Source organism: Arthrobacter sedimenti (assembly GCF_042652025.1).
GTDB classification, from domain to species: domain Bacteria; phylum Actinomycetota; class Actinomycetes; order Actinomycetales; family Micrococcaceae; genus Arthrobacter; species Arthrobacter sedimenti.
This window is the reverse complement of the sequence record NZ_JBHSDQ010000005.1, coordinates 223,976-281,646: the sequence shown is the minus strand read 5'-3', so window position 1 is coordinate 281,646 and position 57,671 is coordinate 223,976. Positions and strand designations below refer to the sequence as shown.

Annotated in this window: 49 protein-coding genes, 2 tRNA genes and 1 pseudogene (2 of these 52 running past the window's edge); 29 read left to right on the top strand and 23 right to left on the bottom strand. The window is 64.0% G+C overall.

The genetic code is table 11. The features are described 5' to 3' along the window. The 7 genes in view from ACFO0G_RS13975 to pknB are tightly spaced (at most 15 nt apart) and all read left to right on the top strand, a layout consistent with a single transcriptional unit that may run on beyond the window. Window positions 1-641, top strand: partial view of an FhaA domain-containing protein gene (locus tag ACFO0G_RS13975; protein WP_286400655.1) — the 3' portion only. The gene continues 100 nt to the left of window position 1, outside the view; 641 of the gene's 741 nt are visible here — the last part of the coding sequence; its start codon lies off the left edge, out of view; its stop codon occupies window positions 639-641. Next, window positions 638-1,120, top strand: coding sequence for an FHA domain-containing protein FhaB/FipA (locus tag ACFO0G_RS13970; RefSeq protein ID WP_286400654.1), 483 nt, complete (start codon window positions 638-640; stop codon window positions 1,118-1,120). The genes ACFO0G_RS13975 and ACFO0G_RS13970 overlap by 4 nt, the downstream gene beginning before the upstream one ends. 2 nt (window positions 1,121-1,122) lie before the next feature. Continuing rightward, window positions 1,123-2,889 (top strand): protein phosphatase 2C domain-containing protein, encoded by a 1,767-nt coding sequence (locus tag ACFO0G_RS13965; RefSeq protein ID WP_376978307.1) that lies wholly within the window; start codon window positions 1,123-1,125, stop codon window positions 2,887-2,889. After that, a complete protein-coding gene (locus tag ACFO0G_RS13960; RefSeq protein ID WP_376978305.1) occupies window positions 2,886-4,283 on the top strand; it encodes an FtsW/RodA/SpoVE family cell cycle protein in 1,398 nt (465 codons plus the stop codon). Before ACFO0G_RS13965 ends, ACFO0G_RS13960 begins: the two co-directional genes overlap by 4 nt. Then, window positions 4,280-5,740 carry a peptidoglycan D,D-transpeptidase FtsI family protein gene (locus ACFO0G_RS13955; protein ID WP_376978303.1) on the top strand — a complete coding sequence of 487 codons (1,461 nt, stop codon included), beginning with the start codon at window positions 4,280-4,282 and terminating at the stop codon, window positions 5,738-5,740. Before ACFO0G_RS13960 ends, ACFO0G_RS13955 begins: the two co-directional genes overlap by 4 nt. Continuing rightward, window positions 5,737-7,482 (top strand): protein kinase domain-containing protein, encoded by a 1,746-nt coding sequence (locus ACFO0G_RS13950; protein WP_376978301.1) that lies wholly within the window; start codon window positions 5,737-5,739, stop codon window positions 7,480-7,482. The genes ACFO0G_RS13955 and ACFO0G_RS13950 overlap by 4 nt, the downstream gene beginning before the upstream one ends. Before the next feature lie 15 nt (window positions 7,483-7,497). Then, window positions 7,498-9,486: a Stk1 family PASTA domain-containing Ser/Thr kinase gene (gene pknB, locus ACFO0G_RS13945; RefSeq protein ID WP_376978299.1), complete on the top strand. Its 1,989-nt coding sequence runs from the start codon at window positions 7,498-7,500 to the stop codon at window positions 9,484-9,486. Window positions 9,487-9,512: 26 nt separating this feature from the next. On the opposite strand, the gene ACFO0G_RS13940 is transcribed toward pknB, so the two are convergent. Genes ACFO0G_RS13940 through ACFO0G_RS13930 form a run of 3 tightly spaced genes read right to left on the bottom strand, consistent with a single transcriptional unit; the run spans window position 9,513 to window position 11,118 of the window. Beyond that, entirely contained in the window at window positions 9,513-10,154 is a 642-nt protein-coding gene (locus ACFO0G_RS13940; RefSeq protein WP_376978297.1) for an aminodeoxychorismate/anthranilate synthase component II, read from the bottom strand. Beyond that, on the bottom strand, window positions 10,151-10,321 hold the full coding sequence (locus tag ACFO0G_RS13935) for a hypothetical protein (RefSeq protein WP_376978295.1): 171 nt from the start codon (window positions 10,319-10,321) through the stop codon (window positions 10,151-10,153). The genes ACFO0G_RS13940 and ACFO0G_RS13935 overlap by 4 nt, the downstream gene beginning before the upstream one ends. A gap of 2 nt (window positions 10,322-10,323) precedes the next feature. After that, on the bottom strand, window positions 10,324-11,118 hold the full coding sequence (locus ACFO0G_RS13930; protein WP_286400645.1) for a class E sortase: 795 nt from the start codon (window positions 11,116-11,118) through the stop codon (window positions 10,324-10,326). Between the two features lie 192 nt (window positions 11,119-11,310). Between ACFO0G_RS13930 and ACFO0G_RS13925 the strand changes: the two genes are divergently transcribed. Both ACFO0G_RS13925 and ACFO0G_RS13920 read left to right on the top strand, forming a co-directional pair. Then, entirely contained in the window at window positions 11,311-11,562 is a 252-nt protein-coding gene (locus tag ACFO0G_RS13925) for a cell division protein CrgA (protein WP_236800400.1), read from the top strand. 31 nt (window positions 11,563-11,593) lie between these two features. Continuing rightward, complete coding sequence (locus ACFO0G_RS13920; RefSeq protein ID WP_376978333.1) at window positions 11,594-12,199, top strand: DNA-3-methyladenine glycosylase I; 606 nt, start codon at window positions 11,594-11,596, stop codon at window positions 12,197-12,199. 209 nt (window positions 12,200-12,408) lie between these two features. On the opposite strand, the gene ACFO0G_RS13915 is transcribed toward ACFO0G_RS13920, so the two are convergent. From ACFO0G_RS13915 to ACFO0G_RS13905, 3 genes are all read right to left on the bottom strand, one after another. After that, window positions 12,409-12,876 (bottom strand): carboxymuconolactone decarboxylase family protein, encoded by a 468-nt coding sequence (locus ACFO0G_RS13915; RefSeq protein WP_376978292.1) that lies wholly within the window; start codon window positions 12,874-12,876, stop codon window positions 12,409-12,411. 542 nt (window positions 12,877-13,418) lie between these two features. Then, on the bottom strand, window positions 13,419-14,297 hold the full coding sequence (locus ACFO0G_RS13910) for a rhomboid family intramembrane serine protease (RefSeq protein ID WP_376978290.1): 879 nt from the start codon (window positions 14,295-14,297) through the stop codon (window positions 13,419-13,421). A gap of 9 nt (window positions 14,298-14,306) precedes the next feature. Further along, the gene (locus tag ACFO0G_RS13905; protein ID WP_255173843.1) at window positions 14,307-14,852 is read right to left on the bottom strand and encodes a peptidylprolyl isomerase; all 546 of its coding nucleotides are present in this window, start codon (window positions 14,850-14,852) and stop codon (window positions 14,307-14,309) included. Window positions 14,853-15,007: 155 nt separating this feature from the next. Here ACFO0G_RS13905 and ACFO0G_RS13900 point away from each other — a divergent pair, with 155 nt between their 5' ends. Together ACFO0G_RS13900 and ACFO0G_RS13895 are read left to right on the top strand one after the other, a co-directional pair. Further along, window positions 15,008-15,949 carry a hypothetical protein gene (locus tag ACFO0G_RS13900; RefSeq protein ID WP_376978287.1) on the top strand — a complete coding sequence of 314 codons (942 nt, stop codon included), beginning with the start codon at window positions 15,008-15,010 and terminating at the stop codon, window positions 15,947-15,949. Window positions 15,950-16,087: 138 nt separating this feature from the next. After that, window positions 16,088-16,963 carry a glycosyltransferase family 2 protein gene (locus ACFO0G_RS13895; RefSeq protein WP_376978285.1) on the top strand — a complete coding sequence of 292 codons (876 nt, stop codon included), beginning with the start codon at window positions 16,088-16,090 and terminating at the stop codon, window positions 16,961-16,963. A 5-nt stretch (window positions 16,964-16,968) separates the two neighbouring features. On the opposite strand, the gene ACFO0G_RS13890 is transcribed toward ACFO0G_RS13895, so the two are convergent. The 12 genes and pseudogenes from ACFO0G_RS13890 to dnaA all read right to left on the bottom strand — a co-directional run bounded on the left by ACFO0G_RS13890 (window position 16,969) and on the right by dnaA (window position 30,231). Further along, window positions 16,969-17,907, bottom strand: coding sequence for a DMT family transporter (locus tag ACFO0G_RS13890; RefSeq protein WP_286400634.1), 939 nt, complete (start codon window positions 17,905-17,907; stop codon window positions 16,969-16,971). Between the two features lie 83 nt (window positions 17,908-17,990). Next, window positions 17,991-18,066 (bottom strand) — tRNA-Ala (locus tag ACFO0G_RS13885). Between the two features lie 71 nt (window positions 18,067-18,137). Next, window positions 18,138-18,254, bottom strand: a complete 117-nt coding sequence (locus ACFO0G_RS13880) for a DLW-39 family protein (RefSeq protein ID WP_229748488.1) — start codon at window positions 18,252-18,254, stop codon at window positions 18,138-18,140. 70 nt (window positions 18,255-18,324) lie between these two features. After that, window positions 18,325-18,398 (bottom strand) — tRNA-Ile (locus ACFO0G_RS13875). A gap of 97 nt (window positions 18,399-18,495) precedes the next feature. Further along, a complete protein-coding gene (locus ACFO0G_RS13870) occupies window positions 18,496-19,167 on the bottom strand; it encodes a DUF3566 domain-containing protein (protein ID WP_286400631.1) in 672 nt (223 codons plus the stop codon). Next, complete coding sequence (gyrA, locus tag ACFO0G_RS13865; RefSeq protein ID WP_286400629.1) at window positions 19,160-21,838, bottom strand: DNA gyrase subunit A; 2,679 nt, start codon at window positions 21,836-21,838, stop codon at window positions 19,160-19,162. The genes ACFO0G_RS13870 and gyrA overlap by 8 nt, the downstream gene beginning before the upstream one ends. 55 nt (window positions 21,839-21,893) lie before the next feature. Continuing rightward, window positions 21,894-23,981, bottom strand: coding sequence for a DNA topoisomerase (ATP-hydrolyzing) subunit B (gene gyrB, locus ACFO0G_RS13860; RefSeq protein ID WP_286400627.1), 2,088 nt, complete (start codon window positions 23,979-23,981; stop codon window positions 21,894-21,896). Window positions 23,982-24,360: 379 nt separating this feature from the next. Next, the gene (locus ACFO0G_RS13855; RefSeq protein ID WP_376978281.1) at window positions 24,361-24,915 is read right to left on the bottom strand and encodes a DciA family protein; all 555 of its coding nucleotides are present in this window, start codon (window positions 24,913-24,915) and stop codon (window positions 24,361-24,363) included. Beyond that, window positions 24,905-26,110, bottom strand: coding sequence for a DNA replication/repair protein RecF (recF, locus tag ACFO0G_RS13850; RefSeq protein WP_376978279.1), 1,206 nt, complete (start codon window positions 26,108-26,110; stop codon window positions 24,905-24,907). The genes ACFO0G_RS13855 and recF overlap by 11 nt, the downstream gene beginning before the upstream one ends. A 45-nt stretch (window positions 26,111-26,155) precedes the next feature. After that, a pseudogene (gene gnd / locus ACFO0G_RS13845) lies at window positions 26,156-27,046 on the bottom strand (phosphogluconate dehydrogenase (NAD(+)-dependent, decarboxylating)); the annotation flags it as partial. A gap of 100 nt (window positions 27,047-27,146) precedes the next feature. Next, window positions 27,147-28,271: a DNA polymerase III subunit beta gene (dnaN, locus tag ACFO0G_RS13840; RefSeq protein ID WP_142131986.1), complete on the bottom strand. Its 1,125-nt coding sequence runs from the start codon at window positions 28,269-28,271 to the stop codon at window positions 27,147-27,149. A 538-nt stretch (window positions 28,272-28,809) separates the two neighbouring features. Continuing rightward, window positions 28,810-30,231 carry a chromosomal replication initiator protein DnaA gene (gene dnaA, locus ACFO0G_RS13835; protein WP_018769876.1) on the bottom strand — a complete coding sequence of 474 codons (1,422 nt, stop codon included), beginning with the start codon at window positions 30,229-30,231 and terminating at the stop codon, window positions 28,810-28,812. Window positions 30,232-30,699: 468 nt separating this feature from the next. On the opposite strand from dnaA, the gene rpmH reads away from it, so the two are divergent. The 8 genes from rpmH (at window position 30,700) to ACFO0G_RS13795 (ending at window position 36,424) form a co-directional block, all read left to right on the top strand. Beyond that, the gene (gene rpmH / locus ACFO0G_RS13830; protein ID WP_003800212.1) at window positions 30,700-30,837 is read left to right on the top strand and encodes a 50S ribosomal protein L34; all 138 of its coding nucleotides are present in this window, start codon (window positions 30,700-30,702) and stop codon (window positions 30,835-30,837) included. A gap of 40 nt (window positions 30,838-30,877) precedes the next feature. After that, the gene (gene rnpA, locus ACFO0G_RS13825) at window positions 30,878-31,288 is read left to right on the top strand and encodes a ribonuclease P protein component (RefSeq protein ID WP_286400621.1); all 411 of its coding nucleotides are present in this window, start codon (window positions 30,878-30,880) and stop codon (window positions 31,286-31,288) included. After that, window positions 31,281-31,673, top strand: coding sequence for a membrane protein insertion efficiency factor YidD (yidD, locus tag ACFO0G_RS13820; protein ID WP_286400619.1), 393 nt, complete (start codon window positions 31,281-31,283; stop codon window positions 31,671-31,673). The genes rnpA and yidD overlap by 8 nt, the downstream gene beginning before the upstream one ends. Window positions 31,674-31,688: 15 nt before the next feature. Continuing rightward, a complete protein-coding gene (gene yidC, locus ACFO0G_RS13815; RefSeq protein ID WP_286400617.1) occupies window positions 31,689-32,660 on the top strand; it encodes a membrane protein insertase YidC in 972 nt (323 codons plus the stop codon). Further along, complete coding sequence (locus ACFO0G_RS13810; protein WP_376978275.1) at window positions 32,660-33,223, top strand: Jag family protein; 564 nt, start codon at window positions 32,660-32,662, stop codon at window positions 33,221-33,223. The genes yidC and ACFO0G_RS13810 overlap by 1 nt, the downstream gene beginning before the upstream one ends. Before the next feature lie 20 nt (window positions 33,224-33,243). Beyond that, on the top strand, window positions 33,244-33,894 hold the full coding sequence (rsmG, locus tag ACFO0G_RS13805; RefSeq protein WP_376978273.1) for a 16S rRNA (guanine(527)-N(7))-methyltransferase RsmG: 651 nt from the start codon (window positions 33,244-33,246) through the stop codon (window positions 33,892-33,894). Window positions 33,895-33,983: 89 nt separating this feature from the next. After that, window positions 33,984-35,066, top strand: a complete 1,083-nt coding sequence (locus ACFO0G_RS13800; protein ID WP_286400611.1) for a ParA family protein — start codon at window positions 33,984-33,986, stop codon at window positions 35,064-35,066. A 65-nt stretch (window positions 35,067-35,131) separates the two neighbouring features. Then, window positions 35,132-36,424, top strand: a complete 1,293-nt coding sequence (locus ACFO0G_RS13795) for a ParB/RepB/Spo0J family partition protein (RefSeq protein ID WP_376978271.1) — start codon at window positions 35,132-35,134, stop codon at window positions 36,422-36,424. 4,327 nt (window positions 36,425-40,751) lie between these two features. On the opposite strand, the gene trxA is transcribed toward ACFO0G_RS13795, so the two are convergent. The 5 genes from trxA to ACFO0G_RS13770 form a co-directional block, all read right to left on the bottom strand. Beyond that, window positions 40,752-41,078 (bottom strand): thioredoxin, encoded by a 327-nt coding sequence (gene trxA, locus ACFO0G_RS13790; RefSeq protein ID WP_376978269.1) that lies wholly within the window; start codon window positions 41,076-41,078, stop codon window positions 40,752-40,754. A gap of 34 nt (window positions 41,079-41,112) precedes the next feature. Then, window positions 41,113-42,069, bottom strand: coding sequence for a thioredoxin-disulfide reductase (gene trxB / locus ACFO0G_RS13785; RefSeq protein ID WP_286400606.1), 957 nt, complete (start codon window positions 42,067-42,069; stop codon window positions 41,113-41,115). Window positions 42,070-42,296: 227 nt separating this feature from the next. After that, window positions 42,297-43,982 (bottom strand): ABC transporter substrate-binding protein, encoded by a 1,686-nt coding sequence (locus ACFO0G_RS13780; RefSeq protein ID WP_286400604.1) that lies wholly within the window; start codon window positions 43,980-43,982, stop codon window positions 42,297-42,299. Window positions 43,983-44,145: 163 nt separating this feature from the next. Beyond that, complete coding sequence (murJ, locus tag ACFO0G_RS13775; protein ID WP_286400602.1) at window positions 44,146-46,278, bottom strand: murein biosynthesis integral membrane protein MurJ; 2,133 nt, start codon at window positions 46,276-46,278, stop codon at window positions 44,146-44,148. Between the two features lie 60 nt (window positions 46,279-46,338). Further along, complete coding sequence (locus tag ACFO0G_RS13770; RefSeq protein ID WP_159629410.1) at window positions 46,339-46,839, bottom strand: NUDIX hydrolase; 501 nt, start codon at window positions 46,837-46,839, stop codon at window positions 46,339-46,341. Window positions 46,840-47,047: 208 nt separating this feature from the next. Between ACFO0G_RS13770 and ACFO0G_RS13765 the strand changes: the two genes are divergently transcribed. The 10 genes from ACFO0G_RS13765 to ACFO0G_RS13720 all read left to right on the top strand — a co-directional run. Continuing rightward, complete coding sequence (locus ACFO0G_RS13765; RefSeq protein WP_286400600.1) at window positions 47,048-48,556, top strand: CCA tRNA nucleotidyltransferase; 1,509 nt, start codon at window positions 47,048-47,050, stop codon at window positions 48,554-48,556. Continuing rightward, a complete protein-coding gene (locus tag ACFO0G_RS13760; RefSeq protein WP_142132017.1) occupies window positions 48,553-49,137 on the top strand; it encodes a histidine phosphatase family protein in 585 nt (194 codons plus the stop codon). Before ACFO0G_RS13765 ends, ACFO0G_RS13760 begins: the two co-directional genes overlap by 4 nt. A gap of 155 nt (window positions 49,138-49,292) precedes the next feature. Further along, window positions 49,293-49,427: a hypothetical protein gene (locus ACFO0G_RS13755; protein ID WP_376978266.1), complete on the top strand. Its 135-nt coding sequence runs from the start codon at window positions 49,293-49,295 to the stop codon at window positions 49,425-49,427. 351 nt (window positions 49,428-49,778) lie between these two features. Beyond that, complete coding sequence (locus tag ACFO0G_RS13750) at window positions 49,779-49,910, top strand: hypothetical protein (RefSeq protein WP_286400596.1); 132 nt, start codon at window positions 49,779-49,781, stop codon at window positions 49,908-49,910. A gap of 64 nt (window positions 49,911-49,974) precedes the next feature. Beyond that, window positions 49,975-51,438, top strand: a complete 1,464-nt coding sequence (locus tag ACFO0G_RS13745; protein ID WP_376978264.1) for a glycosyltransferase family 87 protein — start codon at window positions 49,975-49,977, stop codon at window positions 51,436-51,438. Window positions 51,439-51,450: 12 nt separating this feature from the next. Continuing rightward, window positions 51,451-52,917: a phytoene desaturase family protein gene (locus ACFO0G_RS13740; RefSeq protein ID WP_376978262.1), complete on the top strand. Its 1,467-nt coding sequence runs from the start codon at window positions 51,451-51,453 to the stop codon at window positions 52,915-52,917. A 78-nt stretch (window positions 52,918-52,995) separates the two neighbouring features. Beyond that, a complete protein-coding gene (locus ACFO0G_RS13735) occupies window positions 52,996-54,984 on the top strand; it encodes a penicillin-binding transpeptidase domain-containing protein (protein ID WP_376978260.1) in 1,989 nt (662 codons plus the stop codon). Window positions 54,985-55,009: 25 nt separating this feature from the next. Next, window positions 55,010-56,692, top strand: a complete 1,683-nt coding sequence (locus ACFO0G_RS13730) for an ABC-F family ATP-binding cassette domain-containing protein (RefSeq protein ID WP_376978258.1) — start codon at window positions 55,010-55,012, stop codon at window positions 56,690-56,692. A gap of 62 nt (window positions 56,693-56,754) precedes the next feature. After that, window positions 56,755-57,528 carry a DeoR/GlpR family DNA-binding transcription regulator gene (locus tag ACFO0G_RS13725; RefSeq protein WP_376978256.1) on the top strand — a complete coding sequence of 258 codons (774 nt, stop codon included), beginning with the start codon at window positions 56,755-56,757 and terminating at the stop codon, window positions 57,526-57,528. Then, window positions 57,525-57,671: the beginning of an MFS transporter gene (locus tag ACFO0G_RS13720; RefSeq protein ID WP_376978254.1), read on the top strand. 1,155 nt of this gene lie beyond the right edge of the window; only the first 147 of its 1,302 coding nucleotides appear in the window; it begins with the start codon at window positions 57,525-57,527; its stop codon lies off the right edge, out of view. The genes ACFO0G_RS13725 and ACFO0G_RS13720 overlap by 4 nt, the downstream gene beginning before the upstream one ends.

The window sequence follows — 57,671 nt, the reverse complement described above, 5'->3', positions numbered from 1 at the left end:
GCAGGCTCCGCCGCGAAGTGGACCACAAAGCCCTTACCGTGGCGGCCGGACGCACGCTGGTCCCCAACGTCTTCGATGTGCAGCTCAGCGACGACGACTTCGCCCGGGCACAGGAATGGGGCACGCCGCTGGCCGAAGAACTCTGCGATGTGGTCATCAACCACGTCCGCAGCCAGGGCTACATCCTCCAGGGCCCCGTGCGGATCTCCTTCCGCCGGGACACCGAGCTCCGTGCCGGTGCTTTCGAAATTGCTTCCAGCACTGAAAAGTCCCAAGGCGCGGGCGCCGCCCAGCCAAGGCCCAGCGTTCCGGCGGCCCCGAACCGGCAGCCGGTCAGGCTTCAGCCGGTCCTGGACATCGACGGCCAACGCTATTCACTGAATGCCCCGTCGATCGTTCTGGGGCGGTCGTCCGAGGCGGACATCCACATTGAAGACACGGGAGTGTCCCGGCGCCACCTTGAAATCCGCACGGCCAACGGCGTGACCAGTGCCGTGGACCTGGGATCCACCAATGGCAGCTATGTCAACGGCCAAAAGGTCTCGGGAAGCACTGAACTCACAGACGGCTCCACCATCACGATGGGACGGACAAAGATCATTTTCCGCCTGCTTTCTGCCAACCCGGGTGGCCGCGCATGAGCGACCTCACCATCACCGCGCTGCGGTTCGGCTTCCTGCTGCTCCTCTGGGTACTCATCTTCAGCATCGTTTCCGCCATGCGGCGCGACCTCATGGTGGGACGCAAGGCTGCAGCCGGTGCGCCCACCGCCCGGCAGGTCCGGCGGAACCCGGAACTGGCAGAGGCGCCGCCCCAGCCGGTGAAGCAGCAGGCGCGGCAGCTGGTGGTCATCGAAGGCCCGCTCAAGGGCCGGACCCTGCCGCTGGCCGCCAGCCCCATACTGCTGGGGCGAGCCCAGGAAGCCACCCTGGTTCTAGAGGACGACTACGCCTCGGGCCGGCATGCCCGGCTCTTCCCACAGGGCAGCCGCTGGTTCATCGAGGACCTGGGTTCCACCAACGGCACCTACCTGGGAGATCAGCAACTTACCCGCGCCCTGCCGGTCGAGCCAGGTGTACCCGTGAGAATCGGCAAGACGGTCATTGAATTGAGGCCGTAACCGTGGCCGTGCCTGAAAATCCCGCAACCGGCTCCAGTCCGGCTCAGCGGCCCCTTATCATGCGCTTCGCGGCGCGGTCCGACGTTGGCCGGATCCGCGCCAAGAACGACGATTCCGCCTATGCCGGCCGCCATCTCGCCGTCGTCGCTGACGGCATGGGCGGGCACGCCGGCGGTGACGTCGCTTCCGCAGCGACCGTCCTGGACATGATCCACCTGGACAGCCCGGACCAGGGTGATGATGCGGGCACCGTCCTTGCCGACGAGATCCAGACCGCCAATTCGCTGCTCTCTGAACTGGTGCACATGAACCCCAAGCTCGCGGGCATGGGCACCACTGTCACCGCGCTCCTGCTGGCTGATAACAAACTGCACTTCGCGCACATCGGTGATTCCCGCGCGTACCGGTTGCGCGACGGTGAATTCAAGCAGGTCAGTGTGGACCATACGTTTGTCCAGCGGCTCATCGACGAAGGCCGGCTCCGCCCGGAGGAAGCGGAAACGCACCCGCACAAGAACGTCCTCATGCGCGTCCTGGGCGATGTCGATGCCAGTCCCGAACTGGATCTGGACACCCTCGACGCCAAACCCGGGGACCGTTGGCTGCTCTGCTCAGACGGGCTGAACTACGTGGCCGGGCACGCCGTGGAGCGGACCGTCCGGGAAACCCACAACCTGCACGAGTGCGCCGAAACCCTGGTTGAGCTGACCCTTGAAGCCGGCTCCCCGGACAACGTCACCGTGGTCATGGTGGACATCGTGGAGGAAACGCCCGACGACGTCAGCACCGCCGCCGTCGACATCGTCCCGCCGGTGGAGGGCAGCAAGCCCGCTGCCGCGGCGGCCGGCATACCCGCCGACATGGCTGCATCCGCCGGTCCCGCCGACGGCACGCAACCCGGTGCCAAAACCGGCCCGGACCGCGAAGACGCCAAGCAAGGTGTTGCACCCGGGAAGGAACCGGCCGACGGCGGTGCCAAGGACGGCAGCGCCGAAGACGGGGATGCCGAAAGTGGGGACACCGACTCCCCGGAGCCCGGCAGCACGGACCCGCACCTCGGTGAACACCTGTCTGCCGAAGTACTGCGCGAAGAACTTGCCTCACGCCCGCACGAACTGGTGGGCGCGGCAGCGGCTGCGGCGGAGTCCGGATCCATCCCCACCATTGCCGGCCGGACCGTGGCCCGGCGGGCTGCCACGCTCCTTACCCACAAGGCAGAACCCGCCGCCGACCCCGAGGACACCCTGGTCCCGCTGCGTCCCCGCCGGTGGGTGGCCTGGTCCGTTGCAGCCGCGGTGCTGCTTGTGGTGGCCGTCGGGCTCTGGCTCGGCTACGCCTGGACCCAGACCCGCTACTACGTGGGTGAGTTCGATTCCCGGGTGGCGATCTACAACGGCGTTTCCCAGAGGCTGGGGCCCATCCAGTTGTCCTCCCTGGAAGCCGTGACCGATATCCGGATGGATTCCCTTCCCCCGTTCTCGCAGCAGCGGGTCCGCCAGACGGTTCCGGCCAACGACCTCTACGACGCGCAGCGGATCGTCAAGAACCTGGAGCTCACGGGAACCACCTCGCCGGAGGAGGAGTGCCCCAAGCCTTCGGGCTCTGCCACTGCCCCCGTTCCATCCGGCAGCCCCGCTCCGCCTTCCAGCGCACCACCCGCCGGCGCGGCAGCTCCGCCGCCCGCACCGGGCGCGTCCGCCCCTGCCTCCGGGCCGTCGGCCGCTTCCCCAACACCAACTCCCACCATCACCTGCGAGGCGGCGAAATGAGCCAGGTAAGCAGCATGCCCAAGCCTCGCCGCAACGTTGAACTCGCGTTGCTGCTGCTGGCCCTTGCCGTGGGCATCGGGGCCAACATGCTGGTGGGCGTGGACCAGGAGAAGGCTTTCGACTCGGACTTCTGGTTCCAGTCCAGCCTGCTGGCCGTTGCGGCACTGGTATTCCACGGGGTTCTGCGCTTCCGCGCCAAATATGCCGATCCGGTAATACTTCCCCTGGTGGTTGCCCTCAACGGGCTTGGACTGGCCATGATCCACCGCCTGGATCCGCCGGGTTCCGATACCGGCAACAACCAGCTCCGCTGGACGCTGATTGCCATGGCGGTGGCCATCGCCGTCATCTGGTTCCTGAAAGACCACCGCGTACTGCGCAGGTTCACGTTCACCTCACTGGCAGCCAGTGCCGTCCTCCTGGTTCTTCCCCTGATTCCGGGCATCAGCGCGGGTGAAATCCTCGGTGCCCGCGTGTGGATCCGTTTGGGTCCCATGACCTTCCAGCCCGGTGAAATCGCCAAGATCACACTCGCCATATTCTTCGCAGGCTATTTGTCCTCCAACCGGGACCTGATCCTGCTGGCGGGCCGGAAAATCGGTCCGCTGCAGTTCCCGCGCTTTAAGGACCTCGGACCCATGGTGGCCGCCTGGCTGGTCAGCATCGGAGTGCTGGTCTTCCAAAGCGACCTCGGGTCCTCCGTACTGTTCTTCGGCCTGTTCATCGTCATGATCTACGTGGCCACCAGCCGGATCAGCTGGGTTGTCATCGGCCTGGCCCTCCTCCTGGGCGGCGGCTTTATCGCTTCGCAAGTCTTCTCGCACGTGGGCCTGCGCATCGACGGCTGGCTGAATGCCTTCACCGACGAGGTCTACGGCCGCCAGTACGGCGGCAGCTTCCAGATCGTTGAGGGGCTGTTCGGCATGGCCAACGGCGGGCTGGTCGGAACGGGCCTGGGGCAGGGCCGTCCGGACCTGGTTCCCTTCGCCAACAGCGACATGATCATTGCTTCCCTGGGCGAGGAACTTGGCCTGATTGGCCTCTTCGCCGTGGTCCTGATGTATTTGCTCCTGTTCACCCGCGGGTTCCGCGCTGCCCTGGGCACGCGCGATGCCTTTGGGAAGCTGCTGGCGTGCGGCCTGTCCTTCGCCGTGGCGCTCCAGTGCTTCGTGGTGATCGGCGGCGTCACCAGGCTCATCCCGCTGACCGGCCTCACCACACCGTTCCTGGCCGCCGGCGGTTCATCCCTGCTGGCCAACTGGATCATTGTGGGACTGCTCCTGATGATCTCGCATACCGCGCGCGGCCCAGTGGACACCACACCGCTGCCGCCGTCAGCGGGGGCGGAATCCGTAGGCATTGACACTCCAACCGAGGCGGTGAAGCACGCATGAACCAGGCAATACGGCACTCATGGGTAGCGGCCATCGCCATGTTCGCCCTCATCTTCGGGGCCATCAGCTATGTCCAGGTGATTGGTGCGGACGCCCTGAAGGACAACCCCTGGAACAAGCGCGCCATCCTGCAGACGTACTGCAATGACCGCGGTTCCATCATTGTGGGCGGTACCCCGGTGGCGGAATCGGTGGAGAGCAACTCGGAGACGTGCAAATTCCAGCGCACCTACCCGCAGCCGGAGCTGTATGCCGGCCTGACGGGATACTTCTCCCAGAACTACGGAGCCACAGGACTGGAGCAGTCCATGGGCGCCGAGCTGGCGGGTAACTCGGACCAGCTTTTCCTGGACCGGGTGGGCCAGCTCTTCCTGGGCAACCAGCCCAAGGGTGCCTCCGTGGAACTCACCATCGACCCCCAGATCCAGCAGCTGGCCTACAACCTGATCCCGGATGGCCAGCGCGGCTCGATCGTGGTCACCAACCCCAAGACCGGCGCCATCCTGGCCATGGCTTCCAAGCCGTCCTACAACCCGAACCTGGTGGCCATCCAGGATCCAAAGGCTGAAAGCGCCAATATCAATGAGCTGGTCAAGGTCCCTGGCGTCAACCTGAACCAAAACGTCAGCGGCCCCACCGGTGAGCTGCTCGCCCCGGGGTCGGTATTCAAGCTCGTGGATACGGCGGCCGCCCTGGCCTCAGGGAAGTACAACAAGGACAGCGTCCTGCCCAACCCCGCGGAAATGCCCTTCGACGGCATCCAATACAAACTGCCCAACTACGCCGGCGGCAACTGCTACACCAGGGACACCGCCAGCTTCGCCTTCGCACTGCAGCAGTCCTGCAACACGCCGTTCGCCAGCATCGCCCTGGATCTGGGCCGCGACGCCATTGCCGCCCAGGCCAAGAAGTTCGGGTTCGGCGAGGACGTGGGGGATCTGCTGAAGCTGGGCCATGCAACAGGTAACGGATTCCCTGACAACCTGGACAAGCCCGGACTGGCCCAGTCCGCCATCGGCCAGAAGGATGTCCGGGTCACGCCGCTGCAGGTCAACATGATGACCAACGCCATCGCAAACGGCGGCGTCCAGATGGCGCCCAGCCTGGTCAAGACCCTGCGGTCCCCGGACCTGCGCGTCATTGACGAGCCCCAGCCGGCCCAGCTCAGGACGTCCACCACCCCGGAGATCTCCAAACAGATCACCGAGTGGATGACCAGCGTGGTTACTGACGGTATCGCCAAGGGTGCCGCCGTCCCCGGCGTACAGGTCGCGGGCAAGACCGGCACCGCCGAACTCGGAAATGGAACCAACAATTCGTGGTTCACCGGATTCGCCCCTGCTGACAACCCCAAGGTCAGCGTCACGATCGTCATGGAAGGCGTAGACATCTACGCGGGAGCAAAGCTGACCAGTCCTAACGCGAAGAAGATTTTTGAGGCGGTGTTGAATAAGTGAGGCCTACAACGGGAATCACCCTCGGCGGCAGATTCCAGCTGACCACGCGGATCGCGATTGGCGGCATGGGCGAAGTCTGGAAAGCCAAGGACCTGGTCCTTGGCCGCATCGTCGCCATCAAGGTGCTCAAGGAGGAATACACGGGAGATCCCGGATTCCTGCAGCGGTTCCGTGCCGAGGCCCGCCACACCGCGCTCCTTAACCACGTGGGAATCGCCAACGTCTTCGATTACGGCGAAGAAGAAGGCTCCGCTTACCTGGTCATGGAACTGGTCCCGGGCCAGCCGTTGAGCAGCATCATCGAGCACGAGCAGGTGCTGTCGCCGGACCGTACGCTCTCGATCATTGCGCAGACCGCCCGCGCTTTGGCCGTGGCACACGCCCAGGGCCTGGTCCACCGGGACGTCAAGCCCGGAAACCTCCTGATCACGCCCGACGGACGGGTCAAGGTCACCGACTTCGGCATCGCCCGCCTTGCCGACCAGGTGCCGCTCACCCAGACCGGGCAGGTCATGGGAACGGCGCAGTACCTGGCCCCTGAACAGGCAACCGGACAGACCGCCACCGGATCCTCGGACATCTACTCCCTCGGAGTCATCGGGTACGAGTGCCTCAGCGGCCATCGTCCCTTCTCCGGCGAATCGCAGATCGCCATTGCGCTGGCCCAGGTCAACGACGCTCCGCCGCCGCTTTCGGACAGCCTGCCTGCTCCGGTCCGGGCGCTCCTGATGTCCATGCTGGCCAAGGATCCCAAGGACCGGCCTGCCAATGCCATCAAGCTGGCCGAGGCAGCGGAGGCAATCCGCAACGGCGATATCAGCGCGGCGCGCGCCGCCGTGCCCGGCATGCTTCTCTTCGACGCAGACACCGGCCCCATCACGGCGCCGGTGGACACCGCCACCGCCCCCACCGGCGTCATTGGCAGCCAGCGGGATTCCCCCACCGCCACCTCCGCCCTCCCGGTGCTGGGCGCCGGCGCGGCGGGCGCCGCCGCTGCAATGGCGGCAGGCGCCCACGGCGCATCCGCCTCTGAGGGCGACGCGCCCCAGGGGCCGCTTGCCCGCGCCAATGCGCTGGCTGCCCAGCGCAACTGGGACCAGCAGGACGAGGATACATACGGCGGGGAAACGTACGACGACGAACCCACTGATGAGCCCCGGCGCAAGGGACGCAGCCCCTGGACTTGGCCCTTGGTCGCCTTGATCCTTCTGCTCCTGTTTGCGCTGGTGGGTTTCCTCCTTAGCCAGATGGGACTCTTCTCGCCGTCCAGCAACCCCAGCTCCAGCGCGACCGCCAGCAGCAGCGCACCGCCGTCGTCCCCTACGCCCACGCGGACCACGCAGTCGGCGACGCCCACGCAGACGCGCAGCACCCCCACCCCAACACCCACCCCGGAGCCCACCCAGGCGACGGTCAACGTTATTCCTGAGGCTTACCTTGGCAAGCCCTACCGGCAAGTGCAGGCAGCCCTCGCCGGACTGGGTCTGCAGGTGACGGTCCTGCCGCAGGAAAGCAGCTCGGCAGCCCCCGGTACCGTCCTGGAACTGAACCCCACGGGTGTCATCCCCAAGGGATCACCCATCACCGTCCTCTACGCAACGGCTCCGGCGCCCGCACCCACCAGTGCGGCCCCGACCCCTACGCCCACAACGTCCTCCCAGGCCGGTCCCACGCCCCTCTCACCGCTTGCAACCTGCGCGGCGGGCCAGACGCCCGGCACACCCCCTACCTGCACGCCCTAAACGTCAGGAACACCAGTGAATGAGTCACCACGCACACCGTTGCACCGGGAGGACAGCCTGCCGGTTGATAACCGGCGTGTCCTGAGCGGCCGCTACGAGCTGGGGAACCTCATTGGCCGTGGCGGCATGGCGGACGTCTACAAGGGAACAGACACCCGGCTGGGCAGGACTGTTGCCGTCAAGCTGCTCAGGCCGGACATGGCCAGGGATCCGCAGTTCCAGGCGCGGTTCAAGCGCGAGGCCCAGGCTGTGGCCGCCCTGAACCACCCGTCCATCGTTGCCATCTTCGATACCGGCGAGCACATGGTGCATGACGGCTCGGCCGAGGACGTGCGGGTGCCCTACATCGTGATGGAGTACGTTGAGGGCAAGACGCTGCGTGAATTGATCCGCGCCAATGACGTCACCATCGACCAGGCCATCGACTACACACTGGGCGTCCTGGGGGCCCTCGAGTACAGCCACAAGGCCGGAATCGTGCACCGGGACATCAAGCCTGCCAACGTGATGTACTGCCCGGGCACCAACTCGGTGAAGGTGATGGACTTTGGCATTGCCCGTGCCATCGCCGATTCCTCGGCCACCATGACCCAGACCCAGGCGGTGGTGGGAACAGCCCAGTACCTTTCTCCGGAGCAGGCCCGGGGTGAGACCGTGGATGCGCGCAGCGACCTTTATTCGGCTGCCTGCCTGCTCTACGAAATGCTTACCTCCCGCCCACCGTTCGTCGGCGACAGCCCGGTGTCCGTTGCCTACCAGCACGTCCGCGAAATTGCGGAGCCGGCCAGCAGCCTCAATTCCCAGGTGTCGCCGGCGCTGGACACGGTCCTGGCCAAGGCCCTGCAGAAGAACCGGGCCGACAGGTTCCAGGATGCCGCCGCTTTCCGCCGCGCCCTGCGGGCTGCCAAGGCCGGGGTCCCCGTCCCGGCCGTGCCGGCGTCGGAGGCGCCCACCGATCCCAACGACCACGTTCCCGAAGCAGCGCCGCCCACGGAGGCATTCGCTGCCGGCGGCGCGGGTTTCCTTGATGACGCGCCCACGGGGCGGCTGGCTGCCACCAACCTGTTCCATGGCGACGGCGGCCCGGCGGTTCCGCTGGAACTTGCGGATGGGCACGGGACTCATGAGTACGACGGCCGCGGGTACAGTGCGGCCGCTGCCCTGCCGCTCGGCCTCCCTCCGGAACGTGAGCGGAGCACCCGGCAGAACGCCCGCCGTCGTGCGTGGATTGCCACCTTGGTGATTTTCACCCTGCTGGTCCTCGCCGGCGGCGGCCTCTGGCTTTACCAAACCGTCAACCGCCCGGCCCCTGCTCCGGCGAAGGTGCAGATCCCATCGGTGGCGTCCTTGACGGAAACTGCTGCCCTGCAGGAGCTGTACAACGCCGGGCTTCGGCCCAAGATCGCGCGGGCGGCAAACGACACGGTGCCGAAGGGGACCGCGGTCGGGACCGATCCTGCGGCCGGCGGTTCACTCGACCCGGGCGCAGAGATCATCCTCAATGTCTCCGACGGGCCCAGCTCGGTGAAGATCCCGGACAGTCTGCCCGGGAAGACTGAGGCCGCTGCACGGGACATCCTGCGCCAGGTGGGGCTGGTCGGCGCCCCCTCCACCACAACCGCCAACAGCGCCACCGTGCCTGCAGGAATCGTGATCACTTCCAACCCCGCGCCAGGACAAAACGTCGGCGTCGGCACCAGCGTGGAGCTCATCGTTTCCACCGGCAAGGTGGTGGTCCCGGAACTTCGCGCCCTTACCCGCGAAGAGGCCGAAGCAGCCCTGAAGCAGCTGGGCCTGGTGCCCTCGGTGATCGAGATGGAAAACTCGCAGGTGGAGCCGGGCAAGGTGACGGACCAGAGCGATCCGGCCAACACCGCCGTCGACCAGGGTAAGACCATTACCATCGTGGTGGCCAAGGCGCCGCCACCGCCGCCGCCGCCAACGGAAACCCCCTCGCCCACGCCCTCGGCGACGCCCACCCCCAAGCCCACCAAAAAGGGCTGAGGCTTCCGGGCTGGGGAAAGTTGCGGTTAGCGCTGGATCAGCGGGCTGAGCTTCGCGGCCCGCGCAGCCGCACCCTTCATGCCCAGCGACTCCAGCCAGTTGCCGAGCATCTGGTACCCGCCCTCGGTGAGTACCGATTCAGGGTGGAACTGCACGCCGCACAGCGGTGCCGTCCGGTGCTGGAGTCCCATGACCACACCTGACGCGGTTTGCGCCGTAACTTCAAGGACGTCCGGAATGGATTCCCGGACCGCTGCCAGCGAGTGGTACCGGGTGGCCGTAACGGGAGAGGGGAGCCCGGCGAAAACGCTGGTGCCGATGTGCTCCACCAGGGACGTCTTGCCGTGCATGAGCTCAGGGGCATGGGTGACTTTGCCGCCGAAGGCCTCCGCCAACGCCTGGTGTCCCAGGCACACGCCAAACATGGGGACGCTGTTCTCACCGCACCACTTGATCAGCTCAATGCAGACTCCAGCCTCGGCGGGGTTGCCGGGACCGGGCGAAATGAGGACGCCGTCACGGGTGCCGGCAAGTTCGATCGCCTCTGCCAGGGTGACATCGTCGTTGCGGACCACTGTGGTCTCGGCGCCGAGTTCCTGGAGGTAGCCCACCAGGGTGTAGACGAAGCTGTCGTAGTTATCCACTACAAGGATTTTGGTTGTGGTCATGGCTGGTCTGTGGAACCAATCGTTGAGTCGGTGAATTGGGTGAAGTGGGACATCCAGGGGAAAAGGAACTGGACCATCAGGACCAGCGCAATAAAGATCAGTGCCAGCGAAATGATGATCCTGACCCAGAGCGGTCCCGGGAGGTGGCAGAAAATCCAGGCGTACACGGTCAGCTCCTTCCCGTGGCTGCCGCAACCTGCGCCGCGATTTCTGCCGGCGGCCCGGCTGACGCCGGGCGCCAACTGTCCAGCAGGGCGTAGGCGATGATGCGTTCTTCCGCGCCGAAGCGGGGGTTGCAGCTGGTCATGGTGAGGTAGCTTTCGGTGGGTGCTGCGCCGGGCTGGGTTGGTACCGGTTCCAGCACGTCCGTGCGGGAGGGCATCACGATCTGGTTGTTCCGGAAGACGTAGACGTAATAGCCGTCCTTGGTCTGGACGTAGATCTTGTCGCCCGGCACCAACGTGTGGATGTTGTCCAGCACGGCCCCGTGAGTCTGGCGGTGGCCGGCGACGGCAAAGTTGCCCACGGCCCCGGGCATCGCCGTGTTGCTGTAGTGCCCAAGGCCCAGGGTGTCCAGGACGTCCTGGCTGGTTCCCTGGACGATGGGGCGAGTGTAGGTGGGACCGAACCGTGGGATGTACATGATGCCGATGGTGCCGGCATGGCCGGGCGCGGTTCCCACCACTGGCTTGCCGAAATCTTCCGATGCGGCCGGCGGGGCGGAAGGAGCGGTGGTTGCGGGAGCGGGGGCCGCGGTGCCAAGGTCCTTGGCGAACTCCTTGATGACCTGGGTCTGCTTGGCATCGGACTCCACGTTGGTCCACCACAGCTGCCATGCCACAAAGAGGAGGAGGATGACGCCGGCGGTAATCAGCAGCTCGCCAAGCACCTGGATGGTGCCGCGCAGCAGGGCACGACGGGGGGCGGGCGCAGTGGCGGGCCCCGCCTTCTCCTGCAATACCACGCGTTCCCCTCCGGGCGTTTACCCTGGCAGTGCCCCGGCCAGGCCCGCACGGGCTGCCCATCAACTGCGGCTAGAATTGGCTGCTAGTAAGAATCCAGATTTGACCAAGATCGCGCAGACCGCTGGCAATTTCCTTCTTGCAGGATACCAAGCCTGGACCGCCGAGCTTGCCCAGCCCGTCAAGGAGAGCCAGTGCCCGAGTCAAAGCCTCGTAAGAAGACCGCCAGCACCGCCCAGCCGGCTTCCCCCCAGGCTTACAAGCCCAATCCCGTCTGGTTCAAGCCGGTCATGTTTGGCCTGATGATTATCGGCCTCCTGTGGATCATCACTTTTTACATCAGCGAGGGGCGGTTTCCGGTACAGGCCTGGCAGTCCTGGAACATCGTGGCCGGTTTTGGCATCGCCATCGTGGGGTTCCTGATGACCACCCGCTGGCGTTCCTAGCGGCACGCGGCCTGGATCAGGAGGGACTGCACTGGCTGCCGGGTCCGCCGGGGTGATCGTCGGCGAGGATGGCCTCGCCCGGCCTGCCTGGGCTGCGACAGATCCGCTCATGCGGAATTATTACGACCAGGAATGGGGGCTGCCCGTCACGGACGAGCAGGGCCTCTACGAACGGATCTGCCTTGAGGGCTTTCAGGCAGGGCTTTCCTGGGCCACCATCCTCCGGAAGCGCCCGGCTTTCCGCGCCGCCTTCGCCGGCTTCGATCCCGAGGAAGTGGCCGTGTTCACCGCCGCAGACGTGGAACGGCTGCTGCAGGACCCCGGGATCATCAGGAACCGGTTGAAGATTGTCGCCGCGGTCAAAAATGCCCAGGCCACCCTCGAGCTTCGGAACGACGGCGGACTGGTGGACTTTGTGTGGAGCTTCCGCCCGGCCAGCACGCCCAGGCCACAGGCAATCACCGATATCCCCACCCAGTCGGCAGAGTCCCTTGCCTTGTCCAAGGCGCTCCGCAAGCGTGGCTTCTCCTTTGTAGGACCCACCACCATGTATGCGCTGATGGAGGCCGTGGGAATGGTGGACACCCACCTCCTGGGCAGCCATCGCCGGGGATCCTCGGGCATCTGGCCTGGGTAAGCACCCTGCAGGTTATCCCCAGCTGTTGGGAAGGTTATCCACAGTGTGGAAAAGCAATGCCGGCATTGCCGGGGAAGGCCGTCGCAGCTACTGGCAGCAGGGATACGGCCTTCTCCGGCACCTCACTTTGCTGTTATTAACAGTGTGGAATACCTGTGGATAAACAGTATCCCGGGCTGCCTGGATGTTATCCCCCATGAGGGCGACTGCTACGAGCGCTCACGCCTGACTGGATGATGGCTGGTGATGGAGACCCGGTTGAAGGCGTTCATTGTCACGGCAACCCAGCTCACGGCAGAAAATTCTTCAGCCGTAAGGCATTGCCGCGCGACTGCCTCCGCCTGCTCCCTGGCACGTTCGTCCGGGAGCTCCGTGATACTTTCCACGAGCCCCAGTGCCGCCCGTTCCTTGTCCGTGAACAAGGAGGTTTCGCGCCATGCGGGCAGTACCGCCAGCCGCTGGGAAGTCTCTCCCGCCTCTCCGGCCCTCCGCACGTGCAGGTCCAGGCAGTAGGCGCAGCCGTTGATCTGGGATATGCGGACATTGAGCAGCTCCAGCAGGTTCCGCCCTATTCCCGCCTCTTCTGCCGCTTCCTGCACCTTGAGGCCCAGTCCGCTGATGGCCTTCCAGAGGGCTGGATGCTGTTTGTCCAGGTACAGATGCTCGGTGACGCTCACAGGTGTCCTTTTCGCTGAACGGCTGGCAGGCAACCATCATAGGCAGGATGCGGACCTGCCGCTGTCGTATCGCCGCTTATCCACTTACCAACACCGCAATACCCACAAGTTATCCACAGATGTGGGAAACCTGGTGGAAATCAATGCCACCAGGGGCTTTAGTCCCTACTCCCGCGGGTTGGTCTGGCTCGGGAACTACAGCGCTGTGACTTATTAACACTGTGTATATCGCTGTCGATAACCGTGCGCCGGGATCAGTAGTAGGTGCTTTGAAAGCGGCAGCAGGCCATCTTTTCCACATGAAGGCTGGCAAGTCGCTGCTTATCCACTTACGCACAGCGATATCCCCACAGGTTATCCACAGGTGTGGAGAAACGTGTCCACTCCGAAGCGGGCTTCCCGGTACGGGCCGTCAATGATGGGGCGGCCGCTTGAACTACACGCTTGTAAGTTATTAACACTGTGGATAAGGGCTGTGGAAAAGGAAGCGCCCCCGTACCGGCCGGTACGGGGGCGCAATGAACAACAGGGGCTCGGGGGGTCTAGAGGGACACCCGCACCCACGTCACGGCGATCAGCAGCGCAAATACGCCGGCAAGGCCCATTGCCTGGATCAGGCCCCGGCGGCGCCCCCGCGGAGCGTAGGCGAGGACGGCGGCACAGAGGCCCCCGGTGATAAGGCCGCCCAGGTGGGCTTGCCAGGCGATGTGGGGGATCAGGAAACCGATGACGCCGTTGATGGCGATCAGCACCCACAGCTGGCGGGTATCTCCGCCGCGCTGCCGCTGGACCAGGAGCATGGCACCGAAAAGGCCGAAGATGGCACCGGATGCGCCCACCAGCCCAACCAGGCCCTGTCCGGGCACCAGCAGGGGGTTCAGCAGCAGGTAGCCCACAGAACCACCGAACGCGGAGATGAGGTACAGCGCCAGGAAGCGCAGGCGGCCCAGGATCGGTTCCAGGGCCTGCCCGAAGATCCAGAGCGTGTACATGTTCAGGAGGATGTGCAGGAGCGAGTCCGGCGAGTGGAGGAAAGCAGACGTAATCATCCGCCAGGGCTCGAAGGCGCCGAACTGCGGGGCGGCAAAGTAGTTGTTGTAGGCGAACTGCTTGTACACCCAGTCGCCCGGAATGAGCATCTGCAGTGCGTAGACAACGACGCACGCAGCGATGATCCCGAACGTCACCAGTGGCTTGCCAGTAGCAACGGCGCCGCCATAGACGGTCCGTACCTCCGGCGTCGCGCGTTGTGTTTCGTTGACGCAGTCAACGCATTGGAATCCGACGGCGGCCGCCCGCTGGCAGTCGGGGCATGCCGGGCGCCCGCAGCGCTGGCAGCGCACGTAGGACGGCCGGTCCGGGTGCCGGGGGCAGACCGGAACCTGGGCGGACGGCTCAGCCGACGGAATTCCGTAACTCATGGTGGAGCGTTACAGCTGTTCGATGTCGATGCTGTTGATGGTCACGTCTTCCACAGGACGGTCGCCCATGCCCGTGCGCACGCCCTCGATGGCGTCGACGACCTTCTTGGATTCCTCGTCAGCCACCTCGCCGAAGATGGTGTGCTTGCCCTGGAGCCAGTCCGTGGGAATGGTGGTAATGAAGAACTGTGAACCGTTGGTGCCCTTGCCCATCTGGATGCCGGCGTTGGCCATGGCGAGCTTGTAGGGCTGGTTGAAGCTCAGTTCCGGGTGGATTTCGTCGTCAAAGCGGTAGCCGGGGCCGCCGGTTCCACGGCCCAGCGGATCGCCGGCCTGGATCATGAAGTCCTTGATGATGCGGTGGAAGATGGTTCCGTTGTACAACGGGGTGCCGGTCTTGTCCTCGCCGGTTTCCGGGTGGGTCCAGGCCTGCTCGCCGGTGGCAAGGCCCACGAAGTTTTTGACCGTCTTGGGCGCGTGGTTGCCGAAGAGGTTAACCACGATGTCGCCGAGGCTGGTGTGGATGGTTGCTTTTGCAGTTGCGATGGCAGTCATAGGCCCTATTCTCCCATGCCGGTTTGGGGCAGCCCCGGCTGCGGAGGCAGTTCCGCGCTGGGTGAAATCCCCCCAAAATCCGCAAAGTGAATAGCCCGTGAAGATCTGGGCACGTAGGCTAGCGACAGAACCGTCACATTAATCGGGAGGTAGTTGTGAAGAAGTCGGATCGTATTGCCCGTGACCTTGAGCAGTCGGTCACCAGCGCGGTGGTGAACGCCAAGGATTGGGCGGCCCCCCGGGTGGAAGCTGCAGTGGACTGGGCTGTTCCCCGCCTCCAGCAGGGCCTGGATACCGCATCTCCCAAGATCCAGGAAGGCCTGAAGTCGGCCGCCCACAACCTGGCAGACGGTGTTGCCACTGTGACGCCCCGGATCCAGGACGGACTGGCCCAGTTGGCCCCCAAGATCAACGACGCTGTCGAGGGCGCGTCACCCAGGCTGCATGAAGCCCTGGACAAGGCCACACCGGTAGTCCTGAATGCGCGTGACCGCGTCGTGGTGGAATACCTGCCCAAGCTCTCGGACCAGATCGGCGTGGCGTCCGGTGCAGTACACCGCACCCTGGAAAACACGCCGGCACGGGTGGACGCCGTGGCACAGAAGCTGGGCGACGTGGGACTCATCCACGCCATCCAGGAGCAGGCCCAGGCAACCGGAACCCAGCTCAAGGCCGCTGCAGCCGGTGCCAGCCGCGCAGTGGATGTCCAGTTGGCCCAGCCGGCGAAGCCGAAGAAGCGTGGCTGGCTGGTCTTCGGCGTGGTGGCCGCCGCCGTGGCCGCCGGCGTTGCAGCCTGGAAGGCATCCAAGCCGGTGGAAGACCCGTGGAAGACTCCCTCACCGGTCACGCCCACTCCCGCCCCCGTCCCTGCCACCACCGTCAGCGACGTCAAGGAGACCACCGCAGATGCCGCCGATAAGGCTGCCGCTGCCACCGGCTCCGCCGCCGAAGCCGCGGCGGACAAGGCAGGCGACGCGGCGGACACCGTCAAGGAAAAGTCTGCCGACGCCGCTGACAAGGCCCGGCACGTAGCCGACGACACCGAAGGCGGCGCCAAGACGGTTGCCGATGAGGACAAGGGCAGCAGCCAAGCCTAGTTTTTCCCGCAGCACAAAAGCTGCAACTCAAGAGGAGCTCCGTTTCACCGCGGAGCTCCTTTTTTGTGCCTGCCGACCGGTTTTCGTGCCTGCCGATCGGTCCCCGGCAGGAAAGGCCCTGATGCTAGATTTGAGGGGATGTCAGCCAATCGATCCTCTGGGGATGCCGTGAACGACGCAGCCATACAGCTCCGCGTGTCCATCGTTATCCCGGCGTACAACGAGGAGAGCGTGATCAGGCAGTGCCTCATCGCCGCCATCTACCAGTCAGTTCCTGCCCACGAGATCATTGTGGTGGACAACCTTTCGAAGGACCGGACCGCTGACATCGTCCGCCAAATGCAGCTGGAATATCCGGAAAGCCCCATCATCCTTCTGAGCCAGGACCGGGAGCAGGGGCTTATCCCTACCCGGAACTTCGGGCTCGACTGCGCCACTGGAGACATCCTGGGACGCATTGACGCAGATTCCATCGTGGAACCGGACTGGGTGGAGCAGGTCCAGAAGGCGTTCGGCGATCCGTCTGTACAGGCCGCCACCGGCCCGGTGGTGTATTACGACATGCCAATGCGCCGCTTCGGGCTCAAGGCGGACGACAAAATGCGCCAGCTCATGCTGAAGCTCGCCAAGCACCAATATCATTTCCTCTTCGGCTCCAACATGGCCCTCCGTGCCAGTGCCTGGGAGACCATCCGCGCGGAGGCCTGCCGGGACGAGAAGGACGAAATGCACGAGGACATCGATCTGTCCCTGCACTTGGCCGACCACGAGCTTCCGGTGCGCTATTGGCCGCAGATGGTGTCCGGGATGTCCGCTCGCCGGCTGGAGGACTCACCGCGCGACTACCGCTACTACGTCACCAGGTTTGACCGGACCTACAAGGCCCACAACGTCAAGAAGATGGCGCTGAAGGCTCCCATGGTGGTCTTCTTCTCGGTGTATTTCCCGGCCAAGCTCCTCAGGGCCATCCACACGGTCAACACCGCGCAGCCGATGCGCCGCGGCGGACAGTAGAGAACTTAGTCAGTCCCCAGCTCGGCGAGGCGCTCCGACGGCGGCTCCTCCTGGGGTGCCGCTCCGCGCCTGCCGGCCCTGCCACTCCTTTGTCCCAGGACCACGACGGCGAGTCCCACCAGGATCAGGGCAAGCCCCGCATACGTGCCCGCAGGCAGGGTCTCGTGCAGGAACACGGCCGCCAGCAGGGCTGCTCCGGGGATTTCCAGCAGGATGATCATGGAGACGATCAGCGGGCTCATGGTGGCCAGCAGGTGATTGAAGGCCGTGTGCCCCACCAATTGCGCGCAGACGGTGATGGCAGCGATGCCGAGCCATCCGGCCGGTTCGAAGCCGGCCAGGGGCTGGCCTCCGATCAGGGCCAGCACGGCCACCAGCGCCGCGCACATGCCGTAGCAAAGCGTGGTGTAGGTTCCGGTGGTCATGCTCTGCCGCGCCTTGCCCCCGGCCAGGGTGTAGAGACCTGCCAAGGCACCGCCGGCCATCGCCAACAGGTCTCCCATGAGGGCTTGCTGGGAGGATCCCAGATCGAAGCCCGTGATGGCCACGACGCCGCCGAAGGCGATGCCAAGTCCCACCAGGACCTGCCAGCGGTGGCGGGTGCCGCGCATCAGCTGAAAGACCGCGATCCACGCCGACTGCAGGCATACCAGGGCGGTGGCCGCTGCCACGGAGGTCAGCTGGAGGGAGGTGATGAAGCAGGCAAAGTGCAGGGCAAGGGCGACTGCGGCCAGCGCTGACCAGCGGAACTCACGGCCGGTGATGCTGCCGAACTGGCGGGGCTGCCGGACCAGGGTGGGCGTGGCCATGACGGCTGCACCGATGGCGTTGCGCCAGAAGGCGATGGCCAGGGCGCTGACGCTGGTGGCACCGAGGGTGGCCGCGATCAAGGGGCCTGACGACGCAACACCCAGGACGCCCAGGGCCGCGAAGAGGAAGTTCACTGCAGCCCCCTGATACTGGTTTCCCGGCGATGATGGAAAGCAAAAGTCCCGGCCTGCGCTTTACGCTGACCGGGACTTTCCTATGGTGGAGGCACGGGGACTCGAACCCCGAACCCCCTGCTTGCAAAGCAGGTGCGCTACCAATTGCGCCATGCCCCCATAAGAAGCAACCCGTCCATCATACCCTAGAACCAGGGAGCGTCTGACCGCTCCCGGCGCGGGTGTCCGGGCTAATCAACCGTATCGGTCGACTTGCTCCAAACTGTTTTCCGGGCTTCGGACTCCTGTGCTTTGCGGTAGACCAGGACGCCTGCGATTGCCGCTGCCAATACAAGCAACTTCTTCACATGCTCCCCGTTCCGGCCAGGTACCGGATGAACCGGACCAAACCTCGATTTGAAACCTGCACAGGTTCCGTGGGCGTACCAGGACTTGAACCTGGGACCTCTTCGTTATCAGCGAAGCGCTCTAACCACCTGAGCTATACGCCCCGATCCCTCATCGGGCCGAGACATGACTTTACAGCACACCCCGGCCCGATCTCAAATCGGGCCTTTCCGCCGGTCTGGAGCCGGCGGAAATGGCTTCCTAATCGTCTGTGAGGGTTACTCCGATACCGCCCACCAGGGTGGCGGAAATGTTGTAGAGGACGGCGGAAAGCATGGACAGCGCCGTCAGCAGCACAACGTTGACTACGGCGATGATGGTGGCGAATGAGGCCACCTGTCCCAGCGAGGCAACCTTCTTCAGTTCAAAACCGCCGCTTTCAGAGCCGGCGAGCGTGCCGAGGAGGCTGTCCACCTGGTCGAAGATTCCGGTCAGGTCCAAGACCGTCCACAGGACGATGGCGGCCACCACGGTGACGATGCCCAGTGCCACGGACAGCAGGAACGCCATTTTCAGGACGGACCAGGGGTCTACCTTGCTGACCAGCAGGCGCGCACGGCGGACTTTCGCCTTGGGAGCGGGCTTGACCAGGCCGGGCGTCCCCTGCCCGGAGGATCCCTGTGCAGGGCGTTGTCCTGCCGGTGCCGGGCGTTGTCCTTGCTGTCCCTGGAAGGGACGCTGGCCGGGCTGCACGGGGCGGTCGCCCTGCTGCGGGCGCTGGCCGGGGGCGGCGGGCCGCTGGCCTGGCGCGCCGGCAGGGGCTGCCGGGCGTTGCTGCGGACGTACGGGGGCGTTCACGCGGGGTGCCGCTGAAGGCCGGTTCCCGTCGGGAACAGTACTGTTCGGCTTGGGAAATGAGTCGGAATTACTCACTCGTTACCTCCGTGTTGTCTTCGTTCGGCTCAGCGTCGCCCGAGGCGTCCTCTGACTCTACGGCCGGTGATTCTTCTGCCATTGCGGGCGCGGCGGATTCCCCAGCGGTACCGCCATCTTCAGCCAACGTTACGTCATCGCCGCCGGATTCCTCCTCCTCGAGGCCGCGTTCACTGTTGCGTGCCACCTCGATGATCCGGTCATTCTTGTCTGGCTTGGCGAAGATGACGCCCATGGTGTCACGGCCCTTGGCAGGAACACCGGCAACGGAGGACCGGACAACCTTGCCGCCCTCCATGACCACCAGGACTTCATCTTCCTCGTGGACGATGAGTGCACCGACCAGGTGGCCGCGCTCCTCCTGGTACTTGCCTACCTTGATGCCCAGGCCACCGCGCCCCTGCAGGCGGTATTCCTCCACCGCCGTGCGCTTGGCATAGCCGCCCTCCGTCACGATGAACACGAACGAACCGTCGGTGACCACGTCCGCGGCCAGCAGTTCGTCGTCCTCGCGGAACTTCATGCCGGTCACGCCGGATGTGGCGCGTCCCATGGGACGCAGCGCATCGTCGGTTGCCGTGAAGCGGATCGACTGGCCCTTGCGGGACACCAGGAAGAGGTCGTCGGTTTCCGAGACGAGCTGCGCGGAGACCAATTCATCGCCGTCACGCAGGTTGATGGCGATGACGCCGGCCGAGCGGTTGGTGTCGTAGTCCTCCAGCCGGGTCTTCTTCACCAGGCCCCTCTTGGTGGCCAGGACCAGGTACGGCGACTGCTGGTAGTCCTTCAGGTCCAGGACCTGGGCGATGTGTTCGTCGGGCTGGAATGCCATCAGGTTGGCAACGTGCTGGCCCTTGGCATCCCTGCCCGCTTCCATCAGCTCGTACGCCTTGGCACGGTAGACGCGGCCCAGGTTGGTGAAGAACAACAGCCAGTGGTGGGTGGTGGTGACGAAGAAGTGTTCCACAACGTCGTCGCCGCGCAGCTGGGCACCCTTGATGCCCTTGCCACCGCGCTGCTGTGACCGGTAGTTGTCACTGCGGGTGCGCTTGACGTAGCCGCCGCGGGTGATCGTAACCACCATCTCCTCTTCGGGGATGAGGTCCTCCATGGACATGTCGCCGTCGTAACCCATGAGGATCTTGGTGCGGCGGTCGTCGCCGTGCTTGTCCACGATTTCGCCCAGCTCGGTGCTGATGATCCCGCGCTGGCGCTCTTCGGAGCCAAGGATTTCCTTGTACTCGGTGATCAGGGCTTCGAGTTCAGCGTGCTTTTCCTGGATCCGCTGGCGTTCCAGAGCTGCCAGGCGGCGCAGCTGCATGTCGAGGATGGCGCGCGCCTGGAGCTCGTCGATGTCCAGCAGTTCCATCAGCCCGTCGCGTGCGGCCTCGGTGGTGCTGGAGGCGCGGATAAGGGCAATGACCTCGTCCAGCATGTCCAGTGCCTTCAGGAGGGCCCGCAGGATGTGGGCTTCTTCCTCCGCCTTGCGCAGCCGGTACCTGGTACGGCGGGCGATGACGTCCATCTGGTGCGTCACCCAGTGGCGGATGAACGCGTCAAGGCTCAGGGTGCGCGGCACGCCGTCCACGATGGCGAGCATGTTGGCCGAGAAGTTGCTCTGCAGCTCGGTGTGCTTGTAGAGGTTGTTCAGCACCACCTTGGGCACGGCGTCGCGCTTGAGCACGATGACCAGCCGCTGGCCGGTGCGGCCGGAGGTTTCGTCCCTAAGGTCGGCGATGCCCTGGATCTTGCCGTCCTTGACCAGTTCGGCGATCTTGATGGCCAGGTTGTCCGGGTTGGCCTGGTACGGCAGTTCAGTGACCACCAGGCAGGTGCGTCCCTGCAGCTCCTCCACGGCAACAACGGCGCGCATGGTGACGGAACCGCGGCCGGTCCGGTAGGCGTCCTCGATGCCCTTGTGTCCCAGGATGGTGGCACCGGTGGGGAAATCGGGCCCCTTGACCCGTACCAGCAGCTCCTCGAGAAGCTCCTCGCGGCTGGCCTCAGGGTTGGCAAGGTACCACTGCACACCGTCGGCCACTTCCCGGAGGTTGTGCGGCGGGATGTTGGTGGCCATGCCGACGGCGATGCCTGAGGAACCGTTCACCAGCAGGTTGGGGAACCTGGCCGGCAGGATGGTGGGTTCCTGGTTTTTGCCGTCATAGTTGTCCTGGAAATCGACCGTTTCCTCGTCGATGTCCCGGACCATCTCCATGGCCAGCGGGGCCATCTTGGTTTCGGTGTACCGGGGAGCGGCGGCACCGTCGTTGCCCGGCGAGCCGAAATTGCCCTGTCCCAGCGCCAGCGGGTAGCGCATGGTCCAGTCCTGGATCAGGCGCACCAGGGCGTCGTAGATCGCGGTGTCACCATGGGGGTGGTACTGGCCCATGACTTCGCCCACCACACGGGCACACTTGTTGAAGGAACGGTCGGGGCGGTAGCCGCCGTCGAACATCGCGTAGAGCACGCGGCGGTGCACGGGCTTGAGGCCGTCCCGGACATCAGGGAGGGCACGCCCCACAATGACTGCCATGGCGTAGTCAAGGTAAGAACGCTGCATTTCCGTCTGCAGGTCCACCTGCTCCACGCGGTCGATCAGCACGTCACCTTCAAGAACGGTGTCCGGAGTTCCGGCCTCGGGGGCGGGATTCTCGGGGGTTTCGTCGCTCATTCTTTATTTTCCGTTTCAGGTATATGTCTGGTTCCGAATACTTTGGAGCGGGTCCTTAGATGTCCAGGAACCTGACGTCCTTGGCGTTCTGCTGGATGAAGTTACGGCGTGATTCCACGTCTTCGCCCATGAGGACGGAGAAGATCTGGTCGGCCGCAAGGGCGTCGTCCATGGTGACCTGCAGCAGGGTGCGGTGATCCGGGTCCATGGTGGTATCCCACAGTTCGGTGTAGTCCATCTCGCCCAGGCCCTTGTAGCGCTGGATGCCGTTGTCCTTGGGGATGCGGCGTCCTGCTGCCTGCCCTGCCACCAGCTTGGCGTCGCGTTCGCGGTCGCTGTAGACATAGTCGTGCGGGGCGTTGGACCACTTGATCCGGTACAGCGGGGGCTGCGCCAGGTACACGTAACCGTTCTCGATCAGCGGCCGCATGTAACGGAACAGCAGGGTCATCAGCAGGGTTGTGATGTGCTGGCCATCCACGTCGGCGTCTGCCATGAGGACGATCTTGTGGTACCGCAGCTTGGCGAGGTCGAAGTCCTCGCCGATGCCGGTGCCGAAGGCGGTGATCATGGACTGGACCTCCGCATTGCCCAGGGCCTTGTCCAGGCGGGCCCGCTCCACGTTCAGGATCTTGCCACGCAGCGGCAGGATGGCCTGCGTTTCAGGGTTGCGGCCGCGCTTGGCGGAACCGCCGGCGGAGTCACCCTCCACGATGTAGACCTCGCACTTTTCCGGGTCTTTCGAGGAGCAGTCGGAAAGCTTGCCGGGCATGCCGAACGATTCCAGCGGGCTCTTGCGCCGGGCGTTGTCGCGTGCCTTCCGGGCCGCCATTCGAGCCTGTGCGGCGGAAATGGCCTTGCGGATCACATCGCGGGCGGGGCCGGGGTTGCGTTCCAGCCAGTCGCCCAGTCCGTCGGTGACGACGCGCTGGACGAAGCCCTTGACCTCGGAGTTGCCCAACTTGGTCTTGGTCTGGCCCTCGAACTGGGGTTCGGCCAGTTTGACGGAGATGACGGCAGTCAGGCCCTCGCGGATGTCATCGCCCGTGAGGTTGTCGTCCTTCTCCTTGATGATGCCCTTTTCCCGGGCATACCGGTTGATGAGGGACGTCATGGCAGCGCGGAAACCCTCTTCGTGGGTGCCGCCCTCGTGGGTGTTGATGGTGTTGGCGTAGGTGTGCACGCTCTCGGAGTAGGCGTTGGTCCACTGCATGGCCATTTCCAACGCGATGCGGCGTTCCTTGTCCTCGGTTTCGAAGGCGATGACGTCCTCGTGGACCACTTCGACTTTCTTGCCCGAGTTCAGGTGCTTCACATAGTCCAGCAGGCCTTCGTCGTACTGGTACACCACGGTGCGGTGTTCTGCGCTGACCTCGCCCTCGGTGCTGAGGTCGTCGAGGTCCAGGTCGCCGTCAGCATCGCTGGACGGGGCGTCACGCTCGTCCGTAAGCGTGATGCGCAGGCCCTTGTTAAGGAAAGCCATCTGCTGGAAGCGGGCACGGAGCGTTTCGAAATCGAATTCGGTGGTTTCGAAGATCGCCGGATCCGGGTAGAACGTCTGGCTGGTACCGGTGGCATCCGTTTCTTCGCCCTTGACCAGGCTGCCCTGGGGCTTGCCGCCGTCGGCGAAGGACATCCGCCATACGTGCCCCTGGCGCCGCACTTCGGTATCCACCCGGCTGGACAGGGCGTTGACCACGGAGATGCCCACACCGTGGAGGCCGCCGGACACGGCGTACCCGCCGCCGCCGAACTTGCCGCCGGCGTGCAGGATGGTCATGACCACCTCGACGGTGGGCTTGTGCTCAGTCGGGTGCATGTCGACGGGAATGCCGCGGCCGTCGTCGACCACTTTGACGCCGCCATCTGCCTGCAGGACTACCTCGATGTGGCTGCAGTAGCCAGCCAGCGCCTCATCCACGGAGTTGTCCACCACTTCGTAGACCAGGTGATGGAGGCCGCGGGGACCCGTGGAGCCGATGTACATGCCGGGACGCTTGCGAACAGCCTCGAGGCCTTCAAGGACAGTGATGTCACTGGCGCCGTATTCGCGTGGAGTAGCCGCCGCAGGTGGAGTATCAGGGGTGCGGCCATCCTCGACTGCTGTATCTGCTGCCAGAATATCTGTATTGTCGTTAGCCACAGGCGCTGCGACTCCTCTGTTCTCGATGATGGCCGGCCGGTTTCTCTCCCCAGGGGAAAATCCACCCGCCAACAGGCACAAACTTATGGCGCCGGTGACTTGCTGACGTTTGGTGGTCCACGCTCCACACACGGGAAGTGCGCGGAGAACGGACTGAAGTCAACGTCTCATCCGCGCCCAGTTATCTGAGTCAATTCTACCGCGAACAAGGTGATATCCCCGCATTCCAGGGCCTTCGCCGGCAGCGAATATGGCCATGCGAGGCTCTAGGCCCCGCCCAGGGCGGCCCCGCGGTACGCCCTCCGGGTGGCTATACACGCTACAGTCCTGACAGCGCCCTACACGGCCCCGGACGCAGTTTCAAGAGTTGGCGTCCTGACTATCCGTACGTGTCCCGGGGCCCACGGCCGTTGACGCTGCGCCCGCCCTTGCGCCAGCTCGGTGCCGACGGGCCAAGCACCTGGATGCTGGTGACCACGCCGTCGCCCAGTTCGCGGCGGAATTTCTCAAGCAGGCTGCTGCTCAGAAGCCGAAGCTGGGTTGCCCAAGCGGTGGAATCACACCGCACGTGGAGGGTGGTGTCCGTGAAGCTTTCGGGTGTGCAGTGTGCGGAAATTTCCGGCCCGACCAAGGTGGCCCACTCTGCCATGACTGATCCGACGGCCACAGGTGAGGTCCAGCCCCGTTCCGCAACCAGCCGGCCGACCACCTTTCCCAGGCCCAGCGGATCGCGGCCGGTGGCATGGAACTGGCTGAAACCCCGAGTGTCGCGGATGCCCCCCTTGGCCTTCGGGGAACCCGGCCGCGCCACTTTCCGCCGGACTTCGCCCCTGGCGGCCGCGGCTTCGCGCATGCGGTTCAGCGCGGCCTGCGGGGCGTCGATGTTGTCAGGTTCGCGGCCGGGCTGGAGCCCGCCGCCCTGGTCACTGCTCATCGATACCTCCCGGGATGACTTTCACCCGCCGCCCGGACAGCTCTTCCGGAATATCGGCGTCGACGGCGGCGGTCACCAGGACCTGTTCCGCGCCGGAGACTATTGCGGCCAGTTTACGCCGACGCTGGACGTCCAGTTCGGCAAAGACATCGTCAAGGATGAGGATGGGCGCGGAACCGCCGGTTCGGGCATCGTCCAGCATGACGTAGTAAGAGGCGAGCCGAAGGGACAGGCACATAGACCAGGTTTCCCCATGCGAGGCATATCCCTTGGCAGGTGCCTGGCCAAGCATCAGCTCGAGTTCGTCCCGGTGCGGACCCACCAGGGAGATGCCCCGTTCCAGTTCCTTCTTCCGGGATTCCGCGAACGCCTGGACGTACCGTTCCGTGAGCTGTTCGACGGAGAGAAGCCGCAGGTCATCCTGTTCACCTGGAGAACCTCCGTCCGCGGTGCGCTGGGCACCGGCGGCCGGGACGCCGTCGTCGTCCATCTGGTTCTGGAGGGTTGAACGGTAGGTGGCATCAGCGGGCTTGGACGCGTCCGTCAGTTCCGCATAGGCCCGGGCGAGGTGCGGGCGGAGCCGTTCCACCAGTTCCAGCCGTGCATGCAGCAATTCCGCTCCGGCCCGGGCCATGTGCTGGTCCCACACGTCCAGGGTCGACTCATGTGCGGCGGTGAACCGTCCGGCGCGGGCCGATTTGAGCAGGGCGTTGCGCTGTTTCAGGACCCGGTCGTAGTCGCTGCGGGTGGCGGCGTGGTGCGGAACCAGGCTGGCCAGCAGCTCGTCGAGGAACCGCCGCCGGTTGGACGGATCGCCCTTGACCAAGGCCAGGTCCTCCGGGGCAAAGAGGACGGTATGGCAGATGCCCAGCAGGTCGCGGGCGCGGACGGGGTTGCTGCGGTTGATGCGTCCCCTGTTGGCGCGGCCGGCATTGATTTCCAACTCGAGGACCGTGGTCTGGGTGCCGCGGACCAGCCGGGCGCGCACCAGTGCCCGTTCCGTGCCGAACCTCAGCAGCGGCCCATCGGAACTGACGCGGTGGGAGCTGAGCGTGGCCAGATACCCGATGGCTTCCATGAGGTTGGTCTTGCCGATGCCGTTGGATCCCACCAGGACGGTGACGCCGGGGCCCAGGGCAAGGTCAACCTGGGCGTAACTGCGGAAGTCGGTCAGTGAAAGGTGTTCCAGATACACGCGGTTTTTGGCAATTCTGGGAACGCTGCAGGTTCCCGGTGGGTGCTACTTGGCGGGACGGGTTGCGTGGCCGCCGAACTGGTGGCGCAGCGCGGAAACCATCTTCATGGCAGGTGAGGTGTCCTCCCGGGATGCGAAGCGGGCGAACAGCGCGGCGGTGATGGCGGGGGCGGGCACGGCGTTGGCAATGGCTTCTTCCACCGTCCACCGGCCTTCGCCGGAGTCCTCCACGTAATCGTCGATTGAGGCCAGGCCCGGGTCCTCGTCAAGGGCCTTGACCATGAGGTCAAGGAGCCAGGAACGGACCACCGTTCCCTTTTGCCAGGCCCGGAACGTGCCGGGCAGGTCGGTAACGATGTCCTTGGCCGCAAGCAGTTCATAGCCCTCGGCGTACGCCTGCATCAGGCCGTATTCGATCCCGTTGTGGACCATCTTGGCGTAATGGCCGGCGCCGATGCCACCCACGTGGACAAAGCTGTCCGCCCTTTCGCCCTCCGGGCGCAGAGCATCAAAGACCGGGAGGGCGCGTTCGATGTCGGCTGCGTCCCCGCCGGCCATCAGGCCGTAGCCGTTCTGCAGGCCCCACACTCCGCCGGATACGCCGCAGTCGGCGAAGTGGATCCCCTTGGCGGCGAGCAGTTCGCCGTGCTTTTGGTCTTCGGTGAACCGGGAGTTGCCACCATCGATGACCAGGTCCCCCGGCTGCAGCTTGTCGCTGAGTTCGGTGACCACGGCATCCGTGATGGGTCCAGCCGGGACCATGACCCAGATGATCCTGGGTGCCGGTACGGCGGCGATGAGGTCGTCTACGGTGGCAGCATCGGTGACATCCGGGTTCCGGTCGTAGCCGGTGACCTCCACACCTCCCTTGCGCAGGCGTTCACGCATGTTGAATCCCATTTTGCCGAGGCCGATCAGTCCAATGTGCATGGTGGAACTCTTTTCTGCGCTAAGTGGCGGTGGCTGGGAGCCGACGGGTGGGCCCCCGCCGCCCGGGTTCCCTGGCCGAGCTTGCGAGGCAAGGGGGCGGCGGGGACTAGTTGGGAAGGCGGACCGGCATCACCAGGTAGCGGTAGTCATCCTGGTCTTCGCCGTCGGCATCGGCCTGCGCCGTGATCATCGCGGGCTTGGGTGCCGTGGTGAAGGAGAACCGGACGAACTTGGTATCAATGACGCTGAGGCCCTCAGTGAGGTAGTGCGGGTTGAAGGCGACGGTGATGTCGTCACCGGACAGCTGGGCTTCGAGCTCCTCCGATGCCTGGGCGTCCTCACCGGTGCCGGCGTCAAGGTTCAACAGGCCGGCAGTGAAGGCGAGCCGGACCGGGGTGTTGCGCTCGGCCACGAGCGATACACGGCGAACGGCCTCCACCAGTTCCTGGGTCTGGACCGTGGCGTGGATGGGTGTGGACTCGGGGAACAGCGACCGGATCTTCGGGTAATCGCCGTCCACCAGCAGGGACGTGGTGGTGCGCCCACCGCTTTCAAACCCAATGAGCCGGCTGTCGTCATTGGACAGTGCCAGGTTGATGTCTCCGCTGTTGCCAAGGGTCTTGGCCACTTCGTTGAGGGTCTTGGCCTTGACCAGGGCGCTGGTGGAGATGCCCGGCGTGACAGGTTTCCAGGGCACTTCGCGCATGGCCAGCCGGTAGCGGTCGGTGGCAAGAAGGGTGATCAGGTCATCCTCGATCTCCATCCGCACACCGGTGAGGATGGGCAGGGTGTCGTCCTTGCTGGCCGCGATGATGACCTGGGAGACGGCCTGGGCGAAGGCATCGCCCGGGACAGTTCCACTGATGGCGGGCAGGGCAGGCAACGGAGGATATTCGGCTTCCGGCATGGTGGCCAGGTGGAAGCTGCTACGGCGGCAGGTAAGCGTGACTTTGTTGCCGTCGGTTTCAACGTCCACAGGAGCGGAAGGCAGGCTGCGGCAGATATCGGCGAGCAATCGGCCGGAGACCAGGATGGTGCCTTCGTCCCTGATGTCTGCGGTGATCTCCAGGCGTGCCGACGTCTCGTAGTCAAAGCTGGAGAGGCTGACGGTTCCTGCTTCGGCCTTCAGGAGCAAGCCGGAGAGGACGGGCACTGGTGGCCGCGGAGACAAGGACCGGGCTGTCCAGGTAACGGCTTCTGCCAGGACGTCCCGATCGACTCTGAACTTCACGGAGGGGTGCCGCCTTTCATTGCTGCTGCCATGTAAACCCGGGAATTTCGCGGGGAAACTCCGGAAGAAGTTGGGCGCACCACGGCTGGTGCATGGTCCGTGGAGATGGAAACCACACAAAAACCCAGGGATGGGAGCGCTGCTGACAGCTTAGCCGGAAGATCGGGGATTAACCCATCCCCCTGGAGTCCAACCCGGCCCTTCAGGGGCCGGCAGGCCCCCTTGGCGGACCTGCGCATCGATCTTGTTGTTTGAGGGACTTCGATTTTTTGGGATTCGTAGTGTTAATAACTGCTGTGGAAACTGTGGATAACCTGCTCCTGCCCCGCAGTTCCGCAGTTAAGCCCTGTTCATCGAGTGTGCGTTACCTGGGTTTTAAACAGGGTGTGGATGGGGACAACGCAAAAGCGCGTTTTTAACGATCCACAGACGGCTTAAGGGTTTTAAGCCCATTAACCGCGCTTGTCCCCTTAAGTATCCACAGGCTTATCCACATGCCCCTGTTAATAAGGTATAGAGTGCGGACCACGGTGTGGATTCAGGAGTCGCGCTGCTGCTGTTTGATGCGGTTGGTCAGCTCGGTGACCTGGTTGTAAATCACACGGCGCTCGGCCATCAGCTCGCGGATCTTGCGGTCTGCGTGGATGACAGTGGTGTGGTCGCGGCCGCCAAGCTCCTGGCCGATCTTGGGAAGCGACATGTCGGTGAGCTCCCGGCAGAGGTACATGGCGATCTGCCGTGCAGTGACCAGGGTCCGGGTGCGGGACTTGCTGCAAAGTTCTTCCATGCTGAGCTTGAAGTAGTCCGCGGTCTGCTGCAGGATCTGGGCGGAGGTTATCTCCTGTGCGCCGTCGTCGGTGATCAGGTCCTTGAGCACCATTTCTGCAAGGGCCACGTCCACCGGTTGGCGGTTCAGGCTGGCGAACGCCGTGACGCGAATCAGTGCGCCCTCGAGTTCGCGGATGTTGCTGGAAATCTTGGAAGCGATGTACTCCAGGGCATCGTCCGGGGCGGAGAGGCCCTCGCTCAAGGCCTTCTTGCGGAGGATGGCGATACGGGTTTCAAGTTCCGGCGGTTGGATGTCGGTGAGCAGGCCCCATTCGAAGCGGGATTTCATGCGGTCTTCGAACCCCGCCAGCAACTTGGGCGGCTGGTCCGAGGTGATAACCACCTGCTTGTTGTTGTTGTGCAGCGAATTGAACGTGTGGAAGAACTCCTCCAGGGTCCGGTCCTTGCCGGCCAGGAACTGGATGTCATCGATCAGCAGCACGTCCACGTTGCGGTAAGTGGTTTTGAAGCTGGCACCCTCATCGTCGCGGATGGAGTTGATGAAGTCGTTGGTGAATTCCTCCGAGTTGACGTAGCGGACACGGATGCCGCTGTACAACCGCCGGGCGTAGTGGCCGATGGCGTGAAGCAGGTGGGTCTTGCCCAGTCCGGAGTCGCCGTAGATGAACAGCGGGTTGTAGGCCTTGGCCGGTGCTTCAGCGACCGCGACGGCGGCGGCGTGGGCAAAGCGGTTGGAGGAACCGATCACGAAGGTATCGAAGACGTACTTGGGGTTCAGCCGGCCGAATTCATGCGACGTGCTGGGCAGCATGGGCTGCGGCTTCTGCTCGATCAGCTGGTCGGGTGCGTAAGCGGGTTCGACGACGGGCTCGGGCTCTTCGTGGATGGGAACCAAGTCTGTGTCGACGTCGATGGCGCAGCGGATGTCTTCGGAGAAGACGTTGTGCAGCGCGTCGTCAAGTGCGTCTTTGACCTGGGTCTGCAGTACTTCACGGGTGAGTTCGTTGGGAACAGCCACCAGGAGGGTGGAACCGATGAGGCCCTGCGCCTGGGCCAGGATGACAAAGCCCCGCTGTCGTGGGGAAACACGGTGGTCCTGTTCCAGCAGGCTGACAACCCGGCGCCAGGAACTTCCGACAGTATTGGCGTGGTTGGCTTCGTCTACTGTCATCAATCGGTTCCCTCAAAACTTGCTATGGATGCATTGTCTGCAGCCCAAGTCCGGAACCAGGGTCCTGGCCCAACTTCATCCACAGGGTTATGCACAACCCGTGGATAATCGGCTACTGGGACACTCTAGGGGATGAAAAGCCTAGAAGATAGCTGGCTATCCGGCTGTGGATAATTACACTGTTGTGGTTCTCCGAATGGCCTTGTGAGCCACTTCATCCACAGGCTGTTGGGGATACTTAGGCACAGCTGGGGACAGCCGGAGAAGGACCTCCCGGTTTGACTCCGGGCCGCGGATTGCCCTAACGTTGTGAAGTCCTTTGTGTCCGCTTTTTGGCCCCATTTGAACTATCCAGTCGCAGTGCGCCTGGCCAGTCGGGGGAAGCGTGCATATACAAAACTTAGCGTCGGCCAGTTCTTCCCCATACTGATCGGGTGGACGCACCTTTGATCCACTGGAGTAACTAACGTGAGCAAGCGGACTTTTCAGCCGAATAACCGCCGTCGAGCCAAGAAGCACGGCTTCCGCCTTCGTATGCGTACCCGTGCCGGCCGTGCCATCCTGGCAGCCCGTCGTGGCAAGGGCCGCACCGAACTGTCGGCCTAAATAACTGGCTCGTCGGTAGACATCCCTTTGCGAGTTTAAGGTGCTGGCCGCCCGCAACCGCCTGAGGACTTCAACCGATTTTTCAACAACTGTACGTTCCGGTGTCCGCAATGGGCGCCGGAACGTAGTGTTATATGCGGTAGCCATTGCTGCCGACGAACCCAGCCGGATCGGGTTCATTGTTTCCAAGAGTGTAGGGAACGCTGTGGTCAGGAACCTCGTTAAGAGGAGACTGAGGGAAGCAGCTGCTGCATCGCTGCGCGAGCACGGTACGGGACTCGCCATCGTGGTGCGGGCGCTTCCTGCGTCTGCCACCGCCAGCTGGGACCAGCTGCTGTCGGACTACAACGCTGCACTGGGATCTGCGCTGAACCGGCTGGCCGGCCGCCCTTCACGGGCTGCCGCCAAAGGTTCGGCCGGTACAACACAGGAGGGGACAACGCGTGCCTAACGCCACTGCCGTCGTCGCCCATTCCCGCCACCTGTTGGCCGCCGTCGGGAGGTTCCTCTGGGACCTGCCCCGGAACATCCTCATCCTTCTGCTGATGGCCTACCGCAAGGTGGTTTCTCCCTTGTACGGCCCGGTCTGCCGATTCTTCCCTTCATGCTCGGCGTATGCCCTTGAAGCGGTCACCGTCCATGGCGCCGTCAAGGGAAGTTGGCTGGCAGCCCGGCGCCTTGGCCACTGCCACCCATGGAATGCCGGCGGCGTGGACCACGTCCCCGCCGGCCGCCGGGAATGGCCCGAAGGCCGGACCCCCACAATTGTTGTGCTGAACAATCCGGACATTTACCGGGTTGATCGGACTGATGAACAAGGCCGCAGTGCGGCCTGACGAATAGGGATAAGTATGGACATCTTTGGAACAATAATCGCCCCGTTCAAGTGGCTGGTTTCGTTCATCATGGTGGCGTTCCACGACGGGCTCAGCGCCATTGGCATGCCCGCGGAGAACGGCTGGACCTGGACTTTGGCCATCATCGGGCTGGTGCTGGTGATCCGTGCCGCCCTCATCCCCGTGTTCGTCAAGCAGATCAAGGCGCAGCGCGGCATGCAGCTGCTGCAGCCCGACCTGAAGAAGCTGCAGGAAAAGTACAAGGGCAAGACCGACCAGCTCTCCCGCCAGGCCATGGCCCAGGAACAGATGGCCATGTACAAGAAGCACGGGACCAACCCGTTCTCCGCCTGCCTTCCCATGCTGATCCAGATGCCGTTCTTCTTTGCACTCTTCCAGGTGCTGTCGGGCATCTCGCAGGCCAAAGACCAGGGCGCCGGCATCGGTGCCATGAGCCACGAACAGGTTGTCGAGTTCGATGCGTCCAGCATTTTTGGGGCTCCGCTGTCCGCTTCCCTGCTGCACGGCGGGGGTGGTGGCGGCCAGGTTGCCGTGGTGGTGCTGTCGATCGTGATGATCCTGGCCATGACGGCCTCGCAGTTCATCACCCAGAAGCAGATCATGGCCAAGAACATGTCCGAAGAAGCCATGGCCAGCCCGTTCATGCGCCAGCAGAAGATGATGCTTTACATCCTGCCCATCGTCTTCGGTGTGGGCGGCATTAACTTCCCCATCGGTGTCCTGATCTACTGGACCACCACCAACCTTTGGACCATGGGCCAGCAGTTCTTTGTCATCCGCCGCATGCCGACGCCGGGATCCCCCGCAGCCAAGGCCCTCGCCGAACGCCGTGCCGCCAAGGGCCTGCCGGCACTTTCTGTGCTGACCGGCAAGCGGGACGAAGCAGCCGACGCCGCCGCGGCCGCCGCAGTTGAGATCAAGGGACAGCGTGTCCAGCCCCAGCGCAAGAACAGGAAGAAGAAGTAATGTCTGCCGAGAGCGCCGAGCACGCCTTTTCTGAAGAGATCGAAGATCAGGACGTTTCCGTGAACCAGGATGCTTCCGCCGCCAAGGTTTCCGCCGCCAGCCGCCTCGAGGAAGAGGGGGACGTCGCTGCCGACTACCTGGAGGAACTGCTGGATATCGCCGATATCGACGGTGATATCGACATTGAGGTCCGCAACGGCCGCACCTACATCTCCATCGTCGCCGAGGAGGAAGCCGAAGGTCTCGAAGGCCTGGTTGGCGAAGACGGCGAGGTCCTTGAAGCGCTCCAGGAGCTGACTCGGCTGGCAGTCCTGTCGGCCACGGAAAACCGTTCCCGGCTTGTCCTGGACATCAATGGCTACCGGCAGGAGCGCACGGGCCACCTGCAGAAGATTGCCGAAGACGCCGCGGCGTCCGTCAAGGAAACCGGCAAGTCGGTGGCACTTGAACCGATGAGTGCCTACGAACGCAAGATTGTTCATGATGCTGTGGCCGACCTCGGCTTGGTCAGTGAGTCCGAGGGCGAAGGCGCCGGACGCCACATTGTTGTTTCCGCGGACTAGAGAATGCTGACCCGATAACCATGGTTGACATCACGGCAGCAGAACTGCGCGCTGCTGAGAAAATCTTCGGCGACCGGCTGGACCTTGCCAAGCGCTACGTGGAGCACTTGGCCACCTCCGGAACTGAGCGGGGCCTTATCGGGCCACGGGAGGTGCCCAGGTTGTGGAGCCGGCATGTCCTCAATTGTGCAGTCATCGAAAGCGAGATTCCCCCGGGAAGCCATGTTGCCGACGTCGGAAGCGGCGCCGGACTGCCTGGCCTGTGCCTTGCCATTGCGCGCCCGGACCTTGAGCTGACGCTCATCGAGCCGCTGGAGCGTCGCGTGATCTGGCTCCAGGAAGTGGTGGATGACCTTGGCCTGGACAACGTCACAGTCATGCGTACGCGCGCCGAGTTGGCCGTAGGGCAGGTGGAGGCTGACGTGGTAACCGCCCGCGCCGTTTCGGCCCTGACCAACCTGGCCGGCCTCACCATCCCGCTCCTTGGCGGCCACGGTGAAGTGGTGGCCATCAAGGGACGCAGTGCGGGGGAAGAAATCGAGAAGGCGGCCAAGACCATCCGTAAGCTGGGTGGCGTTGAGACCTCGGTACTGACCGTAGGTGACAACCTCCTCGAGGAGCCCACTACGGTGGTCCGCATTGTGGTGAACAAGTCCCAAAAGAAGTCCTGACCCGGGCCCGCTGACGGCTGTCAGCAGGCAGGAGCAGTTAGGCTAGACAACGGCAGCAAAATTGGCTGAACGAGAGTGAGTGTGCCCCAGTGACCAGTAGTGAAGCCTCCGCACAACGGATCCCGCCGTTTGTGTCCCTGGGGTCGGCACGTTCTGTCGCTGGGTCCGGACTTGCCGGTATCGGCATGGCTCCCGCCCGGGGTGGAAACCACCCGAAAGCAGGTGTCTCCGCTGCGTCGGGCAATGCAGTTTCACGTGAAACAACCACTAACGGTCGATCAAACGTCATCGACGCGATCGACGACTCCAGCCCCATTGCACGGGAGCTTGCCCATGAAACGAAGCGCCGTGAGCGTCTGATGGGACGTCAGCTCCCTCGCCCCGAAAAGACCCGTATATTCACGGTGTCCAACCAGAAGGGTGGAGTAGGCAAGACCACCACCACGGTCAACATCGCCGCGGCTTTGGCAGCGGCCGGACTCAATGTGCTGGTCATCGATATCGATCCCCAGGGAAATGCCTCCACCGCCTTGGGCATCGAGCATCATGCAGACGTTGACAGCATCTATGACGTCCTGATCAATGACGTCCCTCTTGCCGACGTCGTAGCCCCGTGCCCGGATATCGGAAAGCTCATCTGCGCGCCGGCAACGATCCACCTTGCAGGGGCCGAGATTGAGCTGGTGTCCCTTGTGGCGCGCGAGCAGCGGCTGCGCCGGGCCATCGATGTCTACGCGAAGGAACGCGAGAAGAACGGCGAGGACCGGCTGGACTATGTGTTCATCGACTGCCCACCCAGCTTGGGCCTGCTGACCGTCAACGCTTTCTGCGCAGCCAGTGAGGTGCTGATCCCCATTCAGTGCGAGTACTACGCACTGGAGGGCCTGAGCCAGCTGCTCAAGAACATCGAGATGATCCAAAAGCACCTTAACGCGGACCTCGTTGTGTCGACCATCCTGCTCACCATGTACGACGGCCGCACCAACCTCGCTGCCCAGGTCGCTGCGGAGGTACGCCAGCACTTCCCCGAACAGGTCCTCTCGGCCGTGGTTCCACGGTCCGTCCGCATCTCCGAAGCCCCCAGCTACCAGCAGACGGTCATGACTTACGATCCGTCCTCAAGTGGTGCCCTGTCCTACTTGGAAGCCGCCGCTGAAATAGCGGAACGCTAGAATCTTCAATACCGCAACGCACGGAGCAAGGGTCAGCCCGGCTCTACCACTGGAGGGATTTACCCATGAGCGAGAAGCGACGGGGCCTAGGCCGCGGTCTTGGCGCGCTGATTCCAAGTTCCGCCGCAACCAATGGTTCCGGCAACGGTGGGGCGGTATCGCGGCCTGTTGATCTGTTCTTCCCGGAAGGACGCAGGAAGGCAGAACCCTCAGGGCAGCCTGCAGCGGCAGCAGTCACCGGAATGCAGAGCAAGGAGGCGGCAACTCCCGCCACCCCGTCTTCTTCAGCTAAAGCAGCTGCCTCCAATGCCGCTGCCGATAAGAGCAGCGATGATAAGAAGCCAGCCTCGGCGGCTGCTCCCGCTTCGGCAAAGAGGGCTCCTGCCAGGAAGTCCCCCGCAGCGGGATCCAAGGCTGCCGCCGCCGAACCACCTGCCGCAGTGGAAGATTCGGAAGCCCCAAAGCCGGTGGATATTTCACGCCCCGAAGAGCCTGCTCAGGCCGGTGTGGCTGCCGACTCCGGCGTCGGGCTGGTGGAAGTTCCCGGTGCACGTTTCGCCGAGATTCCGGTGTCAGATATCCACCCGAACCGGAAGCAGCCGCGCAATGTCTTCGATGAAGACGACATGGCGGAACTGGTTCACTCGGTTCGCGAGATCGGGGTGCTCCAGCCCGTTGTTGTTCGCACATCAACCGAACCCGGTAGCGAACCCTACGAGTTGGTCATGGGCGAACGCCGCTGGCGCGCCGTCCAAGCCGCTGGGCTCGAAACCATTCCTGCGATCATCCGCGATACGACGGACGACGACCTTCTCCGGGACGCTCTGCTCGAGAACCTCCACCGCAGCCAGCTGAACCCGCTGGAAGAGGCAGCGGCCTACCAGCAGCTCCTGGAAGACTTTGGTACCACCCACGAACAGCTGGCGGACCGCATTGGCCGTTCCAGGCCGCAGGTGTCCAACACTCTTCGCTTGCTGAAACTCCCCCCGCTGGTACAGCGGCGGGTGGCTGCCGGGGTGCTGTCCGCAGGCCATGCACGTGCCCTTCTGTCGCTGCCCGACGCTGCCGCCATGGAGCGGCTCGCGCAGAGGATTGTTGCAGAGGGTATGTCAGTGCGGGCCACGGAAGAGGCGGTGACGCTGTACCAGGATCCTGCAAAGCCCACGAAGAACAACATCCCGCGCCCTGGGGCCCGGCATGAACGCCTTGATTACTTGGCTTCCTCGCTCTCCGACCGCCTTGATACGAACGTCAAGATCTCGCTCGGTGTGAGAAAAGGTAAGGTGAGCATCGAGTTTGCCAGCGTTGAGGACCTAAACCGCATTATGGATGTGTTGGCTCCGGATTCGTCTAACTGATCCCCAATAAGAAAGGCCCGATTCTTCGCGAATCGGGTCTTTTTTAGTAGTGGGCGGAGCCGTACGCTGTGATGGTTGGTGGCGGGGCAAGTAGCTGAAGGTTCTGTCCTGATATCGCAACTACATCTGCCAATCGCCGCTAGAGATTGTTGGCCGGCCCTAGACTGGCTAGCTTTCAGGGAGGCCAACGTCGAATTACGCTCTGTGGCCGCGTACATGGTCGAACGCTTACCCTTCCCGTGGTCGCTTGCTAAGGGTTGTGTGCGCGGCCTTTTGGGGTCGCCTTCACCATTCCCACGGAGACATGAGTCTCTATCTCACTGGTAAATCCGCATAATTCTCTGATCATCATGTTCTTACACCCCCTTTTGTAACGAGAAGTGCTTTGATCCAGCTGTTGGGAGGAGTGGAAGGATTTCAGAGTAGAGGATTGTGATCCGTCCTGTCGTGCCGGTTCTACCGGTAGCCGTGACGGTAGAAGTGTTTCACGTGAAACAAGGGTGTGCTGGCGGGCCCAGCGCTGTCCTTTCCCCCACACTGACAGATGTTCTGCATCTAGCTCTCCAGCCGCCAAGTGTGCTTACAAACGGCATAGGTCCGAGCCCCCCGCGGACGACCTACCCCCTCTTTCGTTGAGGTATCTGCATTTGCCGCCCCTTGTTGTCCTTGATTGGGTGGAGGAATGCGTGGGGTTGGCACTTCCCGTTTCCTTGCGTTGTTTTTGAGGAGGACGGACTCCGCTGGGAACTGTGCAGAGCATGCCTTTCCTGGGTATCAAGCCCTATCCTTGGTGCTCGGGCGTCCCATAATAGAACCGCCAATACCGACGTTTGCTTCAAATGAATACGTATTTGCGCTTTGTACGCTGGTGTCGGACGTGCAAGAGGTATATTGCAGCGGGAGGAGGGCCTGCAGCGGGCCATGTCTCGTGTGTCGCTGTAGGCGACAGGCAGGTTTCCGACCTCACGCTTTCAGCTTGCCGCACCTAGCGCAGCATCATTTGCCTTCGGCGGGAGGGAGGTTGTGCTGCAACTACGGAAGGCGGGTCCGGAACACCGCGTTTGAGTGTGACGCACGGATCGGTGTGTGTATTGCTAGCGGCAGAGCGCCTTAACCGAATCTGCTTGGAGGTAGTCCTTTTCGGATGGTCGTTGGTAAGCCGCGTGACATTCAAAGTTGGAGACGTAGGCGGCTGTTTCACGTGAAACATCAGGAGCCGCACATGTAAGCGGCAACACGTTAAGCGACAGATCGTGAGGCTACGGGCGCTCTACTCGCGGCATTTCAGCCGCGGTTAGAAGTTCCGGGTTGGGGATTCTGGCTCGAAGGATCGTACGACCGCGCCAGGGACCGCTCCCCCTTTCGCACCGACGGTAGGTCCCAGATGTTTCACGTGAAACGACCCCAGCCATTCGTGAATCGTGCTCGGACCCTCGTATTCGGCCAGGAAAACGGCGTAGTGTCCCGCTGGTGTAGGCAGCCGGACTTGCTATCGCTCCCTCGTTCTGCCCTACTTTTAGAGGGCGCCCGCAGCGGAGGCAGGGGGCACCCCTGTACGACAGCTTCTTCCGTCACTCTATATGTGCTGTCATGCACCTGGCGTTGTCCTTGGCTGCAGCCGTCCTACGGGCTATAGACAGCGATCTCCGTCCGCACGAACGTGATGTTCGGGTCTCGTCGAGCCTCGCAGTTCACTCTCTTTAACGGGCAACGCCTCAAGGCTATTTCTTGAGGAGGACGCGACTGTCTGTAGGTCATGCCTCATCTCGCTTTGTACGGCCGGGACTCCTTCTCCTCTTAGGACTGCGGTGCCAGGGCGGCGTATTCTGCGCCGATAGGACAGCTATATATCGCTGCTAAGTCTTGGATTCGGAAGCATAGAAGGCCCTGGCAACATGGACTCGATCTCTGTAAGGGCCACACTGAGCACATGGCATAGTCCACCGACAAGCCGCAACGTAGTCCGTCTGGCCCTTACAGTAGATTTGCGAGGCTCATGTACTGCTCGTCCTGGACGGTCCCGTTCTGCGGGAGCACGATCCCTATTAGGCTTGAGCTACACTTCTGGCACCTTGATATGGGATCCTCGAACCCTTGGGGCCTATGTTTCGCCCCTCCAAGCATCCAGTGGATAACGCTGTGGATAACGCTGTGAATATCTTTGTGGATTCCGGCCACGGCCGGCCCCTTCACGGCAGGCTGCAGCAGCGTCACACTGAGGCCATGGTCTTGGTGACCAATATCGTCATCTGCGCGCACATGGCAAGAGTATTAGTGTTTCACGTGAAACCCGCCTTTAGCGGCGGGAGCGAGGGCTGCAGCATCGATATGCACATACTTTCGGTTGGTAAGTCATCCTGCCTGGTGCGCTTATGGTCAGGGCGCCACCTGTTAGGGACGGCGACCCAGGCCTAAGTGCTTACCTCCAGGGAGGCGGCGGCCAGCAAGTCGCGTGCAACCAACAAGTAAGTCGAAAGATGGCCGCCGCTTTCGGCTGTGGATAATGTTGTGGAAACCCGAGCGTAGGTCTGTGGATAACCGTGGGGACAAGTTCGCTCGGCGGATGAGTTGTTCCGTCCTCTTGGCGGTCATGTCCCTCACGCCTACTGTATGCGGTGCTGGTGACAGGACGGACGGCCGGCTTGATTGCAGGCGCCTGGCTAACTGCCTTGCCTGCACACGAGTCGACCTTGCCTGTTGCCTCACTTGCGTACCTGGTACGGGTGGAAGTGGAAACCCCGGGCGGAGGCCATGCTGGGTGCTAACAGTCGTCGTTGCGGTCACACTCGCACTTCCGAATGGCCCCGTTGCAGGTGCCTACCGGTGTTCTGCTCAAACCAGGGATCGAGTGCGACAGGATGTCTGCCGCGCAAGGTGCAGCGCGTGCTGCGGACCGAAGATTATGGCATGTCCCCGGGAATTCCACGGAATCGCTCCCCGGCCGTGGGGTCTCTGCAATTCACGAACCCAGCCCTAGGCACCGCAGCGTCTTACCCGCAGGGGGCATGCTGTCCTGTTTTCGGCGTACGACCTCGGATGGCCGCTTCTGTGTTTCACGTGAAACATGGCTGGTTCGTGAAGCAGCTGTTTCACGTGAAACGTCGCGATCCTCAGTTTCCTCTTGTTGTGGAAATTTCATGCCTTCGCCCGCATCGCCATGCTTAGGACCCAACAGCGCGATTTAGGTGTCGTATGCTCGGTGCTTTCAGTGTGCCCCGCGACAGGGCTGGCCTTACGCCGGAGATTCTAGGAGAGCGGTGCGTCAGCACGGCTGCCCGCTGCCAAATCTGGTCCGCCGGGTCGATTTGCGGTCATAAAGGCGGTGACCACTAGGCGGCTGTACGTCGGACTCCAATAGCGCTGCAGCACGTAGGCCGTAAAACGATCACTTGTGAGCCCGCCCGGCCGCTTTGTGCTGCACATTTCCAGCGCGGAGGGAGGCGGATCCTCCAGCGACCGTTACGGGACCTCTCGCGCCTTACTTCACGCTACGTCGTGCAATCGGGCAGCGTGGCTTTGGAGGGTACGTTCGTCGATTGATGGAGTGGGAGCAGCGTTGGGCAGGACTGGTAACGCGTACGGGAAGACGAGGAAAATCTGGTGCCGCGGGACAAGCACATCAAGCGCTACGCACGGAGCCGCCACCCCGGTGCATAGCCAGCAGGAACCTCGGTCTGGACGCATTAGGAGCAGCAGGCCGTACAGCACGTCCACTTATTCACGGTGCTTGGAGCTTCAACGATTCGTTGATTTGAAGCGTATGCCTTGTATTGCGCAGGTCTGGCTCCTACAGGCCGATATCTGCTGCGACTTTGTCGCCTAGCGCCACGGCGTATAGCGCAATAGCTTTATACGGAGAAGGATGGCCGCCTTTGGCTCCGTTTCACGTGAAACAAATTGGTCGCTCGGGTTATGTGAAGGGTGCATGCCCCTACTAGCGTGGCCCAGGCAATTAGTCCGTGCCAATGCCTTTCAGATGCCGCCCATCTGAACTGGGTGACTCCAAAGTCCGATAACAGCCGTTCCCACACAAATCCAGGCGCTTCTCTAGGTTCGATCCGACGACGAACCTGAATGTGCAAGAGCTGTTCCACTAAAAAGTAGGCCTCGGTTCTGGAATTCCCTTCGCACCCTCACCCACACAAGGCATGTTTCACGTGAAACAGACATCCAGCAGCTGCCCGCCCACTAGTGACAGCCCATTATGCCTAGCAGTGCACAGGAGGCACGGATTTGAGCATAGAACCCACACATGAAAAAGAGCGGCCACCGCCTCCAGGCAGTGGCCGCTCTTCTACTGGCCCACGTTCAGCATGGGCGCTTGAGCTTAGGACAGAACGTCGGAGAATTCCTTCTCGAAGAACTGCTTGGGCTTGGCACCGATAACGGTGCTCTTTACCTCACCGCCCTGGAAGAGGTAGACGGCAGGGATCGAGGTGATTCCGTACTCAGCGGCAATAGCAGGATTGTCGTCAACGTTTACTTTGACGACGTCTACCTTTTCGCTGTACTCGATAGAGATCTCGTCCAGGATGGGGCCCAGCTTGCGGCAGGGGCCGCACCATTCGGCCCAGAAATCTACGATTACCGGCTTATCGGCCGACAAAACGTCAGTGCTGAAACTTGCGTCAGTTACATCTTTAGCGTTGCTCATAACCTATCTTTCTCTTCGGACTACAGTGCGCTGATTATGCGGGCAGATCTGTCAGGTAGTGCTCAACATCAATTGCTGCCACGCAACCGGAACCTGAGGCGGTGATGGCCTGGCGGTAGGTGGGGTCAACGACGTCACCGGCAGCAAACACGCCGGAAAGGCTTGTCTTGGAGCTACGACCCTCCACCGCTATGGTTCCCTCGGGGGTCAGGGCGAGGACGTTCTTGACGAGTTCGGTCCGTGGGTCGTTGCCAATGGCTACGAAAACACCTGTAACATCGAGCTCCGACTCTGTCCCGTCGAGAAGGTTTTTCAGCCGAAGACCGGTGACTTTCTCAGTTCCCAGCACATCATCAACAGTGGTGTTCCAAATGAAACGGATCTTTTCGTTGGCCAGCGCGCGGTCGGCCATGATCTTGGAAGCCTTGAGCGTGTCCCTACGGTGGACAACCGTTACTGACTTCGCAAACTTTGTGAGGAACAGGGCCTCTTCCATGGCTGAGTCTCCACCGCCAATGACGGCGATGTCCTGATCCTTGAAAAAGAAACCATCGCAGGTTGCACACCAGCTAACTCCGTGGCCGGAGAGCCGCTTTTCATTCGGGAGCCCCAGCTCGCGGTACGCGGATCCGGTGGAGAGGATGACAGCCTTCGCCTTGAAGGTCTCCCCCGTGGCGATGGTGACCGTCTTGATCGGTCCCTCCAGCTCCAGCGCGGTTACATCCTCGAACTGGATCTCCGTCCCAAAGCGGGCGGCCTGCTTCTCGAAGTTCTCCATCAGGTCCGGCCCCATGATCCCCTCGGGGAATCCGGGATAGTTCTCCACGTCCGTGGTGTTCATCAGCTCGCCGCCGGCAGTCACGGACCCGGCCAACAGCAGCGGCTTGAGGTCCGCCCTGGCGGTATAAACGGCTGCCGTATAGCCTGCCGGGCCCGAGCCCACAATGATGACGTCGCGAACATCCGACGCCGTCTTATCTTCGATGGTCACTGGACCGTGAACCTCTTCCTTGTTCGACTCGCCTCCCCGTGGAGGCCGGCCACATGGCACAACTGTGTCCGGGTGCTGAATATTCCAGCGCCCAAGCAAGGCAAACCGCCGGCAGGATGAAAGACGAGCGATCGCAGGCAGGGCGCGTTTCCCAAACTACATTCCCGCCTGGGCTCAGTCGCTCCAGACAGTAACATGCATAGTCGTGAAGCCCCCGGGCCTCCGCCCTACTGGACCTTGATCTCAGCCAGCCGGAGGCCGTAGCCGTAACGGGTCTTGGGAGCCGCAAGCTTGGGCAGTGAGTTGATGGACACAATCACGTACTGTGCCTGCACCGGCTCCGGCAGGGGCATGTTCAGGTCAGTGGAAGTGAAGCTATTGGTTCCAACCAGCTTGGCACCGTCCGTGGTGGGCCGGTCATTGGTGTAAACGCTGATGTTGCCACCCGATCCCCCAAGCTGGGAGAGCGTGATGGAAGAGACGGTGGATTGGCTCTTCAGCTTCACCACGAGGGGAACACCCTGCGGGGCCAGGCCACCCCAGTTCTCCGTGGCGAACTCCATGTCAGACCAGTAGCTTGCGGCATTGCCGTCGTACGCCTTGATCAAGTCGCCGTCGAACGTGGCGGCAAAGTCGAAGTTACCCTGCCGGCTGACACTCTCGATAACCGGCGCAACAACCGGAGGTTTCGAGGGGGCTGCCTGCGTTGCCGGGGCGGACGGCTGCGGCGCGGTGGTGCTCGCTGCGGGTGCGGCCGTCGGCTGGGCCTGCGGTTCAGAGGTGAAGAGGCTGCCCAGGTTGGTGACGGCAAAAATCAGGCCGGCAATCAGAACCACGGCCAGCAGGCCCCCAACCAGCCAGCGCATGGAACGGGGCTGGTTTTGGGATTCATCCCTGTCATCGTCGTAGTCGTCCCGGTCAGTGAAGGAGACTCCCGCAGCAGCCGGAGACGCCGCGCGGGCGAACAAGGCAGACTTGCTCTTGACCGGCCGCGTTTCGTGCTCGGCTAACTCGGCTTCCTCGTAGCGGTCTTGGTCCCCCGCCTGTGTGTAATCGTCCTCGGACCACAGGGAAACCTTCGGCTTGCGCTGCTCGGCCGCGGGCTGCGCCTGGGTGCTGCCGGCGGCCGCCGTATCGTTCGGGCCCGTGTCTGCCTCCGCGGAGGCTGCGCGTCCGGATGGGGAAGGGGCACGGTTGGCTACCGGCTGGGCAGCAGTGGCATCGGGGTCTACCCGGGAGGCTCCCGTCCCTGCCTTTGAAGCACCAGCACCTGAAGCAGCAGCACCGGTAGCGGCGGCAGCACCGGCGACTCCCGCAGCTGCACCCGCAGCAGCTCCGGCACCGCGGTGGCCATTGGGGGCGGGCTGCTGAGACGCCGGCTGCTGAGAACCAGGCTGTTGCGCGGCGGGGCGAACGGCAGGCCGGGGCGGTACAGCGGGAGCGGCACGGTACGGATCAACCTGGCTGGGGTGCGAATCACCGTAGTTGATGTAGCCGGCCTCGACGTGGTCTTCCTCGTCGTACGGCTCGGGCTCGTGGGACCGCGGCTGGCCAAAGATTTCACTGCCCAGGGTGTCCGTGAAGAAGGGTTCAATGTAGGGCGGGTTCGGGGTGACCACCAGGTCCAGCAGGTCAGCGGCAGAGGTGTGGTTGGTGATCAGGTAGGTGGCGTCCTCGGTGACGCCCAGGTCCAGGACCTGCACGGTGCCGGGGCGTTCACCGGTGGCCACTTCCCGGGCGCTCTGGGCAACCTGTTCCGTGTTCTCCGGCCCGGCAACCAGGATGCTGACCGGGCGGTTGAGGACCTGGTCCACACCGTCCAGCACCAGATCGTGGTCATGCGAGGCCAACACTGTGGCGGTGACCTTGTAGCGGCCGCCCAGTACTGATCCGACATCGATCGGGTTGGACACGTGTTCCTCCTAGACTGTCCGGGATCGCCGGCCTCGATGACGCAACCGCCGTTCAGGCGCCGCGCACGGCCAACCCTGAATGCAACTACCCCTGTACCTGTTCGATCCTAGCCGATCCGCCCCGGACGACCGCGGAGAAGACGGGCGCCGGGCCACACCCGGGTCACTTTTTACGCTTGCGCCGGCTGCTGAAGTACGGGTTCTCGCCGGCTTTGCCCTGATAGGTCCGGCGGCCGGGGAGCGGAACCTGTTCGCTGAGCAGGCCCCCACGGGCAGTGCTTGGCTGGTCCTCGCCCGGCAGGTAGCCTCCTTCGGCACCCTGCCGGGCGCCGCCGTCGTACGTTTCCTGCCGGCGTGAGCCCCGCTGCGGATCCGGGCCCGCACGGAAGGAGACGGCGTCGAATTCGCCGGAGATCCGTGGGATGAGGCCGGTGTCCACGGAGGTGGTGGCCCGTTCAGGACGGTGCCCGGAGGAACCTTCAGCAGGGGCGGACGACGGCGCGTGCCCGGCTTCCGGAGCAGGCGTTTGGCCGCCGCGGCCAAGCCGCCCCAGCAGAGGCCTGAGCATGTCGCTGAGCTCGGAGACGCGGAACAGCCGCAGCAGCAGGAAGTAGACGGCCAGCATGACGGGTCCTGCCACCGCGACCGTCACCAGTGCCTGGAGGCGGCCGCTCCACGCGAAACCGTCAGGGTTGTAGCTGCCCATCAGCCACAGGGCGCCAGCACCGGCGATGGCCGAGCCCAGGGCCGCGTACCCCATTCGGATGTAGGAGTTGGCGATCCGCGGCCCGTCGAGGCTGCCCAGCATGCGCCGCAGGAAGAACGCGCTGATGACCACGGAGAGGATGTTGCCCACCATATAAAGGACGGCGATGGCGTAGATGATCCGGCCGACGGGCAGGAATTGAATGGCGAACGCACCGGCCACGTACACCACCGCGAGGAGCAGCTGCACGTAGAAGGGCGTGCGGGCGTCTTCATTGGCGTAGAAGACGCGGGACATCATGAAGTTGGCGCTCATGAACGGGGTGCTGAGGGCCAGGATGGTGAGCGTCTGGGCCAGCATGACGCCGTCCTGGCGCAGGCCGCCCGAAAAGAACATGCCCAGCGGACCGGCCAGGGCGAACAGTGCCAGGGCGCCGAAAACGGTGGCCACGGCCATGGTTCGCAGGCCGTGCGAGAGGGCGTCGCGCAGCTCCGCGCGGTTGCCGTCCTGCGACGCCCGGGTCATCCGGTTGAACAGCACGGTGGCCAGGGACAGCGCGATAATCGAGTGCGGCAGCAGGTACAGCTGGCTGGCAACCTCAAGGACCGCGTTGCCGGGAAGGGTGGAGGCGGACGGGTCCCCCGCCTCCTGCAGCCGGATGCGTTCCGCGCCGGGGATAGTGGCGATGCGCATGACGTACAGGAAGGCGAGCTGCCCGACGGCGGCCGTCAGGAGCGTCCAGATACTCAGCCGGGCAGCGTGGCCCAGTCCCACGCCCCGCCACCCGAACCGGGGACGAAGTCCGAGCTTGAGCCGGAAGACCGGAATCAGCAGTATGGCGGTTTGGGACAGCACGCCGATGGTGGAGAACCCTGCCACCAGGAGGGTTTCCGTGGCACCCCAGTTGTCGATGGTGTGGCGGCTGAACTCGTTGGTGCCGAAGATCCAGATGAACATTCCCAGGCCGGCAATCGCCACCAGGTTGTTCAGGATTGGTGCCCACATGGCAGGGCCGAACGCGCCGTTGGCGTTCAGCACCTGGGTGAGCAGGGCATAAAGGCCGTAGAAGAAGATCTGCGGGAGGCACCAGAACGCGAACGTGACCGCCAGGGCTTTTTGCTGGGGCGAGTAGCCCTGGGTGGTCAGCTCGATCACCGCGGGAGCCGCCAGGGTGACCAGCGCCGTCAGGCCGAACAGGAGCAGGACAGCCAGCGTCAGCAGCCGGCTGATGTAATCCGCTCCCCTGTCCGGAGCCTTGCTGGCCTTGATGATCTGCGGGACCAGCACGGCATTGAACACGCCGCCGGCCACCAGCAGGAAGATCAGGTTGGGCAGGTTGTTGGCGTTGATGAACGTGTCATTGACCGTTGATCCAAGTCCCAGCGCCGTACCCAGCATCCAGGTCTTGCCGAAGCCCAGGAAGCGCGACACCAGCGTGCCGGCAGCCATGATGGCACTGGAGCGCGTCTCGCTGACGCCCGCTGCTGCGGGCTGGGAGATGTCCGGCGCCGCCGGCTCGGGGGGCACGCCATCGGGTGCCGCATCATCGGGCCGGCCGGACCGGTCGGAAGGAAAGTTGGTAGCTGACATCGACTTCATCGTCTCACCCGCGGGCACTTAACACCGCAATGACGACGGCGGCGTCCGGGCTTAGAGGTGTCCCGGCAGGACTTCGCGGGCGAGGTCGGCGATGCGGCGTTCGTTGGGGAAGGACAGCTTCCGTGCCAGCTCCTGAATGGGCACCCAGGCCACGTCCACGGCTTCCTGGTCCGGATCGTTCTCGATGGTGAGCTCGCCGCCGGTGGCGCGCAGGAGATAGTGGTGCACGGTCTTGTGCACCCGGTGCCCGCTGACGGTGAACCAATAGTCGATGCTGCCCAGGGGGGCCAGGATGATGCCCTCGATCCCGGTTTCCTCGGCAATTTCCCGGACCGCGGCCTCTTCGTTGTTTTCCTTGCCCTCCGGATGGCCCTTGGGCAGGCACCACTCGAGCCGGCCACCCCGGTTAAGGCGGGCGATGATCGCCACCCTCAGTTCGGCGTCGGACGTGTCCACCACGACGCCGCCGGCGGAGACTTCCTCCACCGTGGGCAAGGACGCCGGCGCCGATTGCTGGGCAGGGGCAACGTGCGCCCCGATTGCCGACGGCAACGGTGCGTTTGTCCTCCTGCCTGGAGCGCTCGGTACTGGATGGGCCATGGAGTCCACTCTAACGACTGTTGCCCTCCGGTGATGACCGGAACATGACACCAACATGGACGGGATATGACGTACTTTCTGCCAGGGAACGCCAACCAGCGCGGATCCGGATGCTTTTTTGGACTGCCGCGGCGCTGGTTTCTGCCAAGCTTAAGGAACTATGTCGCACGCACATCACAAGATTGATACCCACACTGTCGACTTCAAGGTGGATCCGGTGGTCCTGGAGCTCGGGCAGCGCTTCGTGGACGCCGGCCACGAATTGTCCCTTGTGGGGGGTCCCGTGCGCGACCTGTTCCTTGGCCGGACCTCCCCCGACCTGGACTTCACCACCGACGCCACGCCCGACCAGACCGTGGCACTGATCAAGAAGTGGGCCGACAACTTCTGGGAGATCGGCAAGGCCTTCGGCACCATCGGCATGCGCAAGGCCGGTTTCCAGATCGAGATCACCACCTACCGTGCGGAGGCCTACGATCCCGACTCCCGCAAGCCCGTGGTGGCGTTCGGCTCCTCCCTGACCGATGACCTGCTGCGCCGCGACTTCACCATCAACGCCATGGCGCTGAAACTGCCCTCCATGGAACTGGTGGATCCCTTCGGCGGCGTACGCGACCTGCACGCCTCCCTGCTGGCCACGCCCGGTTCTCCGGAGGCATCCTTTTCCGATGACCCCCTGCGAATGATGCGGGCCGCCCGGTTCGCTGCCCAGTTGGGCGTCTCCGTCCGGGACGACGTCCGGGAGGCCATGGCCAACATGGCGGACCGGATCAAGATCATTTCCGCCGAGCGGGTGCGCGACGAACTGGTGAAGATGGTGTGCGGCGCACGGCCGCGGACAGGCATCGACCTCCTGGTGGACACGGGGCTGGCGGAGCATGTGCTGCCTGAGGTCTCCGCCCTCCGCCTCGAATCCGACGAGCACCACCGACACAAGGACGTCTACCAGCACTCCCTCCAGGTCCTGGAGCAGGCTGCCGCGCTTGAAACCGACGCGGAGGGCCCCGTGCCCGGCCCGGACTTCGTGCTGCGCTTTGCTGCATTAATGCACGACGTCGGCAAGCCGGCTACGCGACGCTTCGAACCGGGCGGCGCGGTGAGCTTCCGGCACCACGACATGGTGGGTGCCAAGCTCACCACCAAAAGGATGAAAGCCCTCCGGTTCGACAACGACACCACCAAGGCCGTGGCACGGCTGGTGGAGCTCCACATGCGCTTCTACGGCTACGGTGACGCCGGCTGGAGCGACTCGGCCGTCCGGCGCTACGTCACCGACGCTGGTCCACTGCTGGAACGGCTGCACCGGCTGACCCGCTCCGACGTCACCACCCGCAACCAGCGCAAGGCCGACCGGCTGTCCTTCGCCTATGACGATCTTGAGTCCCGGATCGCCACGCTCCGCAAACAGGAATCCCTGGACGCCGTGCGCCCGGACCTGGACGGAGCCGCGATCATGGCCCTGCTGGGGCTCAAGCCAGGACCCGTGGTGGGACGGGCCTACAAATTCCTCCTTAATGAGCGGATGGAGCACGGACCGCTGCCCACGGAGGAAGCGGAGGCGCGCCTGCTCCGCTGGTGGGCCGAACAGCCTGAATCCGCACCTGCCGGGCCCGGGGCAGAAGCCTCTCCGGCCGTCGTCGAACCTTCACCCGTTGAGGAGCCCAAGTGACCAATTCCGCCTTTGCCCCACGCCCCCAGCTCTGGATCCTCCGCCATGGTGAGACTGAATGGTCCAAGAGCGGGCAGTACACAGGCCTGACCGACCTTCCCCTGACGGTGGAAGGCGAGCAGCAGGCCGTGGAGGCCCGCAAGGTGCTGGACGGCGTCGACTTTGACCTGGTGCTTACCTCTCCGCTGCGGCGGGCCCGGCGGACGGCCGAACTGGCCGGCTTCCCTGACGCCAGGCACGAACCGCTCGCCGTTGAATGGAACTACGGCGACTATGAGGGCATCAGCTCGGACCTGATCCGCAAGGACAACCCCGATTACCTGATCTGGACGCACGGCGTGCCCAACGGAGAAACGCTGGACGAGGTGGCCGCGCGTGCGGACAAGATCATCGGCCGGATCCTGGAATCCGGGATGGACAACGTGCTGATCGTGGCACACGGGCATTTCTCCCGGATCCTCACCGCGCGCTGGCTGGAATTGCCGCCTACCGAAGGCCGGCACTTTATCCTGGGCACCGCCAAGGTCTGCACTTTGGGATGGGATAAAAAGACGCCCGCTATTGTGCGGTGGGGCCTGTAAATCCCCGTTTTCATTAGTTTCTGATCTTTTCCGGGAAATTGCTGGCATTTTGCTGATTCCTGCGGTAGCTTTATTTCTGACCCCACGGTGATCTGCCCGGGTCGCAGACCGCATCGCACCCTACGCAGCGGACAGCAGAAAAGGAGGTTGGGAAAATGATGACTTTGACTGGCGAATGGAATGCCCCCATCAATGCGTTCCCGGCCTTTGCTGATGACGCATGCGTAGCTTCGGTCAACTCCGGTTCCCTCCGCCCGGCAGCCTTCGCGGGCTTGCTGCGGCGCCGCTAACCGCACCTGCATCGGCGTCCCGGCCGGGATCCCTTTCCGAGGTTTCGGCCATATCACCTGGCCTGCCTGGAACGCTGCGCTTCTTCACTGACTTCCCGGAACAGCTTCCGGCTTAGCCCCTGCTCTTTCGTCGAATAAGCCCTGCTCAGAGAGCTTTGCATTCGGCTTTGTGCAGTTCTACGGCTTCTCCGCAGTCAGGTATACCGTAAATTGCGTTTTTCTGCGCAATTTTCATTAATTCCCTTTTGTGGAATATCTGCGCCCTTATTCCCGAGATTTATCGTGCGAAAGGTCGGCGCTAATTCGCCATGCCCTTTTGCACCCGATGAGCAATGAAAGGAGGTGGTTCCCTTGATGCGAGTGATCATGGGACTCCTGTCCCGCCCACTGCAGCGCCGCAGTTCCTTCAACAGCGCCCTGCTGGAGCAGCACCGGAATGATGTTTTCGTGCTTATGCACCAGCAGTTGGGCGGCCTGCGCTGACAGCCGGCCCCGATCCTGCCGGACACTGATCTCCTGGGACGGGGCCGGCTGTAAGCTCGATGCCATGCACGAGACCCAGCCGCCGGAGGAAGCACGACGGCCCCGAATCGTGGTGCCCAGCCGCAGTGATGACCTGCTGCGGAATTTCACGGAGGTACTCGGCGGTCCGCTGGGATCCAGGACCGACCCCGGGGTGGTCTCCCCCGGCATCTTCACCGTGGAGCGGGTGCTGGTGGTCCTTACGGCACTGGCCGCCTTGGTGGGGATCCTGCTGAAGGGATACTGCAGGGTCAACGGCTGGGAGACGCCCACGCAGTTCTACGCCACCTGCTACTCGGACTTCCCCGAGCTGTTCCGCAACCGTGGCCTGGCAGCGGGGATCTTCCCCGTCCTGGGCAGCGGCAGCCAGTTCGAATACCCCGTGCTCATAGGACTCATTGCAGGGGTCACGGCGTGGCTGGTACCCGGCGGAGACCCCAATGCCATGGCTCTGGCCTACTTTGACATCAACGCCGTGCTGCTGGCGGCGGTGGCTATGGTCACCGTGGTGGTGGTTGCCCGCATGCCCGGCCGCCGGCCCTGGGACGCGGCCATGGTGGCCCTGGCCCCGGGGATCGTGCTGGCCGGCACCATCAACTGGGATCTTTGGGCCGCCTGCCTGCTTGCCGTGGGCATGTACTTTTTCGCCCGGATGCGGCTTGTCCTTGCAGGGGTGCTGATCGGCCTGGCCACCGCTACCAAGCTGTATCCGGTGCTGGTACTCGGAGCCATCCTGCTGCTCGCTATCCGGTCGGGCAGATGGCGGCCGCTGCTGGTGACCGGCGGCAGTGCAGCCGTCACGTGGCTGTTGGTCAATCTGCCGTTCGCGGCGGTAAACCCCTCCGGCTGGGCCTATTTCTTCCAGTACAGCGCCGATCGTGGCGCCGGCTACAGCTCAGCCTGGTTCGCCTACAACCTGGTGGCGGGCAGGCTGGGCTGGTCCGGGCTGGGCGCCGACGGCGTCAGTGTCCTGTCCGCCGGGTTCTTTGTGCTGGCCTGCGCCGGGATTGCCGCTGTAGCCCTTGCCGCGCCCCGCCGTCCCCGCCTGGCCCAGTTGGCGTTCCTGATCGTCGCGGCCTTCATCCTCACCAGCAAGGTTTACTCACCGCAGTACGTGGTGTGGTTGATTCCGCTCCTGGCCCTGGCCCGGCCGCGGTGGCGCGACTTCCTGGTGTGGCAGGGCATCGAAGCCCTCCATTGGGCCGCGATCTGGATGTACCTTGGACAAGTGACCAGCGCAGGGCCCTCCCAACACAACCTGGACATGCCGTACTACGTCCTCGCCGTTGCTGCGCACATGGCCGCAGTGGCGTACCTCATGGCACGCGTCACCTGGGACATCTACAACCCCACATATGACCCCATCCGCCGGCACCACCTCGATGACCCGCACGGCGGACCCTTCGCGGACGCACCGGACCGGTTCCGGTGGCGCATCCCACGCCGCACTCCTTCACCCCTCCCGTCCCAAGCTTCGCCCTCACGTTGAAAGCAAGGTCCCATGGTTGATGTTGCGGTAGTTGGCTCCGGCCCGAACGGGCTCTCGGCAGCAGCGGTCATGGCACGTGCCGGGCTGTCGGTGGAGGTCTTCGAGGCCGGACCAAAGATCGGCGGAGGCACGCGGACCACCGAGTTGATGCAGCCCGGCCACTTCCATGACGTCTGCTCCGCGGTGCATCCGATGGCCGTTGCTTCACCCTTCTTCCGCGCCTTCGAGCTGCCCCGGAGGGTGGACCTGATTACGCCGGACGTGTCTTTCGGGTCTCCGCTGGAGGGTGGCCGCGCGGCTTTGGCCTACAGGTCCCTGGACAAGACCGCGGAGGCACTTGGGCAGGATGGTCCGGCGTACCGGAGGCTCATGGAACCGTTGGTCCGCCATATTGATGACGTCATGGAGTTCACCCAGAATCAGCTCCTCCGAATCCCCCGGAACCCGCTGGTGGCCGGCATTTACGGGCTGCGGACCCTGGAACAGGGAACCGGGCTGTGGAACCTTCGGTTCAGAGAAGAGCTTGCCCCGGCACTGCTCAGCGGGGTGGCCGCGCACGCCATTTCGCACCTGCCCTCCCTGGCCGCGTCCGGGGCCGGCCTCATGCTTGGCGCCCTGGGGCATGCAGGTGGATGGCCCATCCCGCGCGGCGGTTCTGCCTCGATAGCGGCAGCACTCGCTGATGACATCCGCGCCCATGGAGGCGTGATCCACACCGGGACAGCGATAGACCGGCTGGAACAGCTTCCTGCCACCCGGGCCACCCTGCTGGATGTGGCGCCCCGGGGACTTCTGGACATGGCAGGGGAATCACTCCCGGGCCACTACCGGCGGGCATTGGAGCGTTTCCGCTACGGCAACGGCTCCTGCAAGGTTGACTTCATCCTGTCCGGGCCGGTGCCGTGGCAGGCCAGTGGCCTGTCCGAATCCGGTACTGTCCACGTGGGCGGCACGCGGGCTGAGCTGGCGCGATCGGAAAACGAGGTCAGCGCCGGACGCCACCCTGAACGGCCCTACGTGCTCGTGGCCCAGCCGTCCCGTTTCGACCCGAGCCGGGCCCCTGCAGGCCGGCACACCCTCTGGACCTATTGCCACGTGCCCTCCGGCTCGACAAAGGACATGACCAACCAAATCGTGTCCCAGCTGGAACGGTTCGCTCCGGGCTTCCGCGACCTGGTGGTGGAATCGCACGTCATCACCGCGGCGGAGCTGGCTGAGTACAACCGCAACTACATCGGGGGTGATTTCAGTGCCGGCATCATGGACGTCCGGGGGCTCATCCAGAAGCCCGTGGTCTCCCCCGTCCCGTGGCGGACGCCGCTGCTGGGCGTCTACCTTTGCTCGTCCTCAACCCCGCCGGGGCCTGGGGTTACGGGCATGCCGGGGATGCATGCCGCAAAGCACGCCCTTAAGGATGTCTTCAAGCTGCCGGTTCCGGACCTGGGGCTCGCCCAGGCCCAAAGGCTTGCCGGAGCGTGATTGGGCCGGGCGGTTGTTACGCCATGCCCTTCATCAGCGGTGGCGCTGCAGGCCGGCGGCCCGGGGGATAATGGCGCGATGGGGAAATCAACAAAACTTTCGCTTGCCGTAGCTGCGCTCATTCTCGGAACCTCGCTGGTGGCCTGCGATGACGGAAAGTCCGGGGCGGAAGCCGCCGTTCAACAACTGGCCAGCGCGGTCTCGGCCCTGGATGTAGGGGCCGTGGCCTTTGAGGGCAAGGACGCTGCAGCGGCCAACGACCAGCTCCACCAGGTCTTCGCGGCCCTGGATCCGCAAAAGCCGCAGGTCCAGGCAGGCGGGCTCACGCTCGACGGCGACAAGGCAACCGCCCCTCTGAATTACACCTGGAAGTTCGGCGACGCCGAGTGGAAGTACACCGTTGGGGCGAGCTTCAAGAAGTCCGGCGATAAGTGGCTCACCGTTTGGGACCCTGCCCTGCTGGCACCCGGTCTGGCGGACAGCGAGATCGTGACCAAGGGCTCCCAGACGCCCAAGCGCGCGGACATCCTGGGTGCCGGTGACGTGCCGCTGGTGACCTACCGTCCCGTGGTGAACGTTGGCATCGACAAGCCCCAACTTGGCGGTGCGGACCCAGCCGATTCCGCCGGTAAGCTGGCCGCGCTTGTGGGCGTGGATCCTGCCGCCTACGTGCAGCAGGTCAAGGCCGCCGGTGAACAGGCCTTCGTTTCCGCGATCACCCTGCGGGAAGAGGGCCGGACCATCTCCGACCAGCAGATCCAGGCCATCCCGGGTGCACGTGGCATCCCGGCATCGATCCCGCTGGCCCCCAGCCGCACGTTTGCCCGTGCCGTGCTGGGCTCGGTGGGTGAAGCCTCCGCAGAGCAGATTGAAGCCTCGGAAGGCAAGCTGGCTGCAGGCGACGTCACCGGCATCGGCGGTCTCCAGCAGCAGTACGATGAACAGCTCCGCGGCTCAGACGCCGTCGTCATCCGCGCGCAGCGGGCCGACCTGACCCGCGAGCAGATACAGTCGGCCGGCACCGACCCCCGCCGCGTCCTCTTCCAGGTGGAGCCCAAGCCTGGGACACCACTGAAAACCACCCTCGACCCCCGGCTGCAGGCGCTGGCGGAGAGCACGTTGGAGGGGGTCAAACCGGCATCGGCAATAGTGGCGCTGCGTCCCTCAACGGGTGCCGTCCTCGCAGCTGCCTCCGGGCCGGGCAGCAACGGCTACAACACCGCCATGCTGGGACAGTACGCGCCGGGTTCTATCTTCAAGATGGTGGATTCCCTGGCAATGTTCCGCAACGGCATGACGCCGGATTCCACCGTCCAGTGCACTCCCACGCTCAACGTTGAAGGACGGACCTTCAAGAATTCCGAAGGCTACCCCGAAACCTCGCTGGGTGCTGTCACCCTGCGGGACGCTTTTGCGCACTCCTGCAACACGGCCTTCATTTCCCAGCGAGACTCTGTGACCCAGGGCCAGCTTGAAGCCGCCGCCACGTCCATGGGCGTTGCGGTGGAGGCGCCAAGACTTGGCGCCGAAGCCTTCCTGGGCTCCGTGCCCGGCCAGGCCCAGGGCACCGAACACGCCGCCTCAATGATCGGCCAGGGCAAGGTGCTGCTGTCCCCGCTGGCCGCGGCAATCATGGCCGGGTCGGTCGCCAAGGGCGCCCCCGTTTCGGTGCAGCTGGTCCTTAACCCCGACGCCGGTGCCCCCGCTGCTGGAACGACGGCAGGGTCCACCGCGCCGGCAGCCGAACCGACGGCAACAGCCATGGCCGAGGCGCCGTCCACGGCATCGGACAAACCCATCACGGCAGCGGAGGCGGCATCGCTCGCAGACATGATGCGCGCCGTCGTCACCTCCGGCCACGCCGGGTTCCTCTCCAGCGTGCCGGGCGCACCGGTGGGAGCCAAGACCGGAACCGCCGAATTCGGCACCGAGAACCCGCCAAAGACCCATGCCTGGATCGTGGCCGTGCATGGAGACCTGGCCGTGGCCGTGTTCGTGGAGGACGGCGGCCTGGGTGCCACCACCTCCGGCCCGCTGCTGAAGCAGTTCCTCACCGCCGCCGGCTAGGGAGGGGCATGGGAGGATTGACGGTGTGGCCCATATTGACGTCTCCGGCATCGACTACTTCCTCTCCGACGGCACCCAGCTCCTGAACGGGGTGACCTTCAAGGTTCCGGACGGCACCAAGACCGCCCTGATTGGCCCCAACGGCACCGGCAAGACCACGCTGTTCCGGATCATTGCCGGGGACCTCGTTCCGGACGAGGGCGTGGTGGGCCGCTCCGGGACCATGGGCATCATGCGCCAGTTCGTTGGCCAGGTGCGGGACGGCTCCACCGTCCGGGACCTCCTGGTGTCCGCCGCTCCCCCTGCCCTTGCGGCCGCTGCCCGCGAGGTTGATGAGGCCGAGCTGGCCATGATGGAGCACGACGACGAACCCACCCAGATGCGGTACGCGCAGGCCATCGTGGATTGGGGCGACGCCGGCGGCTACGACGCCGAAACCGTCTGGGACGAGGTCTGCATGGCCGCGCTGGGACTGCCCTTTGACCGTGCGCAGCACCGCCCGGCGTCGACCCTTTCCGGCGGTGAGCAGAAGCGGTTGGTGCTGGAGGCACTCTTTGCCGGCCCGGATGACCTCCTGCTCCTGGACGAGCCGGACAACTACCTGGACGTCCCGGGTAAGCGCTGGCTCGAGGAAAAGCTGAACGAGTCGAAGAAGACGGTGTTCTTTATCAGCCACGACCGCGAGCTGCTGAACAACGCGGCCGGCCGCATCGTCACCCTGGAACCGGGAATCAACGGCGCCGCGGCATGGATCCACGGCGGCGGCTTCGGTTCCTACGTCGAGGCCCGCGCAGACCGGAATGCCCGCTTCGAGGAGCTCCGCAAGCGCTGGGACGAGGAGCACATCAAGCTCAAGGAACTCGTCAACATGTACAAGAACAAGGCCGCCTTCCGCTCCGACATGGCCAACCGCTACCACGCCGCCCAGACCCGGCTGGCCAAGTTCCTCGAAGTTGGACCGCCGGAAGCCCTCCCTATCGAGCAGAACGTCCAGATGCGGCTCAAGGGCGGGCGGACCGCCAAGCGCGCCATCGTGGCGGAGCGGCTGGAACTGACCGGCCTGATGAAGCCGTTCTCCACGGAAGTGTGGTTTGGCGACCGCGTGGGCGTCCTGGGCTCCAACGGTTCCGGCAAGTCCCACTTCCTGCGACTGCTGGCCACCGGCGGCACGGATCCCGAACGCGAGCACCTGCCCGTCTCCGATGTGCAGATCGCGGAAGTGCCGCATGAAGGGACGGTGAAGCTCGGTGCCCGGATCCGGCCCGGCTTCTTCGCACAGACCCATGTCCGGCCCGACCTCCTGGGCAAGACCCTGCTGGAGATCCTGCACCGCGGCGACGAGCACCGGTCCGGGCTGGGCCGCGAAGCCGCCGCCGGGGCCCTGGACGGATACGGCCTGGCGGGGCAGTCGGAGCAGAAGTACGAGTCCCTCTCCGGCGGCCAGCAGGCACGGTTCCAGATCCTGCTCCTGCAGCTCAGCGGTGCCACCCTGCTCCTGCTGGACGAGCCCACGGACAACCTGGACCTGCACTCTGCCGAGGCCCTGGAACGCGCCATCGACCACTTCGAGGGAACCGTCCTGGCGGTCACGCACGACCGCTGGTTCGCGCGGACCTTCGACCGGTTCCTGGTGTTCGGATCGGACGGAAAAGTGTATGAGTCAGTGGAGCCGGTATGGGACGAACAAAGGGTTGACCGCGTCCGCTGAGCGGCAACTCGCGGCTTTGATCATGCACTGATCAAATGATCAGATGCTGTTAGCATTTGATCATGAAGACGGACGACCGGCATCGGACCATTGCCGAAATCCTCCGGCAGCAGTCAGAAGTGAGCGTTGAACAGCTGATGCTGGCTTGCGGTGCCTCGGGCGCCACCATCCGCCGCGATCTGGAGATCCTGGCCGGCCACGGGGTCCTCCGCAGGGTCCACGGCGGTGCCAGGAGCCTCATCGGCCAGGGCCAGAACCCCGGCTACGGGCAGCGCGAGCTGGAGGACCGGGACGCCAAGACCCGCATAGCGGCTGCTGTGGCGGGCCTGCTGGCCGAGCGGGAACACGTGTGGCTGGACAGCGGAAGCACGGCAACAGAGGTGGCGCGCGCGGTGGCAGGCCGGGAACTGACCCTGATGCCCATGTCCCTGCAGGCCCTCAATGCGGCAACCGCAGGTGAGGGAGGTTCCGGCACCCGGCCTGCACTGTTGCTGCCGGGCGGGAGCGTAGTGCCCGGCGAACTATGTTTCCGCGGGCCCCTTGCCGAATCCAATATCCGGTCCCTCCGATTTGATACCGCCGTGGTGACGCCCTGCGCAGTGGACTTCAAAGACGGCCTGCTCGCCCACGACCTGGACGATGCAGCAGTCAAGAAAGCTGGGCTGGAATCTGCAGCACGGGTGGTGGTGGCGGCCTCGGCGGCAAAGTGGCAGGCCAGCGCGAGGGTGCTCGTGGCCAGCCTGGACCGCGTGGACATCATCGTCACGGACCGGCAATTTGGTGTACAGGACAAGGCAGAACTCGAAAAATACTCTGTGGAAGTAGTGAGCGTATGAGCACCAACACCGGTATGGAACAGCAGGCAGGACTGAAAGCCGCCGCCGCGGCCACGTTCGTGGTCTTCGGCATCAACGGGCTTGTCTTTGCCAGTTGGGCGGCCAGGATTCCCGCCGTGACCCAGACGCTGCAGATCACGTCC

Excerpts from the sequence above, each read along its gene's own strand:
- ACFO0G_RS13745 (WP_376978264.1), top strand. The coding sequence starts at position 49,975 with ATGCACGAGACCCAGCCGCCGGAGGAAGCACGACGGCCCCGAATCGTG.
- ACFO0G_RS13895 (WP_376978285.1), top strand. The coding sequence starts at position 16,088 with ATGTCAGCCAATCGATCCTCTGGGGATGCCGTGAACGACGCAGCCATA.
- ACFO0G_RS13855 (WP_376978281.1), bottom strand. The coding sequence starts at position 24,915 with ATGAGCAGTGACCAGGGCGGCGGGCTCCAGCCCGGCCGCGAACCTGAC.
- ACFO0G_RS13905 (WP_255173843.1), bottom strand. The coding sequence starts at position 14,852 with ATGACTGCCATCGCAACTGCAAAAGCAACCATCCACACCAGCCTCGGC.
- ACFO0G_RS13725 (WP_376978256.1), top strand. The coding sequence starts at position 56,755 with ATGAAGACGGACGACCGGCATCGGACCATTGCCGAAATCCTCCGGCAG.
- dnaA (WP_018769876.1), bottom strand. The coding sequence starts at position 30,231 with ATGACAGTAGACGAAGCCAACCACGCCAATACTGTCGGAAGTTCCTGG.
- ACFO0G_RS13910 (WP_376978290.1), bottom strand. The coding sequence starts at position 14,297 with ATGAGTTACGGAATTCCGTCGGCTGAGCCGTCCGCCCAGGTTCCGGTC.
- ACFO0G_RS13955 (WP_376978303.1), top strand. The coding sequence starts at position 4,280 with ATGAACCAGGCAATACGGCACTCATGGGTAGCGGCCATCGCCATGTTC.
- yidC (WP_286400617.1), top strand. The coding sequence starts at position 31,689 with ATGGACATCTTTGGAACAATAATCGCCCCGTTCAAGTGGCTGGTTTCG.
- ACFO0G_RS13740 (WP_376978262.1), top strand. The coding sequence starts at position 51,451 with ATGGTTGATGTTGCGGTAGTTGGCTCCGGCCCGAACGGGCTCTCGGCA.
- rsmG (WP_376978273.1), top strand. The coding sequence starts at position 33,244 with ATGGTTGACATCACGGCAGCAGAACTGCGCGCTGCTGAGAAAATCTTC.
- ACFO0G_RS13970 (WP_286400654.1), top strand. The coding sequence starts at position 638 with ATGAGCGACCTCACCATCACCGCGCTGCGGTTCGGCTTCCTGCTGCTC.
- ACFO0G_RS13795 (WP_376978271.1), top strand. The coding sequence starts at position 35,132 with ATGAGCGAGAAGCGACGGGGCCTAGGCCGCGGTCTTGGCGCGCTGATT.
- murJ (WP_286400602.1), bottom strand. The coding sequence starts at position 46,278 with ATGTCAGCTACCAACTTTCCTTCCGACCGGTCCGGCCGGCCCGATGAT.
- ACFO0G_RS13960 (WP_376978305.1), top strand. The coding sequence starts at position 2,886 with ATGAGCCAGGTAAGCAGCATGCCCAAGCCTCGCCGCAACGTTGAACTC.
- ACFO0G_RS13940 (WP_376978297.1), bottom strand. The coding sequence starts at position 10,154 with ATGACCACAACCAAAATCCTTGTAGTGGATAACTACGACAGCTTCGTC.
- ACFO0G_RS13765 (WP_286400600.1), top strand. The coding sequence starts at position 47,048 with ATGTCGCACGCACATCACAAGATTGATACCCACACTGTCGACTTCAAG.
- gyrA (WP_286400629.1), bottom strand. The coding sequence starts at position 21,838 with ATGAGCGACGAAACCCCCGAGAATCCCGCCCCCGAGGCCGGAACTCCG.
- ACFO0G_RS13755 (WP_376978266.1), top strand. The coding sequence starts at position 49,293 with ATGATGACTTTGACTGGCGAATGGAATGCCCCCATCAATGCGTTCCCG.
- ACFO0G_RS13735 (WP_376978260.1), top strand. The coding sequence starts at position 52,996 with ATGGGGAAATCAACAAAACTTTCGCTTGCCGTAGCTGCGCTCATTCTC.
- trxA (WP_376978269.1), bottom strand. The coding sequence starts at position 41,078 with ATGAGCAACGCTAAAGATGTAACTGACGCAAGTTTCAGCACTGACGTT.
- ACFO0G_RS13810 (WP_376978275.1), top strand. The coding sequence starts at position 32,660 with ATGTCTGCCGAGAGCGCCGAGCACGCCTTTTCTGAAGAGATCGAAGAT.